A 47,346-nucleotide genomic window follows, 5' to 3' on the forward strand; every position below is an offset into this window, starting at 1 on the left:
CCAGATTAAAGGCTTTTCTCATTTCTTGGTTGTTAATGCTGCCTGATTTTTGGATTAACTTGAAAATATGAAGAATTTCCCAACTGTTCCAATCAATCTTGAGTTTCATGCCATCAGGAACGATTCGATTTGTGTTACCTTCAATTCCGCCGCCTGTAATGTGCGAAATGCCTGTCAGCGATTCCGATTCTACAAGTGGGAGAACTTCATTAAGATATGACTTGTGAACCGCTAAGAGAGCTTCCCCAATTGTGGTGTCTAATTCATCAATATAATCATTGTGCTTGAATTTGTCCAAGAGAACTGCCCTTGCAAGCGAGTAACCGTTGGTATGCAATCCTGATGAAGTGAGCCCGATGAGGACATCACCTTTTTGGATTTTCGAGCCATTGACAATTTTTTTCTTATCGACAACGCCTACAATAGTGCCAGATATGTCATATTCGCCCGGATTGTAGAGCGAGGGCATTTCCGCTGTCTCGCCACCGATTAGAGCACAATTATTTTCGAGGCAACTGGTGACAAATCCTGAAATAACTTGCTCTGCAATTACAGGTTCTAATTTACCCGTTGCAAAATAATCAAGGAAAAACAAGGGTTTGGCGCCGCAACACAGTATATCATTCACACAGTGATTGACCAAACAGCGTCCGACAGTATTATGAATACCTGTCAAAAAAGCTATTTTTAATTTTGTACCGACACCGTCAGTACTCGCAACCAAAATCGGATGCTCGAATTCATCAAATTTTGCATCATAAAAACCACCGAAAAGCCCAATGTTCGAGAGCACTTTCTCATTGTGAGTAGAGCGTACCAGAGGTTTTATTCTGTCAACTGTTTCTTCGCCGGCGGCAATATCAACGCCGGACTGTTTATAAGTAAATCCCATTTTCTTTAAATTTTATATCCTATTCCAATAGCGAGAACATGTTTTAGTTGTAGTGCGGGACCAATCGTTCCGTTGTCCCTTGTAACGTTAATATTGTGGTCATAAATCATTTCAACCGAAATAGAAGCATTCATATACTTGTTGATTTTGAATGTCATCAAAGTCTCAGAATTAACAACCATTGTAGTGAAATGTTCGTAGGGTGCAAATATAGTCAGCCTTGATTTGAAATTGATATTTTCATATACCTTTCTTTCGTATTGCAAAGCCATAGTAGCACCAAGTTCGCTTTTAATATTTTTGCCGGGTTCGACCCCGTAAGCTCCCTGTGCGGAAAGAGTATCATCAAGAACGAAGATAATTCGGTTAGAAATTGGGGAAAGATACAACTGAAAATAATCATCAGGTTTGTAGCTCATCCCAAGCCCAACATTTAGATAGCCCGGAGACATAAAATTGGATATATACAGGTATTCGCCGGTAATGGCATCAATTTTATCGTAGTTGTAGCCTTTAGTAAATTGAGTTCTAAAGTCGAGCAGGGCGCTATATTCTAATGATTTTGCAGCTTTGTAGCCATAATTAGACACCAATATCAATCTATCATCGCTTTTACGAAGTCCAAATTTGCCTAATTTAGTCATACCATAAGCCATTTCGAGCGAATTTTGAAAACTCGAATTTTCCTTTTTCATATTGGCATGAAGATTTAGGAGGCTACTGACATTGATAGCATTTTGACCGCCACCTGCCCAATTGCTCAATCCTGTATTTGAAAAATTTAAACCAATGAACATACCTTTATCCCAAGTAGAATCAGAGGCTGCCACATTGGCATCTTGAGAATAAACAAAATAATTAAGAAACAAAAAAGTAATCAATAGTGTTAAAAAGATTTTTAGCATAGTTTTATTATGTGTTGTTAAAAATATTATTTTCCATCAATCATAATTATAAGTCTCTTGTCTGATTTCCAGACTATTTCGGGACTTTTAATTTTGAGATAGACATCTCCGCTGGCTTCTTCGACAAGTTCAATCAATCTTTTCGGATGTGATGAAACGAGTTCCTTTATTTTTTGCCCTTTGGGGAAATGCAAAATAGTATCCTTGATAATATCAATTTTGTAGAATTCCAACAGATTAGCATTTGCATTCGGCACATATTTGCCGCCAATTCCCAAGAAACCTTCGCCTTCCATCAAAATGACGCTTCTTTCTTTCAAAACGCGTTCAGTACCATAAGTATAATATGCTGTGTTCTTCTGGATTACAGTTTCTTCAGCAAATTGTTCAGCACGTACTTTTCCTTCAATCGCAACATCACGTTCGCCACGAACAATCGCAATTTCAGTTTCCAATTGGGCGAGTCGTACCCTTTGGCTTTCAATAACTCTGTCTTTTTCAACAATTATGCTTTCCAAAACTTTCAATTTTTCGGCTAATACTTTATTCTCGCCGGAAAGTTTTTTAAGCTGTGATTGGAGTTTATCAATATCTTCGCTTTTACTTTTCAATTGGAAGGAAAGGTATTCGATTTTTTGCATAATCTCAGCCTCGAGATTGTAAGATTCGGATGTGGTAGGTACTTGAGCAAGTTTTGCTAACTCGTCATCAATTTGGTTAATGATTCTAACTGCCGAAGCATAGTTTTTGAGAATACTATCCTGAACAGCAGAAAACTCCTTTTCTTTGCTCATTTCATCAGAAAATGACTCTTCAGGTTTGTCGCCACTTTGGTCGCATGAGACTATAAAGATAACTAACATCATAAAAAGATGTAAGAACTTTTTCATTTACTCTCCTCTATTAAATTATACTTAACTGCACGCGTCGAATCGGAAGTCGTAAGGCTAATCCTGCCATCTCTGCGGGCTGAGAATTTCAAAATCCCGAGAGCATCTGCATTGATTTCGCGAAGTTGCAAATCTATATATCCAACCCCGCGAAGCTTTTTGCCTGCACCGATGTTCAACACAAAATCGTAAGAAAGATTGTCTTGGTCAATGTTTTTGATTTCGAGCATCACAGCCTCTATGCTGCCGTCCATTGACTCACGAGTTCCGTGATAAAACTTTGCGAAATCGTTGAGAGTGATTTGGTAATAATCTGCTTTCAATTCATCGGGTTTAGTAAGGTCAAGCATTTCTTCGCTCTCTTCAATCGGCACAGATACTGTCTGAAAAGTTGTAGTATCCTTAACCAGAAATATCAACATTGCCGCAACCAAAAGTAAAGTGGCAGATATAATTATCAACCAAATTGCTATTTGTTTGTTCTTATAGAACGGTTGCTTTGTTTCATTCATATAAAATTCTTTATTATAATGATTTTGTCTTTTCTTTAAGCCAATTCTTCAACTCATCATCCAACAATGGTGATACTTCATCATAAACTAACTGATGATATTCATTGAACCAATTCAGTTCATCTTGAGTAAGCATTGATACTTTTATAGCGCGAGTATCTATCGGACAAAGAGTCAAATTTACAAATTGTAAAAATTTTCCAAATTCAGTTTCAGTGAAAGGCACTGTCAGAACTAAATTTTCAATTCTTATGCCATATTGTCCTTCTCTGTATAATCCCGGCTCGTTTGATGTTATCATGCCCGGTTCGAGAACAGCCGGGTTTTCGTTCATCCGAATATTTTGTGGTCCTTCGTGAACGTTCATAAAGCAACCTACTCCATGTCCTGTGCCATGTCCGTAATTCATGGCTCTATTCCACATTTCGATTCTTGCCAACACGTCAAGCTGTGAACCGCGTGTATTTATAGGATACTTAGCCAATGACAAATTAATATGCCCTTTGAGCACCAAAGTATAATCAATCATCATTTGGTCAGTAGGTTCGCTCAAACAAAACATCCGCGTGATGTCTGTTGTGCCGTCCAAATATTGTCCTCCCGAATCAAGCAGGAAAAATCCTTCAGCTTTGATTTCAGTATCCGTTTCGGGGGTAGCACCGTAATGAACAATTGCGCCGTTTCCGGCATAACCTGCGATAGTATTGAAACTTTCTCCAAAAAACAACTCTTTCTCGGAGCGGATTTGACGCAATTTTTCACCTGCGGAAACCTCGGTGATTTTTTCTTTGCCCAGAGTATTTTCAAACCAATGAATGAATTCGCACATGGCAACTGCATCGCGACGCATTGCATTTTTGACACCTTGGATTTCGATGTCGTTTTTGCAAGCTTTCATATTAGTTGAAAAGTTCATTCCTTCGATTTTAGTACATTCTGTAGGAATCGCTGTATATAAAGCGTAATTTACTCTTGCGGGGTCAACGTAAACGCGGCTCGAAGCAGCAAATCCCTTTACTGCTGCCAGCAAATCATCATAATTGCAAATTTCGACGCCATCAGATTCGAGTTCGGCTCTGACTTCTGAAGTAAGCTTGCTATCATAGATGTAAAGTTGTGCTTTTTGCAATGTAATGATGCCGTAGCAAACAGCAACAGGATTGAAAGCAACATCTTTGCCACGAATGTTGAAAATCCAACACAAGTCATCTAAAGTAGCAACGACATGAGTGTCAACATTCTTTTGTTTCATTTTGGAGCGGATATCGTTTATTTTTTCAACTCTGCTTTTACCGGCGTATTTCAACTCATGAACAAAAATCTCATTATCCGGAATTGTGGGTCTGTCGGTCCAAATCTGTTCAATCAAATCATGACCGAAAGATGTCTCGACACCATTTTGCTTCAAATCAGCAACAATTCCTTTGGCAAAGGCGGCTTGAACTACCATTCCGTCAAATCCGAGAACGTCACCGCTTTTCAGATTCGATTTTATCCAATCGGGATAATCTTCAACGCCTGTATTACCAACTTTGAAAAGCTCTATTCCGGAGCCTTCCAATTCGTGAGTAGCTTGGAGAAAATACCGTGAGTCTGTAAATAATCCTGCGACTTTGTCAGTTATGACGATAGTTCCTGCAGAACCTGTAAATCCGGAAATCCAAGCTCTCGAAGTCCATCTTTGTGGAACGTATTCGCTGATGTGTGGGTCGGTACTTGGGATAATATAAGCATTGATGCCTAATTCCGCCATTTTTTCCCGTAATTTTTCAATTTTCTGTGTAATTTTCATGACAATCTAAATTAAATAAACATAATTCTCGACAATATAGAACTATAAAAATAGTTTAATTTTCTGAAAAATCAAAATCTTAAGATTCTTTTCTTTTTAAGTTATTGATAATAATGACGGTCTTACTTGCTTTTATCTTAAATTTTGGATAAAAAAAAAGCTGTCCCATAATAAGGACAGCTTAAAATAGTTAAGAAAAGCAGATTATTTAACGATAATCATTTTCTTGGTGTCTTTGAACGGACCGCTTACCATTTCGTAGAAGTAAACGCCACTTGAAAGTTCTTCGACCGGAATGCGAACAGTATATTCACCGCTATTCAAAACGCCTGAGAATGGTACTGATACTAATTCACTTTGTGCATTGTACAATCTGATTTCAGTCGGGATATTACGTCCACCTACTGCGAATACAATGTCAGCGCCTTCGCTGCCAACCGGGTTAGGATTAACTTGACCCAAGTTGTATTTAGTAGCTGAAATTTGAATCGGACGCATAAAGTCAACACAAACTTCATCCAAAGTGACTTTGCAATAAGCATAATTGAAGCTTACACAATGGTCATCTTCTAAGATAGTATGTTCGATAGTTGCTTCTTTATTCTTTACAACAAGGTCGCCATCGGCAGTTGAATAGATAGGAAGGTATGAGTCAAAAACTATTCGAATCATTTCGAGGTCACGATTAAAGTTAGTTGACAAATCTTGAGTACCTTGCATTGTAATGCGGGCAGTTTCACGATTGCTAATAGGATTGAATGAGTACGTTGTACCTGTAATGATATAGCCCATGCCAGCAAAATCATCACCAACTTTAATATTTGCTTGTTGGTTTCCGGCGAGCTTGTTAATTCCTAAGAAGTCCTTGTTGAATGTAACTTCAACTGTGAATTCTGTATTATTACTGCTGCGTACTGCTTTATCGCTTTGGATATAAACAGAGTATCCGATAGCTTCTTTATCACCCGGTGCAACATTGATTTCAGTTTGAGTACCTTGATTGTTACCTCTTGATATTAAGCCTCTACTCAAGAGTTCGTCTGATGTAGCAGTAACTGTCAAAGTTGTTTCGTCTTCAGGCTTGGTAGTTGAAGAAGTAAAAGCTGTCAAATAAAATACACCATTATTGTAAGCAGCATTCGGAGTAAACACAATTTCGATTTCCATTGTTTGCCCCGGTGCTAAAGTAAAAGGAGTAGCAGTCAAAATTTCGAAGTTTTGAGAACTTCCGCCATCATTTCCACCTGCATCTGCAATTTTCAAGTCAGTTACATCGAGAGGTTCGGAACCTTCGTTAGTAATTGATGCTCTCATAAGAATCGGGCGGTTAATACAAGTAACTGCTGTAGCAGGTTGCATACTCGAACCTTCGACTTCTGCAGTACCTGTCCAAACTGAAGTTACTTCAACTTCTGAATCAGAAACTGTAGTCAAGCTTACTTCGAAATTGCCTTGAAGAGTTGCTTCAAATTCACCCGGAACGTTTATAAATTCGCCCGGTTCTAAAGTTATTGGGAAGCTAACTGCATTACCATTTTGGTCTGTCATACCGTTGCGGTCCCAACGGAAAATACCGTTGCCGCCAAATTCTGAGAATGTAGCACCGCCAACTGTATTAGTTACGAAATCTGTAATAACAACATCGTGGTCATTTTCCCAAACATTGTTTGTGAATCTAACCGAACCTGTTTTCTTAGCAGTACCGACAATCATATGACCGAAATCAAAGTCCTCAGTGCTTGTGCGTGGGAACACGCCAATACCGCGTAAAGTACTTGTCGGGTCATCCGGAGCATTGCTATTGAAAGTCAATACCAAACGATGGTCACCGTTAGTAGTCGGATGGAAAGAAATCAATTCAGTAAAATTAGAATTAGGATTAATTCTTCTGTTGAAAATACTTGCTAAAACGCCCGGGTCAGTCAAACTACGACCATCAGAAGTCTTAAATGCTTCACCGTTGACATTTTCAACGATAGTAACACTTGTAATAGTAACTTCAGCAGTTCCATTGTTTTCTAAAGTAATAGCATTGTTTGCTGATGGGTATGGTGCAAAAGCATAAGCTCCGCCTTTTTGGATATATGAATTCGGGTCAACGAGACGTTCTTGCCAATCTTCACTGTTTACTATCAAACCGGGTTGGATACCGCGACCTTTAAGTTCAGTAATATGGTCAGGAATTTGAGTATCGGCTATCCAAGTGATTGAAGCAGTGTAGTCTTGAACCATAGCAGGTTTGAAACTAACTCTAATAGTCTTCACTTCCCCGATTTTGAGGATTAACGGATTCGATTCACTTAGTGTACTAAGGTCGAAATCGGGCATCTCGAATTCAAAAATTTCATCAGTACCTTTGATACCGATTCCGTCTGTCAATTCAATTCCTGTGATTTTCAAAGAAGTAGTTGCTTTATAAGCACCAACATTCGGATTCTCTAAAACCAAATCAACAGTATTGGAGCGGGAATTAACGACTTGTAAATCGAAATCATGGTCAGTAGCATTGATATAAGGATTGCCGATGAATGCTTCAACTAAAGCGAAGTATGTAAATACGCAAGTGTCGCCGGTTGAATTATCAATTACAAGAACACCTACTGAATCCTTGAAATGTCCTTCTTCATTTGCAGTAAAGGTTACGTCAAATTTCACTTCTTGACCTACAGCCAATGGTGCTAAGTTTACATTTTCCAACCCAATCAAATCGAAGTTTTGATATCCGAAAATGTCGCTTGGTTTTTCTTCTTTTATTTTTGAATCAAGAGTTACATAAATTCTATAACGATTTCCAATATCTGTGTCACCTTCGTTACGTAAAGTGAATGTTCTTGTTTCAGTTGCAGGAGGATTTTCGAGTTTGAAAGTTCCATAATGTTCGTAATATGGCGCCAAGGTAGGGCTAATAGCGTAATGTTCGATAACAGTATCTTTACGATTACCCACTCTATCGGTAAATACAAGGTGTGCACGGGCATTCAAAGTAGGCTCCTTAACAATAAGAGTCCAAGTTGTTCTTGGCGATATACCTATTGTATAAGGTTCGACTTTGAAATCGTAATTAAAGCTTTGGCTAATGTCCATATAGATTAGTCCAAGATTAGCACGGTTTTCCGGGTCAATACGCGGTTCGTCAATGACTTCGCCCGCAACATCACCGGAGCAGTCTTGTTGGAAAGTGATATAAGGAGCTAATGTATCAGGTGATTCAAGGTCAGCCGTTGCGACTGAAGTCGGGAAACCATATGAGTCATACCAGTCATAACCATAAGCATAAGCTACGAATGGGTCATTTGCGCGTAGTTTGTAAACACCGTCATATAACAATTTGATAGCTTTTGAATAGTATCTTCTTCCGTCTTCATCGTAATCATTAAAAGGAGTTCCCGGATTACCGGAAAATGCTTCAAGTGGAATCCATCTGAATTGCCCGTCAATAACTTCAGCTATTTCGATATCCTGCGGCATACCACCATCAATAGTTGCTTTATAAACTAAGTTTATAAAATTATCTTTGAATCCAAACCCACCACGAATACCGGGGGTGTTGAATACGATTTCTGTTTGATATTGTTGCAGTGGTGAAAGTTGCAATTGGAAGGGGTCATTTTCAACGCCATCATCATTTTGGCCCGGATTGAATTGCACAACGTTGATAGCTTCATTAGATGAGACTACGACAGGACGCGGAAATTCATCAGCTCCTGTACGAGTTTCCATCCAACCTCTTTCTCTCAGACCACCGGCACTTTGAATTGTACCTGAAGGTAATCCATCGAAAAAGTACTGCGTCATAGGTTTTTTAGCAAAGATTTTTATAATCGCATATTTTTTTCTGCCTTGAATTGGTGTGACGTGGTACTTTTTACCCCAAACATTTTCGGGCAATTCCTGTTCAATAATAAAGTCGCAAGCAGGTGTAAATGATGGGATATAGGCGCAGAAACTGCCGGAGAGTACGTTAACAGGTTTTGTAGCATTAATTGTACTGCCGGTTAGGTCATTGAAAGCTCCTATACCAGGTATTAACCAAACGTCACCTTCGTTTAATGTGTGTCTAATAACTTCATTTGCTCTGAGTTCAGAACCATCTAAAAGTGGTACCCTCGCGTTTTCGAAGCCACCAAGACGAAATGTTACTTTGGTATTATCATAAACACCTACAATACTAGTATATGATGACAACCATTGAAATGTATTGTTAGTAGGGTCTTCGTAAGAAGCAACCTGATATTTTTGACCCAAAGAACTAACAGGCAACGCTAAATAGCCGTCTGAAGTATGTTGGAATCTGGTAACACCATAAACAATAATCGGATAATCAGCAGATACTTTTATAGCTCTACCCTCAAATACCTGAGCGGGTTGCGGTTCTACTCTGTCAGTCTTCGTATAAGGTTGACCTTCAGTTGGTGATAGTATAAACTCAATAACGTCATTCGGGATGGTTACTTTTTGTCTAAAAATTGCCAATCCCGGTATCTCCAAAGTTACTGTTGTTGCAACTGCAGAAGATACATAAATACGGAGTGCGTTGTTCGAACCGCCAGTTTCCCAACAAGGGTGGAATGTAATCCAGAACAATGTACCGGCATTGTTCGAGTTTAGTAATTGTGGCAGATTGGACTTGATATCATCAACACCGGCTTCATCCGCATGTGCCGCTATATTCATCGTTCCTATCAGAACGAAACCAAGTAGCAAGATTGCAAACTTGTTTAGTAAATTCTTCATTTGTACCTCATAAAAGTTAATTATAAAAAAACAATTTTTTGATTTCTATTTTTCGTAACTATTAAATTAATAAACTATTGTGTAATATTCAATTAAATTATGTTCATAAATCTTTTTTTTTGTAAAATTCTTTTTCAATTCATGCCCCAAAAACTACAATTCAAATAACATTTTGTACCTCTCTATTATGTATAAACAATTGAAAATCGATTTTGTCACACCCTTTTTATGAAAAATTTCATTTTTTTTTTAAATTTTTAGTCAAGAATAACTTTATATTTTTGTAAATGATGATTAGGACTGCATTTTGAGATGCAAAAAAAAATGGCAACTTTGAAAAAAAAGTTGCCATTTTGAAAAAAATTTTCGAGTTCTATTAATATTCGCCTTCATATTCTGTAAGTGGAGTTCTTACAATGACCTGAACAGTTCGATTATAAAATCGTCCTTCGGGCAAATCGTTCGAATAAAGTGGGTCTTCCTCACCGACACCATTGCTTGTCAAAGTATGATATTTGCCACCTGTTTGTTTGTTAATCCCATTTCTAACAAAACTGGACCTTCTTTCAGAAAGTTTCTTATTGTGGTCGTACATACCAACAATATCTGTATGACCGATAACATCAATAACTGAAGATGGACGACATCTTTCGTAAACATATTCTTCCATGATACGGGAGTTGATTGGTCCGGCATTATCCGAATCAAATGGGAAAAGAATCAAGTTGTAGGTTTCACGTGTTGTATCAATCGTACCTTCGGTGACCATTCTTGTAGATGATACTTGCATAACAGGAATTGTAACGGGGTCTGATTTACATTCGGCACCTGTTTGTGTTGTGATAACTAATTGAGCGGTGTAAGATACTTCATCTGTAGGATATTCGCGAGCCATATTTGTCCAATTCCAATTTACTTGCTCATCAGTCAATCCGACATCAGTCAAAGTACGCCAGTTTTGATTGTTTCTGGTAATTTCAATTCTTCGCTTTGCAACAAGTTGGTCTTCGATGCCATTTTTCATTTTCCAATTCATTGTGCGTGGTTGAGGTTCAGTGATCGAACCGACGTCAAATACGGGCTTTACTACCTCCCAATCAGTACATCTGATTTCGACACGTCGGTTTTCTTGGACACCGATACTGTCAATTCTTGTACTTGTCGGGTGTGCGGGTTTGCCATGTTTGCCGAGAGTCATACGCGATTCGTCAATTTTCCAAACATCTCTGAAATAGTTGTAAACTTGTTGAGCACGGGCTACGGCAAGTTTTACATCTTTTTCCACTTCCATATCAATAGTTCCGACGATTTCGATTTTTGCATTAGGGTTATTTGTAAGTCTATAACCATAAATATTCATTACGTGATAATACTTGTCGAGAGTACCGCCTAAGATTGTTGTGTCGGTAAAAATTCCTGTTTGGTCATACGAATCTAATAAAATATATCTTTCCGGAATTTCCGAACTTCCTGGCTCGAAGAACACATAGTTAAGAAGCGGATAGAGGTTCCAAGTCTTTGTTTCTTTCATTACAAGACCTCTGAAAGACGCTAACTGTGGTTGCGAAGCTTTGACCATTCGAATGTATTCAGGCTCGTCAACGTCAGCTTCTAATTCGGGTCTTTGACCTAATGTAATTGTAAGTCGTACTTCGTCAGGACGGTTTACTTCGTCCGGGTCTTCAGTGATACCCGGGCGTTCAACTCTTTGCACTACAGTTTTTGTACCATATCTTGGATTGAAAGCAGTTACTTCTAAGTCAACATATGGCAACGAATCTTTAGGATTGCCATAATCTTGATTTGAAATAATCAATTCATGTTCTTTGCGGAAGTTAGTTACACTATCATTGACAGACCTTGCTGTTAATGGATTTTTAACTGTTATTGTAGCAGGGATGAATTCTTGCGAACATTCATCAACGACAGTTGTGATCAAATTCATCGCTTTGAAGAATGAAGGCACAAAAGCCATAAATACGTCGAGACCGCCTTGGTAACCCGGCAAATCAGTACGACGAGAAGAGAAGTATAGTACGTCACCGGAAGCCGGCAATGTAATGAACATTTCATCTTCTTTAGTATTAAGTTGGTCGCCTAAGTTTTCAGGCTTGCCAAATTTGCCGGTAACTTCATCTTTACGTGAAACGTAAAAATCTAATCCACCATAATTTGGACGATGTCCGTCAGAAGAAAAGAAGAGGGTTGAGTTATCTGCTGCAATAAATGGCGAATATTCGGTACCGCTTGTATTGATTTCTTCCAAGTTTTTGGCAGGAAGCCATTCTTCGTTATCATCATCCCAATCGCAATACCAGATATCCATATTTTTCAAAATTGGCTTACCATTACTATTAGGACCTTTACGAGAGGAGACGAAATACAATCTTCGTTGGTCAGGAGAGATTGATGGTTGAGAATCAAAATTGTCTGAGTTTACATTTTTACCTAAATTAATGGGGCGACCCCATTTGTCACCATCAATGATTGAACGATAAATATCGCACGAACCTAATCCGTCAGGACGGTTACAAGCTGTGAAATACAGAGTTTGTCTATCTGCGGCTATCGAGGCGACCCCTTCGTTGAACTCGGTATTTACATTCAAGTAACCGAGACCGGTAATCGTATCAATATTATAAGGAGCAGAAAATACTGTATCGAGCCTATCGCCCTTTTTAGCAGCCCAAAAATCATGCGAAGGTTTACCTTCTTCGTTCAATCTACTTCCGGGTCTGTTTGATACATAAAATAAGGTTCTGCCGTCTGCACTAATTGTTGGTGCATAATCTGCCCCGGCATGATTAATAATTGGACCTAAGTTAATAATTCGAATTCTCTGGTTATCAATGATACCGCCTTGTTGAGACGGGCTATTTACTATCTCGGCACTCATAAGATATGCTTCTCCCATATTATAAGCTAATACAGATTCTGTAAATTCCATACTTTGGGATTTCAAAGTCATAGAACCGATTAGAAAATAAGCCAAAATAATCCATAAGGCTCTGTAGTTGAAACTATGCATAATACCTACCTTTTGTTAACTAATAAAATATTTTTTTATTACAATCAATGTCTTCATCAACATATCCGCATCAGTACGGCATTCTTAAAAATTCAATTTTCATTTATGCAATTTCTTAGAAAATATTTTAAGAATTTGCATTTAAAAAAGTATAAATTACAGCAATTGGAATTAATTCGCAAAGTTTTTCTTGAAAAAAATGAATTTTTCTTAAAAAAAGTGCTATTTTGTTTCGATTTTCACAATTTTAGGCTAAATTCGAACATGATACGCCAAGAATTTACCATAAAATTCTCACCTCTTTCAGAATAATTCGAAATTGGCAACCTGTACATGAAGAATGGACGCAGGAACATCTTGTTATTGACTACGAAATTGAACCCAAGCATAGGTACAATGCTAAATTGGGGCTGATTTACTTCAGGAAATTCATTGTCCTCGATAACAACTTTCGTTTCTTGAGTTCCATCAATAGTTATGTCCACAATAGCACCATTACTAAGCCGAGCGGTAGTTTTGATGAGCTCCTTTTCGTGTTTGATATTCGAGCTTAACGGGAAACCCATGCTGAACCCCAAATCGAAAAATACAAATTTGGCAGGATGAAACTTTAGATGTGGCATAATCGAGAATGATGTGAACTTAGACTCAGCGGTATGCCGAAAGGGAACGGAAATGATTTCGTTGTAGGTGCCATCCTCAGAACTTACGTTAAGTTTTTCGTTTTCAACGAAGGAGTTTTTCAAGCCGAAATCATCGAAAAGCCCCATGATTCCCACGTTGAACATCTCGTCAATGTTGTATTCGTAGTTCAATCCAATGGTATAGCCAAATTTGACGCCGTCTTCGAAAATGCAATCGTCGCACTCTACAAAGTATTTACCGGATTGGAAATTTTGCCCCAAACCTATTACCACACCAAGCTGATAGTAATTGAATAGCTTTTCGGGTTGAATTGGCGATGCCTGAATTTGCGAAATGGCTTTGGTGGTTGATGAAAGTGACACCATAATCACTATCATTAGGGTCTTTAACAATAAGTTCATATCTCTCAACGTAATTAAGTTTTAATATAATGTATTAACTATCTTATTATTTATTTATTATGGAAAAAGTTGCAGACTCGATGGAAAAAATCGAAGAAAGAACAATACAAAACACCGCACGATACCTTGCAGTCAAGCTACTGAACAGATATGACAGGAGTGATTCATATATTGATAAGCTGCTGTCACACGAACTAAGGAACGAATCTCTATCGAGCCAAGACAAAGCTTTGATGACCGAAATTATAAACGGAGTGATAAGATGGCGAGGGAAATTGGACTGGATTTTGACCGGATTTTATCACGGCGATTATCAAAAATGTCTGAATTTAGTCAAAAATGCGATGAGAATTGCAGTTTATCAAATCATGTTTTTGAACCGAATCCCTATACCGGCTGCTATCAATGAGTCCGTAGAGATTGTCAAAACAATTCAGGGCGAAAAAACGGCAGCAATCGTAAATGGTGTCTTAAGAAACATTGCCCGTAACCTTGATAATATTCGTTATCCGGAACGCGGCGACGATGAAATTTATTTCATTTCCGTGATGTTTTCGCACCCTAAATGGATGACAAAACGCTGGATTGAACGTTATGGACTACGAGAAGGCGAAAAATTACTCGACGCCAACAACCAACGTCCATACGTGGCTGTCAGAGTCAACAATTTGCTAAGCAATCCTGAGGAAATCAGAACTATTTTTGAGCAGCATAATGTGTCATTTCGTTTGTGCGAGTATAATGAAAGCTCACTTTTGTTGGACTCGCCCAAATACGATTTAACAGCTTCCGACCTCTTCCGTTCAGGTAAAATCACTATTCAAGACCCTGCTGCTGCAATTGTAGCCCAACTCGCCAATCCCAAAGCCGGAGATTTCGTAATTGATTTGTGTGCTGCACCGGGTGGTAAATCATTTATACTTGCTGAATTGATGCAAAACGAAGGCAAAATTGTTGCCTTAGATAAGCATGAATCTAAATTGCGTTTTATCAACGAAGGTGCCGAAAGGCTCGCAATCAACATTATAAAATGTGACACAGGCGATGCAATCGAATATTCTACCGAAGAACTAGCCGATATGGTGATAGCCGATGTTCCGTGTTCGGGATTAGGCACTATTTCCAAAAAACCTGATATAAAATGGAAACGTGAACCGGAAGAAATCACGAAAATGGTAGTACTTCAACGAAATATTCTCGAAAATGCCGGAAAACTCGTCAAAGCGGGTGGTGTATTGCTTTACTCTACTTGCACTACCGAACCTGAAGAAAATGAAGAAAATGTTCGTTGGTTTTTGGAGCAACATCCTGAATTCGTTCTCGACAATGCTGAAAACCACATTGACAAAAGCCTTTGTAAAGACGGATTCTATGTATCGTTGCCACATATCACCGGGATGGATGGTGCTTTTGGGGCAAGGCTGGTCAAAATTAGTTGATTAATGGCGATAATTTGATTATTAAATTTGAAAAATGTCTTAAATAGACAACAAACAACACTGATAACATGAGAAATCTAAAATTATACTTGTTCATTTTGATTTTTGCTTCATTTGATGCATATGGTCAAATCAGCTCTACAAGAAATATTTCGGGCGACAGATTCTATTTTGATGCTGTAGTTTTTCGCGATGCTGAAATGAATTTGGGACGAGTTGACGTTTATACAGTCTTGCCATATGAAAATCTCAATTTTGAAAAAGACGGTGCTGTATTTAGAGCTGCATATGATATTATTATAGACATAGCCGATGAAGCCGGCATCAATATCACAACATCTAAGAAAGAACGCGTACTCAACGAAACGGACTATTATATAACTCAAGGTGGCACTGCTGCATTCGACTTTACTCAGACAATTTTCACGCTCCCTGCCGGCAAATATAGGGTGAGTGTCATAATTATTGATAAATTCAACAACACTGAATATGAAAAATCACGCGTAGTGACAGTGCTCGACTTCGATTCTTTCGATTTTTCGTTAAGTGGATTGCTATTAGTCAGCTCTATTGAAGAAATTGGTGGCAAATATAAGATTACTCCTCATGTTTCCGACCATATTGGCAATTTAGACGATGGTTTTTTTGTGTTTTTTGAAACATACAATCAAATTGAATCACGAGCTGAAGTTGATTTTGTCTGGGAAGTGCTTGATGCAAACCAGAAAAAAATGATTTACAGTGACCCCATAAGACGGCAAATTCAAACCGGAGCTTCACGCCACTTTATCAAAATTCCGCAAATTGAAGAGCTTGTTTCAGGAACCTATACTTTCCGATTAATCGCAATGAATGCACTCGATAGTGCCGTTTTTTCCGAAGAAAATTATTTAGCCGTTACACAACGTTCGATTAATTACACCCAATCAGTTGCAGGAACGGTACTCTCCGATTTGAATCTGGCAATTAGACAATTGCGGTATGTAGCTTATCAAAATGAGTTACAATATATTAATTCCGGCGAGACAGAAGCAGAACGCCAAAAAAGATTTACCCAGTTTTGGAAAGAACGTGACCCATCACCGGGTACTGAACGAAATGAAGCATTCGATGAATACTACAATCGCATCAATTTTGCAAATAATACATTCAAATCCTATACCGAGGGTTGGATGACTGATATGGGCATGGTTTACATTATTTTTGGACCTCCGATGTCGGCAGATAGACAGTCCGGTTATGGTGACAACAAAAACTACGAACGATGGCTATATGGCAACAATCGAGACTTTTTATTTGTTGATAATAGCGGATTTGGCGATTTCAGATTGGTACGTCCGATGTCAGTTTCGGAAAAATACCGATATCAAAGATAGATTATTTTTAAACGAATATTTATAACAATTCTTACCTTTTTCTTTCTTATTTTAGAGATTATTTAAAATCAAAATTGAAAAAAGTATTGAAAACAACAATAATAATACCGGCAGGTGGAATCGGAAAAAGATTCGGAGCAGACCGCCCAAAACAATTCATCGAATTTGTTGGGGTGCCAATAATTGTCCAAACTATCAGATTATTCGATTCGATTGAAGAAGTAGAATCAATCGTAATACCTGTACATAATGAATGGTACACTTTTACTAAGGAATTAGTAGAAAAATATTCCTTGAGCAAAGTCAAAGACATCATAATTGGTGGAACTGAAAGGCAGCACTCTGTCCATAATGCACTACATACAAAATCAGTCGAAGCGGCAGATTTGATACTTGTGCATGACGCTGTCCGTCCCTTTTGTTCGCCAAAACTCGTTCGGACTATAATCGAAACCGCAGAAGAAACAGGTGCAGCTATTCCGGCTATTAGTGCAAGAGAAACTGTAAAAGAAGTATCGAAAAAAGGCATGGTCGTAAAGACTTTAGACAGAAGCAAACTCGCTTTGATTCAGACCCCACAAGGATATTGGAATGACATTATCCGAAATGCTTATGATAATGCAGCCAAAGCAGGCTTCATTGGAAGCGATTCAGCGGCTTTGGTTGAATTCTTGGGATATAAAGTTACAGTCGTCGATGGCGAGGACAGCAATATCAAAATAACAACTCCATTCGATTACAAAGTTGGACAGCTGATTTTCGAGCATAATAAATCTAACAATTCATAGATATACTGATTTCTTCATCAACAATAGGCGGAGATTCTTATGCAATTTGAAATTCTACAAAAGCCGACTTTCTCGGTTCTAAAAATCATGCTCGAACCTGCTGAAACTTATAGAGCCGAAGCAGGAGCAATGATTGCAATGTCATCCAATATTGAACTTCAAGCTAAGACAACCGGCAAAGGAATTCTTGGGTCAATCAAAGCTGCTGTCGGTGGCGAATCCTTTTTTGCGTCACTATACGTTTGCCACACAAAATCCGGCGAATTATGGCTCGCTCCTGGAGCGATTGGCGATATAATCCACACAAAATTGAACGGTAAAATCTATGCCCAAGGCGGCGCCTATTTGGCAGGTACACCGGATTTGACAATTTCCACCAGAGGCTCATTCAAAGCTATGATTTCCGGCGAGGGATTGTTTCTGCAAGAGATCTCCGGAACAGGTGATGTATTCTTCGGTTCTTATGGTGCAGTAATTGAAAGAACTCTTGGACATGGCGAAACTTTCATTGTGGACACAGGGCATATCGTCGCATTCGAAGAATCTGTACACTATACTATTAAAAAAGCTTCAAAAGGCATCTTTTCGAGCATTGCATCGGGCGAAGGTTTGGTTTGCGAATATACAGGACCCGGTAAAATTTGGATGCAAACAAGAAATTTATCTGCATTTGCACAAATGCTTCTGAAATTCATTCCGTCTAAATAATTCGGCAATTAAGAAACAATTCGTAAATAATCTCGTCGGTATAGTATGAAACAAATTTATATTATATCGGCATTGCTATTGTTCGGAATTTTACTTTTAAATTCTCGGGACAACGATGATTACGGAGAGCATTATAGCGTAACTTACTTGCAGCAAGATTCTACTGATACAAATGTTGATAGCGTGCCGGACCCGGTTGTTATAAATAATAGAATTGTATTCAAGACCTATCATGATGATTTCCTAAAAATAACTTTGAAAAAAATCGGTGCAGTAAACAAAATTTTGGTTCATGACGGATTTCTTGCAAGAGGTACTCATGAATTAATTATTGATTCACGGCTCATGAAACCCGGATTCTATATAATCGAGATTCATTCAAATCGCTACATAGTCCGCAAACGACTACAATTACACTAATTTTTGATTTTTAAAGAAAATTTGTATAAGTAAGTAATTTGATTCGTCATTGATTATTGATATTACTCATATTATTGGTAATTTTGTACTTTGTGTTTAATGAAATTTTGGAAAATGAATAAACTAAAATATCTAATCAGTCTTACAGCGCTGATACTTGTAGTAGCCTGTGGCTCAAACAAACCACCTGAATCCGGAACCGCCGAAGAATTATATTCGAGAGCGATGGAACTATTCGGCAGAGAAAAATACCTTGACGCAGCCTCGCATTTCGAGATAATCAAACTGCAATATCCTGCCAGCTTATACGCTGACGATGCCCAATTTCACATTGCTGAAATCAATTATCGCCGTAAAGAGTATATCATGGCAGCATTCAATTTCAGTTTGCTCCGCAGAATTTATCCCGGTAGCCCGCATGTAAAAGATGCACTGATGAAAAATGCAATGTGCTTCTACGAGCTTTCGCCGCCATATGACCGCGACCAAGATTACACAATGAAAGCCATAGAATCTTTTCAAGAGTTTCAATATTTGTATCCCGAAGATTCATTATATGCCGAAGCAACAAGCAAAATCATAGAATTGCGAAATAAGCTCGCCAATCGCGAATATTTTACTGCACAGCTATACACCAAAATGGACAGTCCACTATCAGCAATGATATATTACGAAACCGTAATTAATAAGTATAGCGATACAGAATACTTCGAGCCGGCTTTCTTTGGAAAAATTGAAATGCTTGTTTGGATGAAACGAAACGAAGAAGCTGCAAGTATGATTGGCGCATATCGTAAAACATTTCCCAATGGACCGAATATCAATAATTTGCCAAATATTACAGTATCCTCCAAATAATGGCATTTTATTTGCTCATATTTTAATATGAACAAATTCATACTTTACATAATGATTCTAATTCCTGTGATGGGATTTGTATCCAAATCGCAGGAAAACTATCCCTTATCAATGGGTATCAATGCCGGATTTCGTGCAGCTATAAGCGGTGTGGAAACTCCAATCGGCAGGCAAAACGGCATTGCATTCAGCCCAATCCCCGAAGGCGGTATCAACGTTTACTATCCAATGTCGGAAACAACCGAATTAGGGGTGAAATTCGGGCTTTTTTACTCGTCATATTCCTACAACATCAAGGACTTTAGCGACAACTCAAAGTATAAGCACAATATTTCATATTTCAAAATCAACTCCGAATTGCATTTCGAGGGTTTGCTGTTTGGATTTTCATATTTAACGCCATTAGCCGGAGATTTGGACGGCGAATCTATCAATAATAGCCATTTATCTGGATTGACCGAATTTTCGATGGGATACGAATATCCACTTTTCAGCGACGAAACAGGCAGACTGAATATTCACATGAAAGCGGGTTATATGTTGGGCGGCATATTTGATGACTTTACCGACCATGACCCACTAAAAGACATAGTGCCATCTGACGCAACATTTCCTGTCAACGATGGACATAATCCGCGAGCCGGATGGGTATTGATTGGATTCAGCTATATGTTCAATTTTTGATAAGATTGAATGATTTGAAATTCTAATAATGACAGGTGAATTTAAAAATAAACACATATTCTTTTTATAATTATCCCTCCTCGTATGTGTCTTCATAATTAAACTCAATTTTGCTCTGAATTACAATTTCATCAAGAATTTTAGTCAGATAACCTTGTTTTACAGCATCATTAAATCTAGTATTAAGTGTTGGAATATTTATCACTTCTTCGATACAATCCATATATTTATCAACGATAGTATTGATTGCATAAGTTTTAATAGCGTTGTCTCTTATTTTATTAAGCAGTTCTTGAGTCGAGGCGGTTGATTTGATTACAAAAGTTATTGGATACTTTTGTATTTTATCAATATCAAGAAAATACTTTTTGAAGTCCAAAGTTTCTGTAACTTGAAAAAATCTGCCGAGTGGTTTCATAACAAAATCAATTCCACCATCATTGGCATTGGTTCTTCCAGTCTTATAAAGTTTCAAATTCTCTGTATTAAGAGTTTCCATTTCAAAACCCCAAATAATTTTCTGTTCGTGATAGTAGTACTTGAGGATTGAATAGCTTGCGATTTCAAATAATCTTGCATCAACATTTGGTTCAAGCAAGCCAATAACAAACTCCTCAATGTTTTTTGGGGTAGTTTCGCTAATTTCTTGTAGTTCTTCACAAGACTTTACAAAGCGATTAAAGGCATCTTGCTTAGTTTTTGAATACAAGTCAATGATATCTATTATCGTTTTAGCAATATTGAATTTAGATTTTCCAACCTTTATTTTCAAAAGGTTTTCATTTATCCAATAGCGGTTTGATTCATGATTGCGAAGAATTGGTATGAACTCTGAATTGGGAAAAAATTTTTGAAACTCTGAGTTCACTCTATTGTTCAAAGCGTGATTTTGGAGTTTACTACCAAATGGAAGTTTTCTTTGTCTTGCAAAAAGTTTATTGAACAATGCACCTTCATATTTTGAATAATCGCCTTTTTGGTTGTAACCATTAGTGATATAGTCCTCAATGATAACATAGATTGCATATAGATTTGCGAAGCTTGAACGAGATTTCGAGCCTTTGTTCGCAGAACGAGTTTTTTCGTTTATATATTGGATAAGTAAGCTCTTATCAAAAATATCATCCGCGCTTTTGCCAAAGTGTTTTTCTAAAACTGATTTAATGTTTGATGTGAATATATTTTCCATCTGGTTCTTCAAATAAATTAAATGAGTTGTTGTTTGCTATCTTTTCAGTTTCAAATGTTCTGATTTCCTTTTGCAATTTTTCGCCTCTGAACTCTTCAGCTAATTGCAACCTACGTAAACCAATTTTCACATATTCGTCTTGAAGCTCTATGCCAATTGAATCTCTGCCAAGTTCTTTAGCAACAAAACAAGTAGTAAATGTTCCCGAAAATGGGTCTAACACTAAATCACCTTCATTAGAACTTGCTTTGATAATTCGTTCAAGTAAAGCAATGGGTTTCTGTGTAGGGTGATTTTCATATTCGTCCATACGATAACGTACCCTTGAAAATTCCCAAACGTTACCCGGAACTTTCTCGGAATTGTAAACTGAGGGCACAGATTTACGATAGTCTATAAGTTTTCGTTTTGCCCCGGTTTTTGCTTCAACTAAAATATCGTCTGGGTTGAATGTATAATTGTTCTTGTCCTTTACGCAATACAAAATTGGTTCATACATCGAACCATAATATTTTTTTGCTTGAACTCCTGAGCTATCATAATACCAAACAAGTCTTGATAGTATGTTTAATCTGTCACGAAGAAAAATATCAAAAAATGGCATAAACTGAGTAGCTGTCATAACATAAAAGCTACCGTTTGGTTTTAGTTTTTGAATGCACAATTCAAGCCACTCATAACACCACTCTAAATAGTCTTCTTCAGAATTCCACTTTTCGATACATCCATTGAAGTTTTTACCTATATTATATGGCGGGTCTGCAAATATTAAGTCAATTGAGTTTGCCGGAAGCGTTTTAAGTGCTTCCAAAGCGTCTCCATGAATAATTTTATGTTGTTCGTTACCTAATATTTTCATTTTTTTTTCTTAAATCTTCAATTATTACAAAAGTAGTTAAAATGAAAGTATTTCCATTTTAAATTCACAATACTCTTCAGTTTGCACTCTGACTCTGTTGATTCGCCCTACTGAACAACATCACCAACTAATCGCATTTGATGCCGAGCGAGCTCTGCCGATAGCTTCTGTTTGCGTATTGCCAACTGCTGTGATATGACCCATCTTCCGCCCAATACGCGATTTTTTCTTATTGTATAAATGAAGCCAAATATTGGAATGTCCCAAGAGTTCACGAACGTCGTCCGGAGTGCCGTCCCCGTCTATCTGCCCAAGCAAATTAACCATACATGCAGCCGGAACAATCAACTTTGCAGAACCCAAAGGTAAATTGCAAACAGCCCGGATACAATTCTCGAATTGCGATGTTTGGCATGCTTCGATAGTATAGTGCCCGCTATTATGCGGTCGTGGAGCGATTTCGTTCAATAGTATGTCGCCGTCTGTCGTCAAAAACATTTCTACTCCAAAAACTCCAATTCCATCAATAGATTCGACACTTTGCAATGCAATTTGTTGAGCCTTTTTCATAATGCTCTCGCTTATTTCCGCAGGAGCAATCACTTCGTGGCAAATATGGCGATACTGAACCGTTTCGACACAAGGGTAAACTTCCTTTTGCCCGTTGTAGTTTCGGACAACAATGACGGCAAGCTCCTTAGTAAAATCAACGAAAGATTCCGCCATCAAAGGTCGAGACACTTTATCGTTGTGGAATCGAGTCCAAGCTTCGACAAGCGTATCTTTGTCAAAAACGGTTGCATTCCCGTAACCGTCGTAGCCGTACTTTCGTGCTTTGATTACAAAGGGAAAACCGTTGCTTTCTCCGAAATTGACAGCTTGCTCGAGAGAATCAAGTTGTACAAAATTCGGCACCGGCAATCCCGCACTTTGGAAAGTTTGCTTCTGGATTAGCTTATCTTGAACAAGCCTCATAGTTGCCGAAGATGGAAACACCGTGCGACGAGCTTCGATATATTCGAGAATATTTGGGTCAATAAACTCATTCTCAAGAGTAACTATATCCGATGCTTCGATGAAAGCGTCGAGTTCGCTCGTTACTTCCCAGCCGGACGAAAAATCGAGTTTTGTCATGTCACCGGCTGGCGATAGGGCATGATTCTCGATGACAGCCACATTCAGCCCCATTCTATAAGCAGCTGAAGCGAGCATTTTAGCTAATTGTCCACCGCCGAGTATGCCCAAAGTGAGTGGCGAACCTTTTCTGATATTTGATTTCAACATTTTATTTATCTTAATTTCATTTTTGAATATACTATTTAACACTTTGCAAGCAAAAATATTACAATTTAACAAAATGATTGTGACGAATTAATCAAAAATTAAGAAATTTTTCGTATTTTGGATGAAACTTTTTTGCAATACTTGTGTCTTTATAGATAAAGTATATTTTTTGAAAATCTAATCATAGGAGAAAGTCTTCAGTCTCAGACTAAGCGAATACGAGTATCGGGTCACATACAAGCCCGACAAAGCACCAGAATATCCTACCGCAAACGGTCTCAGCGGTAAAGTTCTTATTCTCAATCAGAGCTACGAACCCATTACAGTTTGCTCAGCCAAAAAAGCATTCCTACTCATTTATCTCCTCAAAGCCGAATTAGTCGAAGTACGCACTAACAAATCAATCCGCACAATCAACCGAGCATTTCCGTATCCAAGCGTGATAAAGCTCGTCAGTTACATCAAAATGCCCTACAAAAGGATCGATTTATCTCGCAAAAACATACTGAAACGAGACAATCACCGATGCCAATATTGCGGCAAAAAGACGCTCGACATCACAATAGACCATATTATACCCAAATCCCGCGGTGGCATGGACACATGGGACAATCTAGTGGCAGCTTGCGTGCGGTGCAACAATCGCAAAGGCAACCGCACACCCGACGAAGCCGGCATGAAGTTACTCTCCAAGCCTCGTCGCCCCAATCACATCATGTTCTTGAAGCAATACATCGGACGCACCGAAGACAGCTGGCGCCCGTTCCTGTTTATGGATTAGGAGGGGGACATTGAACATAAAGGATAAAGAGCAATTAGATTTGAATAATTATTTTTTCGACATAAAAGCAGGTAATATTAGTGATTTTGAAGACCAACCACAATATCAGAATTTGACAATTTCACCAAATGGAGACTTTATCCTTTCTGACTATTACAAAATCGAGAAAGTTACAACAAGTATAAAGCATAAAGAACCAATAGATAGCCCAATTCAAATGGACACAATTGTATTTATGAAATGGGACAACTTAAAACTAGAATTTATCTGTCATGAATTTTTAAATTGGGATAGCCAATTAAAAATGACATATGACAGTGAAACAAATAGAATTGAATTTAAATCGATACATAAGCAGGCTTTAGACTGATAACTATAGAACAATCAGAAACTCATCATTATTGCGGAACATTACAAGCCAAAAAAAAAAAAATCGAAAGTTTTAAGTGATTATAATAATTTTGCTACCTTCGGTTCTTATTGATTAAAAAAGGGAAATTTATGTTTAAACAAGTTATGTTTATAATTACTTGCTTGCTTTTTGCAGTTAACAGTATGGCTCAACATACTTATGGAAGTTTTTATACCCATGATGCTTTTATTAACTATATTCTGTCAGAAAATAGAACAGAAAATGCAACAATAGTTATGGTACCCGGTGCTAACTTATCAACTTATATATATGTCACTACGCCCGATGGCAGAAAAGGTTGGGCAGAGTTATTTGCTGACAAAGGATACGATGTATATATGGTAAACGACCCAAGGTATGATTTTGCAACGGGTGGATTTGTAGAGCCTTATACAGTACCAGCCGATGGTAAAGAAGCTACACCCGGATCTGAACAAGGTTGGCAGAGTGATATATGGAGAAGATGGGGATTTGGACACTCGCAAGGCAACCCCTACGCTGATGCTCTCTTTCCTACTGAATATTTCGATGTATTTGCAAAAAATTATCCGTATATAGGCACATCCAAAGAGGATTATTCAGATGCGATACAAGCTGTTCTTGATTCTATTAAAAGTGAAGTATGGCTGATTGCTCATAGTGCCGGAGCTAGCAGAGCTGTAACCGCAGCCCGACAAAAGAAAGAACAAGTAAATGGCCTTATTCTGATAGAACCTGCCGGTCCACCTGATGCTGATGACTTTCCTGATTTAGATGGATTACATATGTTTGGGGTATATGGCGACTACATAGATTCACGAAATCAAACGAACAGAAAGTTGGCTACAGAAGCTGCGGCAGTTCAGTTTCAGAATGCTGGTGGAGTGGCAGATGTGGTTTCACTACCCGAAGATTCTTTAGTTTTTGGCAATAGCCATTTACTAATGCAAGATAGAAATAGCGAGGATATTTTCAATATTATCGAGCATTGGCTTAGGCAGTTTAGCACCAACACTGTTAGTATTGAAAGTAAATTTGATAATAATATCAGTATTAACCTTTATCCAAATCCAACCGGCAATGAAATTTGGATTGAGAGTAACTCAATGGATGTTATTGAATACTGCATTTATTCAATGGATGGACGATTATTGCAAGAGTCCACAGTCTTAAATCAAAAAATTGATTTATCTGGTGCACCCAATGGTTTATTGTTCGTCAAATTAAAACATAAAGAACAAGTAATAATGAAAAAAATAATTAAAAACGGCTTGTAACAGCACCTACAATTAATTGGCGGTTCAGTGCTTCGTATGACAGGTTTTTGTAAATTTGAAGTGTGTGCTTCGTATGAACATTAGTGCTAAAAATCCCCTCCTTCGCAAAGCTGCAAAACGTTAGCAGTAATTTAATTTGACGACACGTATGAGAACAAAATGGTTTGACAGGAAATTCAATTTTGAATCGGAACAGAAAATGTTTCCTTCAATAATTGAACGATTTGTAAGAACACCCATAAGGCTTGAAGAAAAAGTGAAATTAAATCCATCCCCCCCATCACTTCATACCCCACCTCCCCCCAAAATGCCCACCTAAGGTAAACGTCCAAATGTTAGCGTTCATGATGTAAAAAATTAATATGATAAATTACTAAAGACAGAGCTATTTATGAAAGATAGGGACTCCATAGCCAAAGAACAATGGCAGACATTAAGTGAAGAAAAAATCTTCAGTGAACTAAAAACATCTGAAGTTGGGTTAAATCAGGAAGAAGTTAAGAAAAGGATTGATTTTTACGGTCAAAATACACTGCCCGAAGGAAAAAAAGTTACCCTAATGCAGATTATACTGCACCAGTTATTGAACCCCTTAATTTTCATTCTCGTTGCTGCTGCGGTGGCATCAATAGCCATTGGCGAAGGCAAAGATGCTATATTCATCTTTCTGGTTATTTTCATCAACAGTGCAATGGGGACCTATCAGGAGTACAATGCCGAGAAGAGTGCCGACAGTTTGCAAAAATTAATGAAGATTAAAGCGAGGGTACGCAGAGATGGTAAGGAATCGGAAGTGCCATCTGAAGAGCTTGTGCCGGGCGATTTCGTGCTACTCGAATCGGGTGTGAAAGTACCTGCCGATATGCGTTTACTTGAAGTATCGGGATTGGAAATTGACGAAAGCTTTCTTACGGGCGAATCCATTGCAGCCAAAAAACAAATTGACGTACTGAAGGAAAACCTTGGCGTTGCCGAACGAACAAACATGGCTTTTGCCGGAGCAACCGTATTGAAAGGGCGTGGCGTGGGCATTGTGGTTAGCACAGGCATCGACACACAAGTAGGAAAAATCTCACAAGATGTTACCGGGGCAGCTACCGCAAAACCACCCTTGGTGCAACGTATGGATAAATTTATCAAGCAAATCAGTATTTTCATTATTGCTCTAAGTGTTGTATTAGCAGTTGTACTCCGACTGCAAGGTATGGATTTTACTGCAATCTTCTTTTTTGTGGTAGCACTTGCTGTTTCTGCGATTCCTGAAGGGTTGCCGGTAGCTTTAACAGTAGCTTTGTCCATTGCCGCTAAACGGATGGCTAAACGTAATGTAATTGTGCGACAGCTTACATCGGTTGAGAGTTTGGGTAGTTGCACCGTAATTGCCAGTGACAAAACCGGAACACTCACCGTGAACGAGCAAACGGCAAAAATCATACAAGTACCCGACAGTAGCCTCTACAGCATTGAAGGACAAGGCTATAATGGTGATGGGAAAGTGCTTGATTCGGAGGAGAAATCCATTGAATTTTCGGAAAATGATGAAATTGTCAAAATCGCACATGTAGCAGTTTATGCCAACGAGAGTTCCCTCAGCAAAGAAAATGATAAATGGTCTCACCACGGTGATGCTATGGATGTTGCCCTGCTTGGTATGAGCTATAAACTTGGTGTCGAACCCGATAAATGGCTCACAGAGGATAAACCGCTCGGAAATATTCCCTACGAATCGGAGCGAAAATACTCTGCATCATTTTATAATAAAAACGATTCGGTTTATGTTGGAGTGAAGGGCGCAGTTGAAACCATTCTCGACTTTTGCGAATCCATGTCCGTTAATGGAGAAATTAAAGACATTGATAAAGAAAAAATACTTGCCGATGCGGAAAATTTAGCCAAAGATGGATATCGTGTATTGGCATTTGCCGAAGGTGAATACAATGATTATCAAAAGAAAGAAGTTTATGAAGACGAAGACATTCCGACACTTACATTCTATGGCATTGTAGGATTTATTGACCCATTAAGACCCGAAGCTAAAGAATCGGTGGAGCATTGCCATGAAGCCGGAATAAAAGTAATAATGATAACCGGAGACCATCCCGAAACCGCAGGTTCGATATCTCGAGAATTAGGCATAACTGATGAAAATACAACAGTAGTAACTGGGTCAATGCTGACCGATGCAGGAAAGCACGACAGTGCCGCTTTTGAGGAATTAGTGGCATCAACCACCGTATTTGCCAGAGTTTCGCCAACTCAGAAGTTGGAAATTGTTGATGTACTGATACGTAATGGAGAATTTGTTGCAGTAACGGGCGACGGCGTAAACGATGCTCCCGCACTCAAACGAGCTAACATTGGCGTGGCAATGGGCTCAGGTACCGATGTAGCTAAAGAAGTTGGTTCGATGATTGTGGTGGACGATAATTTTTCGTCAATAGTGGCAGGAGTCGAAGAGGGACGCTTTGCTTTCGACAACGTGCGTAAAGTAATTTACCTGCTAATTTCGACCGGCACCGCTGAAGTTATTCTCTTTTTGGCAGCAATAGCCGCCGGATTGCCACTGCCGCTACTTGCCGTGCAGTTATTGTGGTTGAATTTAGTTACCAACGGCATCCAAGACGTAGCCCTTGCATTTGAAGGTGGTGAGCCCGGCGCCATGAAACGAGCTCCACGCAAACCATCCGAGAAAATATTCAACCCGCTTATGATTAACCAAACGCTTGTATCGGGTGCAACCATGGGCTTCATCGTTTTTGGGCTGTGGTATTACTTAAACAACTACACCCAAATGGACGTAACACATGCACGCGACCTAATATTGCTACTCATGGTATTTATGCAAAATTTCCATGCCTTTAATTGTCGTTCCGAAAGAGTCTCTGCTTTTAAAGTGCCATTAAAAAGGAACATCGTCCTTGTATTCGGGGTATTAGCCGCTCAAGGCATCCATATACTGAGCATGCATATTCCATTTATGCAAAATGTGTTGCGAATTGAACCCATTTCATTGAACGAATGGCTCTACATATTAACCTTGGCTATACCAATACTATTAGTAATGGAATTATTTAAATTTATAAATAATAAAGTAAATAAGGGGAAGTAAATTAGTGTTTCGTCTTTGTTGCAACGGACAGGACTCCTAAACCACGAAGTGGTTAAATATCTATAACAACAATGGATTTCGGTTTTGGGCTTTTACCACGAAGTGGTTAAATATGAATAACTCCGCATGAAATGCGGGGAAAGAAGCATGACACCCAAAACAAGGCCGAAGGGCTTGAATATGAATAACACCGTATGAAACGAAACACACGAACCCTCTAGTGTCCTGTCAGTTGTTTCAGTGTCAGGTCTATGTTACAACTGACCGTAAAAACATGTACTTTATTATGGTGCTCGTCCAGCCTTTGTAACAACTTACAGGACTATAAGCGGAAATTTGACTGAAAATTGAAAAACTTAACTTGCTGAATATCAACACCAAAATTTGACGTTAGTCAAAATTTAAAAATGAAACCGAAGACAGAAAACGATATTGAACTTTATTCACGACAATTCGAATTGTCGAACAAGCTTTTGGGACAGAAATTGATGCAATCCTTGATAGTTCCATTTTTTGAACTGAATGAGAGCATTATTGTAGCTCAAGATAGTACTTTCGCTATAATTACAAATATTGAGGATTTTGCGAAACACCAGTAATTGTTCATCATTCATTCTTATAATTCCATTTTTTGTTGGTTATACGAATGTGGAAAAAAAACATTTCGTAATAAGTTCAACTTTTCGTATATTAGTATATCATTTATTGAGAGTTCGTAAATAAATGAGTTTTGGGCAATGCCTAAAAGAAACTATCTAAATATATTGTATCTTTGAAAAAAAGCATATGCCTGAATAAAAAAAGCAATAAGTCGATTAGGTAAATGGGAAGTTTACAAAAACTTTGAATAAACAGAAAGAAATTGAAATTGTAAAACATTGCATGAATGAAAACTAACAATAAATCTTTGGAAACGAATTATCTGAATGCTTTATTAGAGGGCAAGCGAAAAGAAGCTAATAAAATATGCTTGGATTTTATTAGTACAGGCAACTCTTTTAAAGAATTGTATGAGCACGTAATGAAACCTTCCCTTTATGAAGTAGGGAAGCTTTGGGAGCAAAATAAAATAAGTGTAGCAACCGAACATTTGGCTACAGCAATAACCGAAGGTATTATGAATTCGTTTTACTCAGAAATTTTACCGGATAAATACAATGGTAAAAAGGTTGTGCTGACTTGTGTTGAAAAAGAAGAACACCAGGTTGGCGTAAAAATGGTCGCCGATGTTTTTGAGATGAACCAGTGGGAAAGTTTTTTCCTTGGAACGGGCTTTCCCATATCAGAACTTATTAAATTTATTAAGGAGGTTCAACCAGACATCATTGCTATTTCTTTGAGTGTATATTTTAACTTTACAAGGTTGAAACAAATGCTGAATCAACTAAAAAACGAGTTTCCACAAACGAAATTAATTGTTGGCGGACAGGCGCTTTCGCATTTATCTGACAATGATTTTGCTGAATGGAAAGATATAACATACATCACCGATTTACACCTATTAGATACTTATTTAAAAAACTTAAAATAGAAAGAAAATGACGAAAGAAATTTTATTAAAAACAGCCGCTCAGCTTCAGCAACCATCAAAAGAAGCAAATAAAGAATTTAGTAAAAACCTCAATGCATTGGTTGAAAAAATGAACCAGATCATGCTTGACCGCGCTGATATTAAAGAGCTCGTTGGTGCAGATAATATTGAAATGATGAAAGATAATCATGCCAATCATGCCCGTTTTATGGAGTCTATGTTTGATAACTTTATACCCGAAGTTTTGGTTGACACTGTTCTGTGGGTTTTCCGGGCTTATCGTTCACGGAATTTTAGTTCCACTTACTGGGCAGCACAATTGAATGCTTGGATGAATATTTACAGTAAGGAATTCTCGGAAAATACCTTTAACGAGATTCAACCTTTTTATAAATGGATGCAAGTGAATATTCCTATATTTAATAAGCTTGCAGAACAAGAAATTGATGCGCCGCTTTAATCGCACTAAAATTTCTATGCACGCAAGTTTATACAAAGAATGGGATAACGTCATCTCAAAGATGAAATTAGCTTCAGAGAATGCAGCTTTGGCTTGGTATTCTTCGGATGGGGTTTTGATTGAAGCCAACGAACTCATGTGCCGTTTACTTGGCTCAACTCAACAAGCCTTTGAACCTACCCGTTTTTTTGTAAATCCTGATTTTTCACAACTAAAAAACTTCACCCCGATAAGAATCAACTATTGTTTAAAGGCTTACTTACTATTGGTAATTTTTCCGATTCCAGCTATGTCCTAAATGCCCAAATTTTCAGGGAAAGCGATATGTATTTTATTTATGCCGAAACCGATTCACTGGCTTTATTCGAGGACAATAAAAAAATGAGCCGGCTCAATCAGCAGATAAATAACCTGCAGAGGCAATTATTAAAAGAAAAATCCAGGCTGGAGAAAACCTTGCAAGAACTTAAAGAAACCCAGCAAATGCTCGTCCAATCGGAAAAGATGAATGCCTTGGGACAAATGGTAGCTGGTATTGCTCACGAAATCAATAATCCCATCGCTTTTGTTACGAATAACCTATATGAGCTTAAAAAATATTCAGATGAAATATTTGAAGCTTTTTCAGAATTGGAAACCAACTTTAATTCTTCTGATAACTTAGCGGCAATAGAAGTTTTACAAAAAGTTAAGAATCAGTATGAATTTGAATACCTGACCGAAGACGTATCGGATATTATTAAAGATTCGCAGGCAGGTGTTGAAAGGGTTAAAATTATAGTTGAAGAATTAAGGAGATTTTCTCGTCTTGATGAATCTGAATTAAAAAGTATTGATTTAATTGAGAATATTCAATCGGTTTTAACAATTGTAAATTCTGAAATTCAAAAAAAGGATATACAATTCAAATTTGAATCTCCTGAAAGTTTGTTTGTCGATTGTTATCCCGGTCAACTGAATCAAGCAGTTCTAAATGTACTTATAAATGCAATTCAAGCTGTAGAAAGAAAAGGAAAAGTATCATTAATAGTCAAGGAGCTAGATGATAGTATTAGTATTTCGGTTGAAGACAATGGTTGTGGAATGAAAGAGGAAGTAATTGAAAAAATATTTGACCCTTTCTTCACTACAAAACCAGTAGGATCAGGTACCGGATTGGGTTTGAGTATAACGTATAAAATAATCAACGACTTGCATAAAGGACAAATTGAAGTAAGTTCAAAAGACAATCAAGGTAGTAACTTGAAATTTATTATTCCAAAAGAGATTTCCAAATGAAAGAATACCAATTAGAAGAAAGTGAAAACAAGTATAATTTGCTTGTCATTGATGATGAAGAAGAAATTACGAAGACATTATTTCGACAGTTTCGCAGAAAATATAATGTTTTTATTGCTAATAGTGCAAATAGCGCATTGTCAATAATGGAAGAAGAAAATATTCAGGTAGTATTAAGTGACCAACGAATGCCGGATATGACAGGTGTTAATTTCTTCAGTAAAATAAAAGACAAATACCCTGATGCATTAAAACTTCTTTTAACAGGTTATTCCGATATTGAAGCTGTTATTGGAGCAATTAATGAAGGTCAGGTTTTTCGATATTTAACAAAACCCTGGAACCCTGCCGAACTGAATTTAGCGATTGAAGAAGCATTTGATAAATATGAGTTAATAACTAAAAACAGACTGCTCATAAGAAAGCTAAAGGAAGCCAAACAATCATTGGAAAATAAAGTAAAGGAACGCACACAAGAACTCGAGAGTGCAAATGCTAATCTTCTTCAATTAAATATTGAAAAAAACAAATATATTGGAATGGCAGCTCACGACCTCAGAAGCCCAATAGGCTCAGCATTTTCCTTCTCTAATTTACTAATAGAAGATTACACTGTTTTTTCACAAAACGAACATGTTGATTTTTTAAAGATCATAAATGAAAGGTGTTTATTTGCTTTAAACTTAATTGAAAATTTTCTTGACGCTTCGAAAATCGAATCCGGTATTTTAGATTTAGATGTTAAAGAAAATGATTATTGCGAATTGGTACAATCTTGCATTTCTCAAAATTCAATTTATGCACAAAAAAAATCACAGCAGATTATTTTTAATAGCGAACAACCAAAAATTAAGTTCTCAGTCGATAGAAATAAAATTGAACAGGTTTTGGATAATTTAATAAGCAACGCTATAAAGTATTCTCATAAAAACAAAAAGATTTGGGTGAGTGTTCGTATTGAGAATAACAATTTAATAACTGAAGTTAAAGATGAAGGTCCAGGAATTCCGGAAAATGAGTTAGACTCTGTATTTGTTGCTTATAAGACAACTACGATTAAATCCACAAACAATGAAAAGTCAACAGGATTGGGGCTTGCCATTGCTAAAAAAATTATTGAAGCACATAAGGGTGAAATATTTGTAAAATCTAAAGAAGGAATAGGCTCAACATTTTATTTTACTTTACCCTTCTCGATAGATAAAAAAGAGAAAATTGAAACTGATTCCGATAGTCAGCATGAGAAAAAACTGAACTAATTGCAGGGTATCAATATAAACTAAAAATAATTATGAGCAAACCAAAAATAGCAGATAGAAAACCTATCGCAACAGAATTAGTAAAAGGACAAGAAAAACAGCCTTTGTGCTCTTTCAAAATCATTCTTAGTTGATTGTAAATTATTGAAATCTTTATTTTTGGTGACTTTCCAGACAAATGTAGGTCTATGATCTGAACTGACTTCTTCTCCAACGCAGGAAAACTTATTTCCGGATTGGTCAAAATAATCACGTCCCGGAGGGTAATCCTTTTTTTTATATCCCAACCTGGAATGATTATTTTTCCCTAAAAAACTGTATTCACCGGTAGAGCAATTGGAGCCATCGGTGATGTACAGCCCGCCATCTTTTAGCTTTGACAGCGTGCAAGTAATACTTGGACGTCTGTTCCACCATGCGTTGCTACCTCCTTCACCCGGACTATCGCCGCGATAAAAGAAAACATCAAGTTCGCTGACAAGGTCACGCAAGGCATATATACCATAACCCCTTCTAAATTTAACACTTACCTGATGTTCAGTATTTTTATCAATATATTTAAATTCCCGTACGCCGGGCTCGATACTCCTATAATTCCAATGTTGGGTAAAATCCGATTCCACAGCACCCTTAATAACACTCTTTTGAAGTTTGTAATTCGAGGGCAGATTAATCAACTCTTTCAATTTCGGGTCTTTTAAATTACGATATTGACATAAATCGGCAAAAATAAACTGATTGACATATGGAGCAAAAAGACTGATAGGGAGCTTTACATCATAACCCGAGCATGGATAAAACAAGACCCCATCCCTAATTTGAGAAATATACTTCTCATCCAAATGAATCTCGTCGCGCATTGTATCAGCCATGTCTGTCAATCTCCATATTTATCTCTGCGTCAAAACTTTTTACGAATATAAGTATTTCAATGTAATATTATGGCATTAGAAATTGGATTTTTATGTGGGGTGAAGAAGTTAGGTGTGAGGGGTTAGTACTTTCAAAAAGGTGATTCAAAAAAAAAAGCCGAGCGTTATGCTCGGCTGTTCTGTGATCCCAAGGGAACTCCTACCCTATTTCTTGAAACTAAATGCCAGACGCCTCGAATCGCTTATATACTCAGGTATGCTCAAATCAGTTATTACCTTAAAATGTCTATTTGACACTAATTTTGCTATATTATTTGACACGTTTTTGACACGTTTTTTGCTGTTTCTAATTCCCCGATATTTGGCGATTTGGCTGTTAAGGTTCGCTTTTTAGGGGTTATACCATATATATAAGGTATAAATTTCTAAAAACCGAATATAAGCGGTTTAAACCGACTAATTTTTACAATCCAAAAAAAGACCCGCCGATTTTCTCGACGGGCTGAGCATATAGGTTTTTTAACCTTTCGCTATTCGAGGTTTCTTAGTTCCTCCGGCATTTTGTCAATTATTGTTTGTTCAAGATTTGTAAAGTATTGTTGAATTTCTTGAAGCTTTTCTTTTTCGTCAACCAAAAGTTCTTGGTCAATAACGAGAGCCAAACTTCTCTGAACAGTAGCAATTCTTTTCAAAGTTGGATTGAATTGCTTTGACAAGCGACGGAACATAGCGAGTTTCTCCATTAGAACCTTATGACCGTTTGGAGCTTTTGTTTCTGGAACATTTGTTTCAGGAACATTTGGAGTTTCAACTTCGATTGAAGTGTTTGGAATTTCTACTTCATTTTGAGTAGTTGAATTGTTTGTAACTTCGTTTGAAGTTTCGGCTGATTTTAATGATTTAGCCATTGTAAAACCTTTAATATAAATTTAAAAAATTTGTTTTGTGTCACCCCACTTTGGAGTGACTTTTTTTTTCCGATTTTCAAAAAACTTTAATTAACTTTCGTTCATTTAACCTGTATCAAAAATAAGGTTTTTATGAATGCTATCCAAGAAATATTCTTGAAAATTCCTGAAAAATTCCTTCGTAAAATGCTCCCATTCTCATAAGTGCGTATTATAATACCCGAATAAAAGAAAAAATTATTCTTATATTTCAAAGAATAATTCTTTAACTTGGAAAAAATATTTGATTAATTTTTGTTTTCAATGGTTACATAATATGTAAAAGCAATTTTCACTCGCTTATACCAAATTCATTTCAAATTTTTCACGATAATCTCAAACCGATTAAGTCTGAAATCAGCACAATTTGAAATTATCAGTTTGCATCATATTTTGTTAATATGTTCAAAATTGCTACTTTTGTTCAAGTTTGTTAATAATCCATCTGGAGCTAAGATGATTAAGGTTTTTCAAAGTTATATTCTACTATCTGTTTTGTTTTTTATGATTTCTTGCGGTTCTGATAATGCCGTAAATCCTGAATATTCCTACATCAGAGGGCTGTATGACATTGATGATTCATACGGGGGCGATTTCTTTGACTTAGATACTGTTGAATACGCTTCATCCGGTCCCGATTATATCAAAGTTGGAAAATACAAATTCGTCGGCGTTTGGGGAGATAGTGCCGATTATGGTAAACATAAATTTATCAGCATTCACAAAACACAACTATTCGGCGGTTTTGATTATACCTTTCAAGTAAAATTTTACTACATCGGCGGTCCCGGTTCGTTTCGCATGGAATTAAGAATCGTAAATGATGACGGTACATTGGAAAAGTCAGGCTATGTGATTGAAGCAATCTCAAGAAAAGATAGATAGCAATCATTTTACGGTCTCGCCCTACTTGCTTGTTTTGCTTTGGTACGTTTCAAACTTAACTCCATATCTGTTCCCGCCAAAGTAGCAGTTAATACTTGGTTCGCTAACAAGTTTTCGATTGAGCGTAACCGTTGCTCGAGTAGCTGATTACTTCCACGTATTGCCGATTGCATAATGCCGATTAACTGCGGGTCAGTTGTCCACCATTCACGATTACGACCACCCAACTTTGAGGCGTCACCTGCTACTAAAGCAGTTGGACCGTCAATACGTCCACCCGATGCAAAACTCAACATACCTTTCAATATCGGTTGAGCTATTTTGCTGACGCCTGCATTCACACCTGCATAGATGGCGGGGGATATTAGCATTTTTGTCAGGGGGTCGCCCGGAGCTAATTTTAACCAATCCAAAACTAAGCTCAAAACGGTTTCGCTGATTTTGGTGCTTAGTGCCTGTGCTGCCATACCAAATACTTTACTGAAATAATCCCTTAGACTTTCAACAGCCGCATCTGCATTACCCGCGATTAATGCCGTTGTCATACTACTTAAAGCATCACCTGCCTCAAACATGGATGTTGACCATATATCAGCATTATTACTGATTACTTCGTTAATTCCTGCTAACTGCTCATTGTACCCTTCAAGTGCTTTTTCATCTACAAGCGAAAGTGGACCCTCATTTCTTTTGCTTTCGAGTATGGCAATACGTTCTTTGATGCCGTCGCTTTCCAACTCTGCTAATTTTAGCTCCTTAACACGAGTTAATTCTAACTCCTTGCCTGACGTAAAATTCAATGCTATGCTACGAGCCTTAGCAAAATCTTCCTCAGCATCTGCACGTTTTTTACGATATTCTTCTTCAATAGCTAATTTGCGTTCTTCGATACTCGCGGTACTTTGTAATTCGAGTCTGCCGTAATCCTCAAGAACTTTTAATTTTTCGTCCTTTTCCTTGTCCAGAGCAGACAAACCGGATTTTTGCTCGGTATCTAAACGTTCATTAGCAAAGTCTGAATAACGTTTGTTGTACTCTGCAAGTCGGGAATTCATTGCATCGAAATTGCCTTCTACATACTTACGTTCTTTTGCATAGAATTCATCTACGAGGCTCAAACGCTTTTCATACATGTCATCCACAATTCCGGCGATGGTGTCGTTCGCGGAACGCTCATTTTGAATAGACTCAATTTGCTTTAGTTTTGCTTCGTTAATCAAAGTGCCGTATTTGGTTTTTACCGTCGCTATTTGCTCGGCAGTTGCATTTTCGCCTAACAAGGATATTTCGCCCTGCATTTTAGATTCCAAGTCAAGCACGGCGTCTTTATGTGATTCTAATTCACGTTTATACTCTTCATGTCTCCTACGAAGTAAACCAAGAACTTCATCGTAATTGTCACCACCCTTGACGCCAATTTCAATTTCTGCTTTTAATGATTCAAGTTGTAAATCCTCTAATTGCCTTGCAATATCCATCGCCTCTTTGTCAATGCTCATATTGATTTCAATGACATTCAGTCCCTTCTCCTCAATATCAAATTTGAAATCTGCTAAGGCTTGATTAATTTCATCTTGCTCAGCTTGGCTAATACGTGCTTTAAATTCAATTGTACCGTCGGCATTTTCAGTAAATTCCCGTTTGAGTGCCAATGCCTTTTTATACTCTGCTTCTTGTTGTTTAGCTACTTCAAGAGTGTTCAATGCTATTTTATATTCATCATAGGCACTTTGTTCACGATTTTGACTAATTGCATCACGGCGAACATCTAACTCATACAATCGTGAGGCATTATCCAATTGCAATTTTTCATTAGCATAAACTCTATTTGCAAAATCTAACCAACTTTCTCCCGGCTCCGGATTGTATCTTTTCAGAGTTGCTTCTTCTAACTTCGAGAGGTTCTTCAACTGTGCATTGCTTTGGCTGTTTTCTTGACGCTGTGCCTTCAATTGTTGGTTTATTGATGCAATTGCTTCTTTGTCACCTTTGCTTTTCGCTTCTCGGAGTTGAAGTTGCAAGTCGAGTTCTTTTGCTAATCCCTCATTAAATGAAGTTGATGCTGCAGCTTTTACACCATCAAAACTTTTGGCAATTTTATCCACTTCTTTGGCTGTTTCCTTCGCCATTTCCACTTGCTTTTTTTGCTCGGTAACAACTTCGGCTGCTTCTTCTTTCGAGATTTTGAATTGCTGACTAACCAACTTTACGGCATCTTCTTCGCTGTAATTCGCATCTATCAATTGTTTATAGTAAGCGGCATGCTCAATTTTTTTGTTTTCTATCGATGCTATTGCAGCCTTCTCAACATCCTTTATGCCTGCAAGGACTTTTTCTTTTTCTATATCATCAAGTTCGCCAAATACCCCTTCGCCGTTGTAAAGCGCCATTTGCATCGCAAGGCTTGCATCTTCCACTTCCTTCGATGTGGCTGCCTTATATATCTCGTCCGTGTAAGATTTTACCTGTTTTTCAACCGCTATACGGGCATCACTCGTGCCGAACAGAAACTCCGTAAATATGGTATCAAAATCAAAGCCTCCCGTTATACCGTCGGTGATTAAATCCTCTAACTCTTCTTTTTTTACATCAACCTCTATTTTTAGCAAACGCCCCGTTAATTCAAATTTCTTGCTTTGCAGTTCATCCATTTTGCTGCCCAAATCGTCAAGTGATTTTGCACCATCGGCACTTGCTTTTTTTAGGTTCGCTAAATTCTCAGCATAGGTTTTGCTGCCGTTTATGACGCCCGGATATGTTTTTGCTAAAGCCAACATCAAATCCCTATTTTCCATAGCCGATTCGCCTTCCAATTCAAAGGCTTCAACGAGTTTATTGCTCGATTCTGCCATTTTTTGCTGTCTCGCAACCATTTCTATTTGAGTGTCGAGTAAACTCGCTTCCGCTTCCACCGCCTCTTGTCTTTCAGCCGCCGATTCATGCATGGCATCTGATAACAACTTAACACCAATTACAAGACCCGCAATTGCGGCTGCTGCTATTACATAAGGATTCGCTAACATTGTCAAATTGAATGCTTTTTGTGCTCCGTCGGCGGCTACCGTTGCAGGGATTAATTTTTTCACGATAGAACTTGCAAAGTCACCAACTCGTTGAATAGCTCCGTCGGGTATCATACGCCCTATACCGGCAAAAGTTGTCACCATAGGTGCTAAACTATTTGCGGAATCCAACAATACAACAGCTTGGTCACCCAATACGCCAAATAGCTTAAATGCCATCGCTTCAACCTGATTCAATATGCCTTGCGTTTGAACACCAATACCTTCATTCGCAATTGCAAACGCCTGTTCAACACTTCCTGCCGATGCACCGATTAACAACAAATCCGAAGCCGCTTTTTTTGCATTGTCACCTGTTTGTGATAATGCAAATTGGATAGCTTCAACACTTGAAAACGTGTTCGCCGCATCAATGCCCATATCGTCCATTGCAACGCCGAGTTTTCGCATAGATTCTTGTAAACCGTCTTTTTGCAACGATTCAATGCTAACTCCGGCTTCTTCCATAACGGTTTTTAACTGAGCTCCCGGCTTCATCAATTCTACGATGGCTTGGCGAATCTGAGTTGTGGCTTGGGCTGTGGGTACACCTTGCTTAGTTAGCGTAGCAATAGCCGCTCCAACTTGGTCAAAACTCACACCTGCCGCCGCCGCTATCGGTACAACATTGGATAATGCAGCATTCAATTCGGGAACAGTTGTTACACCATTTTTTACAGTTCCGAATAAAATATCGGCTGCCTGCTCCGCCGACAAAACATCAGTACCATACGCATTTGTAGCAGCTGCCAAACCTTTGATAGCCGCATTCGTATCTGTCAAACCTGCCACGGCTAATTTTGAGGACTGCTCAATAAATTCCATGCCACCTGCAATATCGGCTACACCATCCACTACATTGATTGCACCTGCCGAAATGGCGTTATAAATACCTTCTGTTACCCCTGCTACCGTATCAGGAACTTTTGTTGCTATACTGATTGCAACGTCCCGGAACTCCTCAAAATTCTCTACTCCGAGCGTACCTATGTTTTTTAGTTGTTTATCAAATTCCTTATAAGGCACTATAAATTGATTGAATGCTTGCGTTACTTGCTGAATACCTTGAGCGGCTAATCCGAATTTCGCCATTTTATCAAAGAAAGTCGCGGGCTGTTCGAGCGTAACACCAAGTTTTTTCAACTCATTTTCGCTCTTTTTGATTTCTTCTTGGAGTTTTTTATATGCTTCGCTACCTTTTTGCCCTGTGACTTCCATTTGTTTAAGGGCGGACTTTTGAGTGTTTAATCCTGATGATACTTTTGCAACCGATTCTTCATATTCTTTTGCCATGCTTTTTATTTCATTCTCGAATTTGTCAGTGTCGATATTATCAAAAGCTTTTTGTAATTCCTCAGTTAATTGGGCGAGATGTTCACCGCTCAATCCTTCCATGCTTTGCTCGAGCTTCGCTAAATCAATATTGTCAATATCTTTTAAGCTCTCCAATAGCATGGCGAATTCCTTCTCGGCTTTTTTCATGTCAATGTCAAGTGTCATATTTGACAAGACATCTTCAATTGATTTGCCGTCAGATTCTAATGATTGAAGTAGAGTGCCGATATTCTTGATTTCACTTTTGAATTTATCTGGACTGAATTTAATTTCGGGAGCGGATTTTTCTAAAACTTTTTGGGTCATAATAGCCAACTCAGCTAATTTCTTTTCATCAGCTCCAAAGTTGACTACAAGGTCTAATATCATTTCAAATTTCTTACTTGCTGCCATTACATTCTCGTATTTATTATATACATTAAAGCACTAAAAGCATCACATAATTTGCAATGCCTGATTTGGTCATACTTTGTTACATCACCTGCTGCTAATAAATCCAGATACCAAATGTCTAAGTTTTCAATCATTTCATCGAGTTTGCCCGGATTGAAGATGTTTTGTTTTAATTCAATTAATCGGAGGTGCTCTTGTTGGGCAATCCTTGCTTGTTCATCATCATCGCCAACTTTAAGTACTCCAGCATCTCGTTCTTGTTTCTTCCTGTACGAAAGAGTTGCGAGAGCTTTTGTTCGCTCCCCGAATTGATAAAAAAATCTTTTACCGCTTCCTCTAATTTTGGGGTTGCTTCTGTGTTCAAATATCTTATCGTTTGATACAGTTCGGTTTCAGCATAGCCACGGTCATATTTTTTGCCTTCTAAGTTAAATATATACCGGCATATTTTCATTTTCCATTCAGCACCACCGCTACGCACCCATTCATCGAGGGTAGGTGGTTCGGATTCTAATTGTAGTTCTCTATAAAGTCCTATTTCTTTTGCGAGTTCGCTTTGCTCGACACATAAATTTTTAAACAGATATTGCAGCTTTTTGCCGTCAAATTCAATTTCTATCATGCTGATATTGTCCTTCTCATTAAGAATTTGTCTGTTCCGCCTGTCGGTGCATCCACGTTGAGCGGTTCATTTGTAAATAAACTTCTTATAATTGTTGTGATTGTTATTAAATATCTTTGCCGTCTTTCAGGGCTTTCTACTTTCATTGTGATATGTGCATTGTTTCGCATATCAATATACGCTCCGCCCGTATTCGCAGGACTACTGTTTATCGCTCTTGCAATTAATGAATTTTCAATTGTCGTTTTATCTCCGGCAGGGAGCAGAGGCCAATTCGGCATACTCCCTAATGATATTACAGCACTTACTGTTTTGTTCACCATGTTATTGACATAAGCAAGCCATGGTTCTTCAAATTTATTATGAGGAACAAATATCTCCGCTTTTACAGTATAAGCTATGGTTCTTGGATTACCTTCATCATCAATGCGAATGACAGGGTCCACTAAGAAGTTACTTTCGGCTTCCAATTGCATAAGTGTCACGGTATTTGTGCCGTCTGCTAATGTTAATGCTCTAATCGGTAACTGTAATATGCTACCTGCTATGTCTTTACGTAATGCCGTTGCCATTCGCTGCCTTTAAATTTAACTTCAATTCCTGCAAATATTTGGATTCATTTATAAGCTCAATCGGCAATACGCCACCACCTGAAACTACATTGATGTAAGTTCCTGTGGCAGTATCTGTCAATAGGTATTTGTGGCTAGATTTCCAGAAGTTGGTTACGAATGAACGTTTTGCTGACGTCATCAACTCGTCGGCTGTTATCACAATATCATATATCTCATCAGTTGAAATGACATGCTCAAAGTTTCTGCCTCTTTTTGTTTTACCTGAAACGGTTTCGGTTTCAACTGTTGGTATATATTTCAATGTGTCAAACTGCATTTGAGCTCCAACTGCACCAACAGGCATAGCAGTTGCAAAATTTGCGTTATAAGCAGTTGGGTCTGCTAAAGGTGTATCACAATATGCGAGTATAATTATCATAGTTCTGTTTCAATCATTAATATAAATAACTAAATAGATAAAAGCGAAGCTGAGAAATCCTATAATAAACAAAAACACTTCCCTTGTATCTTGTTGCCAGATGCTTGGATTAAATTGCATCATAACAAACCCGAAAACGAAGTATATTAAAGCCGAAATGACTATAATAGATGAAATGCTTTGAAGTATTTTTTTCATACAAATTTCCATTTCTTTGGTCGTAAAACAAAACTTGTTAAACTGTCAATCCTTCCTAATATGCAGTAAACATCCTCACTTCCTGTAATTGCTAATAATGGAGAGTGTGAAAGGTTTGTTCCACTTGCATTCGTGCGTAAAAACAAATTCTTTTCTACATACCCTGTAAAATCATAAACTCCGGGCATATTTACACGTCCACCTGTTTGCACCATGATAGTGTCGCCACTTATGCCACTGGCTAATGCAATGCCTAAGTCCGCTCCGGGATATAATGAATTTGCCTCTGCTTTGGCAATAGTGTTATCACTAAGTATCATAACTGCCTCGCCGATTTCAATTTCCGTTACCGGGTCGGTCGTAGCAATGAGGTAACCGCTTTTACCACTATCGGTATTAGTTATAGTGTCATTCTCGTTAACGGGTCCGGCTTGTGGTAATGGAATAAGTTCTGGAATTGTTTCAGGATATCCAAAAGCATAAGCACTTTTATCAATCAACTTTATAGTAGTTTCAGGGTTACTCAAATCCCGTTCAATACCAACAACTACATAATCCCTATCCACGCCAATATCAATAAACACATCATCGGCAAATCTTTTGACTATTTCCGAAAACTGAAATACACTACCTAATGTTAGCTTTTTCCAAGATGCTCCGGTCGCACTTTCGGAATCATTGAATCCGTTCCAATATGGCACTTTGATATTAAGGGCTGTTTCATAAAATTGCTGACCCGTTTTGTAAATCTCGTTAATGTAATCAGCAAGTTTATAAAACACTTTATCCACGCCGTTTATAGTGGCGATAATAGCATGAGCGGTTCTTGTTACAAGTGTTGGTTGTGGCGGTGTAGTTGTTTCGATTCCTTCAGTTTGAATGTAAATACCTGTATGTAGCTGTTTAGGCAAATTAACCTTCGTACTACCATTATCATACATAGGTTCAAAGTCGGTTTCATAGCTCCACCCAATATGGCTACTTTCGCCACGTGCGACGGTATTTAATGGCACATAATCGGCGTTTTTATTTGAGTCACCCCACAAATCTAAGGTTGGAGATATTGAAAGCATCAGTTTTTTGCTATCAATATTCTTTTGCTCTTTAAGTTCTTGTATTTCGTCAACTTTACTTAAATATGCCTCAGAATTGTTTCGCCGTGCCACACCCAAATGAGTTACAACCCAACTAACATCTTTTCCCTCGTCCAATTTGCTCGTAGCTAAAGCGTAGAAATTAGTTCCCCCGTCGCTATCTCGATTACTACTACTATCAAAACTGCTTTCTTCAACATCAACCAAATATGTATATCCGGCTTTAACGATACTTTCACGAGGAACAAATTCAATTGATATTTCGCCAACTGATTCGTAACCAAGAATGAGAAAACAGCCGAAGTCCCTTGCTAATGTAAATAGCAATTCCGACATTGTTTTCAACTTTGTCATGAATGACATATCCATTGTTTCGGATTTGACACTAACAAAATCTATTACACCATCCTCGCCAACCTTATAATCATTGCCTAAACGACTGTCAATCATTGTTTGACTAATTAATACGGGGCTTGTAGTGCTTGTTTTGGCATCTGATAGCTTTAATCTTATTCGACGCTCAAAAGGTAAATAATTCTCTTTGCTAAATGTTAGCATATGGCTGTTTATTGGTGTCGTGGCACGCTCCGAAATATAGCTCGGCAATACATCAATCCCTAAATCACTTTCGGCAAGTGTAAATGATATTGAAATATCATGCTTTTCCTGCAACAAATCACTGCTTAATTCTAACATCTTGTCAAGATATGTCTTGAGATTTATTGTTGGGGAATAATGAATATATCGGTTTGTAGCTCCCCATTCTTGGTATGCTACACGATGTGAAGCATTCATCTTAAACCAAGTATTGAAAAGCGTCTCGTCAAAAAACCGCTCCCTCAAATTATTGATTCTTATGCTTTCCAAATTATAAACATCATCATTTATTTCACATTCGTCAAGCATTGAAACATCAAAGGTGTATGCAGTTAACTTATAACTTCTTTCAGGTCTGATGTTTGGGCTGAAATTTACTCCTCTCCAAGCAATATCTTCACCCGATATTTTAGTGTTCAGTTTACCTACAAATAGCATATTTTCGCTCGTAGGCTCTTCACCAAAAAATAAAGCACAATATCGTACTGCATTAACATTTGTGGCATCTAAGCAGAAATACATTGCTTGTTTATCAGTTTCCGATTTGCAGCTCAGCGAATTGATTTCGAATGTTAGTTCATCAATACCGAATTTCCCATCTTCAAGCTCCAAATCTTGCTTATGCTTTTCAAAGTCATAAATATCAGTATAGATAGTCCCTGCTGGTGCTAATGCGTTTGTCAAGAACAATTCGCTATAAATATTCGAGACGGCAAAACGTATTGCTTGCCGTCCGATATTATGTTCATTGACGCTATGTTCCTGAATTATAAGCATTAAGCGTAGGTATATACATTGTCAGGGGATAAAACGATATCACCTGCTAAGATTGCAGTTGCCTCAGCTTCTGTTATTACAGGCGAAACAATATTTGTTGCTTTACCTTTCCAAGCTATATTGGCATAAGTAATACCACCGACACCGGAAATAGCTCCTACTTCAAGTGCTTCCGTGCCAATTGGATTCTTATAAGATACAAATTCAAGTGAGATTGAAGAAGCATTTGCACCTGCTTGGAAATCAATATCATTATTGAGTTTGCATAACATTCTCGCCCAACCGTCAACCTTTGGAGTTCCTGCTGACTTACCTGCCCAAGTGAAACCTGTGGCAATCGAAATAAGGAATAATGAATCGGCATTGTCTTTGAGACTTTTTAACCAAGCTGTGTATGAGTTAATTGATGTTGGCAAAGGTGCTTCATTGTTGGTAAATACGATTTTACCTTTGCCGGTTGCATCGCTGGAATCTTCAGCTGGTGTAATATCGGTTTCGTCACGTCCATCCAAAACAAGCGATTCCTGTGGGAATCGGATTATCCCGCCGTCACTTCTGTTTAGGTCGTTATTATTACCTGATGAAGCCGCCGCATCTGCTCTTGGCATTGTGATTTGTACGTTTTGCAAGTTGTCGAAAGTATAAAGTAATGATAAAACCCCCGCACTTGCTTTGTGGATATACGCAAATGGCGCACCGTTTACGATAATTCTTTTATCCATAGTTGGCATGATAAATTCTCCTTAGAAATAATTAATAATAAATTGCTAAATGCCTTATTTATATTGAATGCTTTAGTATATTCTTTTTAAAATAATGCGAGTTGTTGCCTTTACTTCTGCGTTCCCCACAAGGGAAGTCACTTTGTGCTGTAATTTAATTGTGCTTGTAACTGAACCGCCGTATAGAATGCCAAAATATATTTTTGGTATTGGAGGGTCTTCGTCATCTAAACCCGCGAATACAACTTCATTAAGTAAATTCACATTGTATTTGAGCTTGTTTTCAGAGCCGCTGTATGGCATATAGAAATTCCGAGTGTTTGTTCCGTACATCTCAGTAATTGCTTCGCTTGGCGTGAACTTGAATGTATATTCCATTCCATTCGCTAAAGGACCCGCTTGGGGAAACATATAAAACTCAAAACTGTATAGCTCCAATGCCCCAACATCAAACACTATATTATTGTCGTCATGCCATATGCCGTCGTTCGGAACTATTTGGTCATTCGGCTTAAAATGGTATTTGTTATCAGACAACCCTACCCATCGCCACCCTTGCCAAAAATAGAAACCACTACCCATTCTAACAACTCGCCCTGCATGAGCCTCTGTTAAGCCTGTCGGCAAAGAGGTAACCTTTTCTAAAAGTGCGTTATGAAGTTGCATATTGTTGATATTGAACTTATCGCCATGCAACAAAATCTCACTTTCCGATTGTGGTTCGGCAAGATTTCTGCTTTTTATTTCTATACCACAACTTTCTATGCCTTCCGATGGGCGTTGTGCATCTGCACGGATGCTTACTTGGCTTAAACTTGTTTCTAAATCCGCTCCAAGTTGGGTATTTAGTTGAACGACAGCATTTAGGTGCTTACCTGTGTCATCCATATCAGTATCAACAATCGTTTCCTTATGAGTTCCGCTTATTGTTACCGTAATAGCACTTGTTGCCTCTAATTCATCACCTGAATTGAATCTTAAGGTTTGACCGTTCGTTCCCAATGGTGCATCTGCAACAGGGTCAAGGAACAACGGTTCGCCTGTTTCCGGGTCAACAGCTTGTATTTTTGGTACGCTCATATTCTATGATAATGATGGTTTAACAAAATGTTATCAATTTCTTCTATCGTAGTGGCTTTTTCGATTAAGCCTTTCAATCGCTTGTATTCCAGAATATGCCTTTGAATTACTATTGCGATTCGCTCACATTTATCGTATTTATAAAGTCCAAGAGCCGCATTGATTTGTTGGTGTATTGGTATTTTGCACATCTCAAAACTCATTTGCGAAGCTCTTTTTATTGCGAATGCCCGTTTATCCGAAATCTTGACGTTGTCCTGTATTTCATTCCAAATAGCG

The 47,346-nt window shown here is 38.0% G+C and carries 40 protein-coding genes (1 of these 40 only partly in view); 18 read left to right on the plus strand and 22 right to left on the minus strand.

The genetic code is table 11. The features are described from left to right. The 8 genes from purM to M9949_01620 form a co-directional block, all read right to left on the minus strand. On the minus strand, positions 1-892 hold the 5' portion of the coding sequence (gene purM, locus M9949_01585; GenBank protein ID MCO5250094.1) for a phosphoribosylformylglycinamidine cyclo-ligase. 98 nt of this gene lie to the left of the window's left edge; the window shows 892 of its 990 coding nt (coding positions 1-892); the start codon lies at positions 890-892; its stop codon lies beyond the left edge, outside the window. Between the two features lie 5 nt (positions 893-897). Then, entirely contained in the window at positions 898-1,797 is a 900-nt protein-coding gene (locus tag M9949_01590; protein ID MCO5250095.1) for a DUF3078 domain-containing protein, read from the minus strand. 26 nt (positions 1,798-1,823) lie between these two features. Further along, positions 1,824-2,687 (minus strand): hypothetical protein, encoded by an 864-nt coding sequence (locus M9949_01595; GenBank protein MCO5250096.1) that lies wholly within the window; start codon positions 2,685-2,687, stop codon positions 1,824-1,826. Beyond that, a complete protein-coding gene (locus M9949_01600; protein ID MCO5250097.1) occupies positions 2,684-3,199 on the minus strand; it encodes a hypothetical protein in 516 nt (171 codons plus the stop codon). Before M9949_01600 ends, M9949_01595 begins: the two co-directional genes overlap by 4 nt. Before the next feature lie 13 nt (positions 3,200-3,212). Further along, positions 3,213-4,952 (minus strand): aminopeptidase P family protein, encoded by a 1,740-nt coding sequence (locus M9949_01605; GenBank protein MCO5250098.1) that lies wholly within the window; start codon positions 4,950-4,952, stop codon positions 3,213-3,215. A 243-nt stretch (positions 4,953-5,195) separates the two neighbouring features. Then, positions 5,196-9,725: a hypothetical protein gene (locus M9949_01610; GenBank protein ID MCO5250099.1), complete on the minus strand. Its 4,530-nt coding sequence runs from the start codon at positions 9,723-9,725 to the stop codon at positions 5,196-5,198. 376 nt (positions 9,726-10,101) lie between these two features. After that, positions 10,102-12,753: an OmpA family protein gene (locus tag M9949_01615; GenBank protein MCO5250100.1), complete on the minus strand. Its 2,652-nt coding sequence runs from the start codon at positions 12,751-12,753 to the stop codon at positions 10,102-10,104. Between the two features lie 239 nt (positions 12,754-12,992). After that, positions 12,993-13,799, minus strand: a complete 807-nt coding sequence (locus M9949_01620) for a hypothetical protein (GenBank protein MCO5250101.1) — start codon at positions 13,797-13,799, stop codon at positions 12,993-12,995. 80 nt (positions 13,800-13,879) lie between these two features. Here M9949_01620 and rsmB point away from each other — a divergent pair, with 80 nt between their 5' ends. The 7 genes from rsmB (at position 13,880) to M9949_01655 (ending at position 20,072) form a co-directional block, all read left to right on the plus strand. Then, positions 13,880-15,238 carry a 16S rRNA (cytosine(967)-C(5))-methyltransferase RsmB gene (gene rsmB, locus M9949_01625; protein ID MCO5250102.1) on the plus strand — a complete coding sequence of 453 codons (1,359 nt, stop codon included), beginning with the start codon at positions 13,880-13,882 and terminating at the stop codon, positions 15,236-15,238. Between the two features lie 68 nt (positions 15,239-15,306). Beyond that, complete coding sequence (locus M9949_01630; protein ID MCO5250103.1) at positions 15,307-16,614, plus strand: GWxTD domain-containing protein; 1,308 nt, start codon at positions 15,307-15,309, stop codon at positions 16,612-16,614. Between the two features lie 86 nt (positions 16,615-16,700). Further along, positions 16,701-17,402 carry a 2-C-methyl-D-erythritol 4-phosphate cytidylyltransferase gene (gene ispD, locus M9949_01635; protein ID MCO5250104.1) on the plus strand — a complete coding sequence of 234 codons (702 nt, stop codon included), beginning with the start codon at positions 16,701-16,703 and terminating at the stop codon, positions 17,400-17,402. 39 nt (positions 17,403-17,441) lie between these two features. Beyond that, on the plus strand, positions 17,442-18,110 hold the full coding sequence (locus M9949_01640) for a TIGR00266 family protein (protein MCO5250105.1): 669 nt from the start codon (positions 17,442-17,444) through the stop codon (positions 18,108-18,110). A 45-nt stretch (positions 18,111-18,155) separates the two neighbouring features. Beyond that, a complete protein-coding gene (locus M9949_01645; GenBank protein MCO5250106.1) occupies positions 18,156-18,530 on the plus strand; it encodes a hypothetical protein in 375 nt (124 codons plus the stop codon). A 114-nt stretch (positions 18,531-18,644) separates the two neighbouring features. Continuing rightward, the gene (bamD, locus tag M9949_01650) at positions 18,645-19,388 is read left to right on the plus strand and encodes an outer membrane protein assembly factor BamD (GenBank protein MCO5250107.1); all 744 of its coding nucleotides are present in this window, start codon (positions 18,645-18,647) and stop codon (positions 19,386-19,388) included. Between the two features lie 27 nt (positions 19,389-19,415). Beyond that, complete coding sequence (locus M9949_01655; GenBank protein ID MCO5250108.1) at positions 19,416-20,072, plus strand: hypothetical protein; 657 nt, start codon at positions 19,416-19,418, stop codon at positions 20,070-20,072. Positions 20,073-20,142: 70 nt separating this feature from the next. Here the strand turns inward: M9949_01655 and M9949_01660 are convergent, their stop codons facing one another. From M9949_01660 to M9949_01670, 3 genes are all read right to left on the minus strand, one after another. Continuing rightward, on the minus strand, positions 20,143-21,261 hold the full coding sequence (locus M9949_01660; GenBank protein ID MCO5250109.1) for a restriction endonuclease: 1,119 nt from the start codon (positions 21,259-21,261) through the stop codon (positions 20,143-20,145). Continuing rightward, on the minus strand, positions 21,233-22,120 hold the full coding sequence (gene yhdJ, locus M9949_01665; protein MCO5250110.1) for an adenine-specific DNA-methyltransferase: 888 nt from the start codon (positions 22,118-22,120) through the stop codon (positions 21,233-21,235). The genes M9949_01660 and yhdJ overlap by 29 nt, the downstream gene beginning before the upstream one ends. Before the next feature lie 120 nt (positions 22,121-22,240). Beyond that, complete coding sequence (locus M9949_01670) at positions 22,241-23,404, minus strand: 5-(carboxyamino)imidazole ribonucleotide synthase (GenBank protein ID MCO5250111.1); 1,164 nt, start codon at positions 23,402-23,404, stop codon at positions 22,241-22,243. A 295-nt stretch (positions 23,405-23,699) separates the two neighbouring features. On the opposite strand from M9949_01670, the gene M9949_01675 reads away from it, so the two are divergent. The 10 genes from M9949_01675 (at position 23,700) to M9949_01720 (ending at position 33,490) form a co-directional block, all read left to right on the plus strand. After that, a complete protein-coding gene (locus tag M9949_01675; GenBank protein MCO5250112.1) occupies positions 23,700-24,185 on the plus strand; it encodes an HNH endonuclease in 486 nt (161 codons plus the stop codon). A gap of 10 nt (positions 24,186-24,195) precedes the next feature. After that, the gene (locus M9949_01680) at positions 24,196-24,555 is read left to right on the plus strand and encodes a hypothetical protein (GenBank protein ID MCO5250113.1); all 360 of its coding nucleotides are present in this window, start codon (positions 24,196-24,198) and stop codon (positions 24,553-24,555) included. A 131-nt stretch (positions 24,556-24,686) separates the two neighbouring features. Continuing rightward, the gene (locus M9949_01685) at positions 24,687-25,853 is read left to right on the plus strand and encodes a T9SS type A sorting domain-containing protein (protein ID MCO5250114.1); all 1,167 of its coding nucleotides are present in this window, start codon (positions 24,687-24,689) and stop codon (positions 25,851-25,853) included. A 391-nt stretch (positions 25,854-26,244) separates the two neighbouring features. Then, positions 26,245-28,962: an HAD-IC family P-type ATPase gene (locus tag M9949_01690; GenBank protein MCO5250115.1), complete on the plus strand. Its 2,718-nt coding sequence runs from the start codon at positions 26,245-26,247 to the stop codon at positions 28,960-28,962. A gap of 407 nt (positions 28,963-29,369) precedes the next feature. Next, positions 29,370-29,561: a hypothetical protein gene (locus M9949_01695; GenBank protein ID MCO5250116.1), complete on the plus strand. Its 192-nt coding sequence runs from the start codon at positions 29,370-29,372 to the stop codon at positions 29,559-29,561. Positions 29,562-29,848: 287 nt separating this feature from the next. Continuing rightward, positions 29,849-30,493: a cobalamin-dependent protein gene (locus M9949_01700; GenBank protein MCO5250117.1), complete on the plus strand. Its 645-nt coding sequence runs from the start codon at positions 29,849-29,851 to the stop codon at positions 30,491-30,493. A gap of 7 nt (positions 30,494-30,500) precedes the next feature. Beyond that, positions 30,501-30,953: a hypothetical protein gene (locus M9949_01705; protein ID MCO5250118.1), complete on the plus strand. Its 453-nt coding sequence runs from the start codon at positions 30,501-30,503 to the stop codon at positions 30,951-30,953. Continuing rightward, positions 30,940-31,251 (plus strand): hypothetical protein, encoded by a 312-nt coding sequence (locus M9949_01710; protein MCO5250119.1) that lies wholly within the window; start codon positions 30,940-30,942, stop codon positions 31,249-31,251. Before M9949_01705 ends, M9949_01710 begins: the two co-directional genes overlap by 14 nt. Before the next feature lie 26 nt (positions 31,252-31,277). Beyond that, positions 31,278-32,231, plus strand: a complete 954-nt coding sequence (locus tag M9949_01715; protein MCO5250120.1) for an ATP-binding protein — start codon at positions 31,278-31,280, stop codon at positions 32,229-32,231. Then, positions 32,228-33,490 carry a hybrid sensor histidine kinase/response regulator gene (locus M9949_01720; protein MCO5250121.1) on the plus strand — a complete coding sequence of 421 codons (1,263 nt, stop codon included), beginning with the start codon at positions 32,228-32,230 and terminating at the stop codon, positions 33,488-33,490. The genes M9949_01715 and M9949_01720 overlap by 4 nt, the downstream gene beginning before the upstream one ends. Positions 33,491-33,567: 77 nt before the next feature. Here the strand turns inward: M9949_01720 and M9949_01725 are convergent, their stop codons facing one another. Further along, on the minus strand, positions 33,568-34,362 hold the full coding sequence (locus tag M9949_01725; GenBank protein MCO5250122.1) for a hypothetical protein: 795 nt from the start codon (positions 34,360-34,362) through the stop codon (positions 33,568-33,570). Between the two features lie 530 nt (positions 34,363-34,892). Beyond that, the gene (locus M9949_01730) at positions 34,893-35,270 is read right to left on the minus strand and encodes a hypothetical protein (protein ID MCO5250123.1); all 378 of its coding nucleotides are present in this window, start codon (positions 35,268-35,270) and stop codon (positions 34,893-34,895) included. Between the two features lie 495 nt (positions 35,271-35,765). Here M9949_01730 and M9949_01735 point away from each other — a divergent pair, with 495 nt between their 5' ends. After that, positions 35,766-36,194: a hypothetical protein gene (locus tag M9949_01735; protein MCO5250124.1), complete on the plus strand. Its 429-nt coding sequence runs from the start codon at positions 35,766-35,768 to the stop codon at positions 36,192-36,194. 8 nt (positions 36,195-36,202) lie between these two features. Here M9949_01735 and M9949_01740 read toward each other — a convergent pair whose 3' ends face one another. From M9949_01740 to M9949_01780, 9 genes are all read right to left on the minus strand, one after another. Continuing rightward, positions 36,203-40,984, minus strand: a complete 4,782-nt coding sequence (locus M9949_01740) for a phage tail tape measure protein (protein MCO5250125.1) — start codon at positions 40,982-40,984, stop codon at positions 36,203-36,205. A gap of 178 nt (positions 40,985-41,162) precedes the next feature. After that, positions 41,163-41,606, minus strand: coding sequence for a hypothetical protein (locus M9949_01745; protein MCO5250126.1), 444 nt, complete (start codon positions 41,604-41,606; stop codon positions 41,163-41,165). Then, positions 41,603-42,178 (minus strand): hypothetical protein, encoded by a 576-nt coding sequence (locus tag M9949_01750; GenBank protein MCO5250127.1) that lies wholly within the window; start codon positions 42,176-42,178, stop codon positions 41,603-41,605. Before M9949_01750 ends, M9949_01745 begins: the two co-directional genes overlap by 4 nt. Then, entirely contained in the window at positions 42,159-42,599 is a 441-nt protein-coding gene (locus M9949_01755; GenBank protein ID MCO5250128.1) for a hypothetical protein, read from the minus strand. The genes M9949_01750 and M9949_01755 overlap by 20 nt, the downstream gene beginning before the upstream one ends. 9 nt (positions 42,600-42,608) lie before the next feature. Next, positions 42,609-42,797 carry a hypothetical protein gene (locus M9949_01760; protein ID MCO5250129.1) on the minus strand — a complete coding sequence of 63 codons (189 nt, stop codon included), beginning with the start codon at positions 42,795-42,797 and terminating at the stop codon, positions 42,609-42,611. Continuing rightward, on the minus strand, positions 42,794-45,265 hold the full coding sequence (locus tag M9949_01765) for an E3 UFM1-protein ligase 1 (protein MCO5250130.1): 2,472 nt from the start codon (positions 45,263-45,265) through the stop codon (positions 42,794-42,796). The genes M9949_01760 and M9949_01765 overlap by 4 nt, the downstream gene beginning before the upstream one ends. Continuing rightward, complete coding sequence (locus M9949_01770; GenBank protein ID MCO5250131.1) at positions 45,265-45,996, minus strand: hypothetical protein; 732 nt, start codon at positions 45,994-45,996, stop codon at positions 45,265-45,267. Before M9949_01770 ends, M9949_01765 begins: the two co-directional genes overlap by 1 nt. Positions 45,997-46,059: 63 nt before the next feature. Beyond that, the gene (locus M9949_01775) at positions 46,060-47,067 is read right to left on the minus strand and encodes a hypothetical protein (GenBank protein MCO5250132.1); all 1,008 of its coding nucleotides are present in this window, start codon (positions 47,065-47,067) and stop codon (positions 46,060-46,062) included. Then, on the minus strand, positions 47,064-47,346 hold a 283-nt coding region (locus M9949_01780), incomplete at its 5' end, for a hypothetical protein (GenBank protein MCO5250133.1). The genes M9949_01780 and M9949_01775, both read right to left, overlap by 4 nt.

The organism is Candidatus Kapaibacterium sp. (assembly GCA_023957315.1).
Lineage (GTDB): Bacteria > Bacteroidota > Ignavibacteria > Kapaibacteriales > UBA2268 > PGYU01.

What these genes read in the sequence shown, in the direction of transcription:
- M9949_01615 (MCO5250100.1), bottom strand. Translation starts at nt 12,753, where the DNA reads ATGCATAGTTTCAACTACAGAGCCTTATGGATTATTTTGGCTTATTTT.
- M9949_01655 (MCO5250108.1), top strand. Translation starts at nt 19,416, where the DNA reads ATGAACAAATTCATACTTTACATAATGATTCTAATTCCTGTGATGGGA.
- M9949_01760 (MCO5250129.1), bottom strand. Translation starts at nt 42,797, where the DNA reads ATGAAAAAAATACTTCAAAGCATTTCATCTATTATAGTCATTTCGGCT.
- M9949_01630 (MCO5250103.1), top strand. Translation starts at nt 15,307, where the DNA reads ATGAGAAATCTAAAATTATACTTGTTCATTTTGATTTTTGCTTCATTT.
- M9949_01710 (MCO5250119.1), top strand. Translation starts at nt 30,940, where the DNA reads ATGCGCCGCTTTAATCGCACTAAAATTTCTATGCACGCAAGTTTATAC.
- M9949_01765 (MCO5250130.1), bottom strand. Translation starts at nt 45,265, where the DNA reads ATGCTTATAATTCAGGAACATAGCGTCAATGAACATAATATCGGACGG.
- M9949_01725 (MCO5250122.1), bottom strand. Translation starts at nt 34,362, where the DNA reads ATGGCTGATACAATGCGCGACGAGATTCATTTGGATGAGAAGTATATT.
- M9949_01590 (MCO5250095.1), bottom strand. Translation starts at nt 1,797, where the DNA reads ATGCTAAAAATCTTTTTAACACTATTGATTACTTTTTTGTTTCTTAAT.
- M9949_01755 (MCO5250128.1), bottom strand. Translation starts at nt 42,599, where the DNA reads ATGATAATTATACTCGCATATTGTGATACACCTTTAGCAGACCCAACT.
- M9949_01670 (MCO5250111.1), bottom strand. Translation starts at nt 23,404, where the DNA reads ATGTTGAAATCAAATATCAGAAAAGGTTCGCCACTCACTTTGGGCATA.
- rsmB (MCO5250102.1), top strand. Translation starts at nt 13,880, where the DNA reads ATGGAAAAAATCGAAGAAAGAACAATACAAAACACCGCACGATACCTT.
- M9949_01685 (MCO5250114.1), top strand. Translation starts at nt 24,687, where the DNA reads ATGTTTAAACAAGTTATGTTTATAATTACTTGCTTGCTTTTTGCAGTT.
- M9949_01735 (MCO5250124.1), top strand. Translation starts at nt 35,766, where the DNA reads ATGATTAAGGTTTTTCAAAGTTATATTCTACTATCTGTTTTGTTTTTT.
- M9949_01695 (MCO5250116.1), top strand. Translation starts at nt 29,370, where the DNA reads ATGAAACCGAAGACAGAAAACGATATTGAACTTTATTCACGACAATTC.
- M9949_01720 (MCO5250121.1), top strand. Translation starts at nt 32,228, where the DNA reads ATGAAAGAATACCAATTAGAAGAAAGTGAAAACAAGTATAATTTGCTT.
- M9949_01730 (MCO5250123.1), bottom strand. Translation starts at nt 35,270, where the DNA reads ATGGCTAAATCATTAAAATCAGCCGAAACTTCAAACGAAGTTACAAAC.
- M9949_01660 (MCO5250109.1), bottom strand. Translation starts at nt 21,261, where the DNA reads ATGGAAAATATATTCACATCAAACATTAAATCAGTTTTAGAAAAACAC.
- M9949_01740 (MCO5250125.1), bottom strand. Translation starts at nt 40,984, where the DNA reads ATGGCAGCAAGTAAGAAATTTGAAATGATATTAGACCTTGTAGTCAAC.
- M9949_01745 (MCO5250126.1), bottom strand. Translation starts at nt 41,606, where the DNA reads ATGATAGAAATTGAATTTGACGGCAAAAAGCTGCAATATCTGTTTAAA.
- M9949_01595 (MCO5250096.1), bottom strand. Translation starts at nt 2,687, where the DNA reads ATGAAAAAGTTCTTACATCTTTTTATGATGTTAGTTATCTTTATAGTC.
- M9949_01605 (MCO5250098.1), bottom strand. Translation starts at nt 4,952, where the DNA reads ATGGCGGAATTAGGCATCAATGCTTATATTATCCCAAGTACCGACCCA.
- yhdJ (MCO5250110.1), bottom strand. Translation starts at nt 22,120, where the DNA reads ATGAAAATATTAGGTAACGAACAACATAAAATTATTCATGGAGACGCT.
- M9949_01700 (MCO5250117.1), top strand. Translation starts at nt 29,849, where the DNA reads ATGAAAACTAACAATAAATCTTTGGAAACGAATTATCTGAATGCTTTA.
- M9949_01690 (MCO5250115.1), top strand. Translation starts at nt 26,245, where the DNA reads ATGAAAGATAGGGACTCCATAGCCAAAGAACAATGGCAGACATTAAGT.
- M9949_01750 (MCO5250127.1), bottom strand. Translation starts at nt 42,178, where the DNA reads ATGGCAACGGCATTACGTAAAGACATAGCAGGTAGCATATTACAGTTA.
- M9949_01705 (MCO5250118.1), top strand. Translation starts at nt 30,501, where the DNA reads ATGACGAAAGAAATTTTATTAAAAACAGCCGCTCAGCTTCAGCAACCA.
- M9949_01620 (MCO5250101.1), bottom strand. Translation starts at nt 13,799, where the DNA reads ATGAACTTATTGTTAAAGACCCTAATGATAGTGATTATGGTGTCACTT.
- M9949_01715 (MCO5250120.1), top strand. Translation starts at nt 31,278, where the DNA reads ATGTATTTTATTTATGCCGAAACCGATTCACTGGCTTTATTCGAGGAC.
- M9949_01640 (MCO5250105.1), top strand. Translation starts at nt 17,442, where the DNA reads ATGCAATTTGAAATTCTACAAAAGCCGACTTTCTCGGTTCTAAAAATC.
- M9949_01775 (MCO5250132.1), bottom strand. Translation starts at nt 47,067, where the DNA reads ATGAGCGTACCAAAAATACAAGCTGTTGACCCGGAAACAGGCGAACCG.
- bamD (MCO5250107.1), top strand. Translation starts at nt 18,645, where the DNA reads ATGAATAAACTAAAATATCTAATCAGTCTTACAGCGCTGATACTTGTA.
- M9949_01610 (MCO5250099.1), bottom strand. Translation starts at nt 9,725, where the DNA reads ATGAAGAATTTACTAAACAAGTTTGCAATCTTGCTACTTGGTTTCGTT.
- M9949_01645 (MCO5250106.1), top strand. Translation starts at nt 18,156, where the DNA reads ATGAAACAAATTTATATTATATCGGCATTGCTATTGTTCGGAATTTTA.
- M9949_01600 (MCO5250097.1), bottom strand. Translation starts at nt 3,199, where the DNA reads ATGAATGAAACAAAGCAACCGTTCTATAAGAACAAACAAATAGCAATT.
- M9949_01770 (MCO5250131.1), bottom strand. Translation starts at nt 45,996, where the DNA reads ATGCCAACTATGGATAAAAGAATTATCGTAAACGGTGCGCCATTTGCG.